Annotated in this window: 55 protein-coding genes and 1 pseudogene (1 of these 56 cut by a window edge); 28 read left to right on the plus strand and 28 right to left on the minus strand. The window is 55.5% G+C overall.

The genetic code is table 11. The annotated features are described in order from the left end of the window. Window positions 1-123: 123 nt before the first annotated feature. A complete protein-coding gene (locus AFK66_RS11280) occupies window positions 124-360 on the plus strand; it encodes a hypothetical protein (RefSeq protein ID WP_007783499.1) in 237 nt (78 codons plus the stop codon). 137 nt (window positions 361-497) lie between these two features. Here AFK66_RS11280 and ymcF read toward each other — a convergent pair whose 3' ends face one another. Beyond that, window positions 498-722 carry a cold shock small protein YmcF gene (gene ymcF, locus AFK66_RS11285; RefSeq protein WP_043056255.1) on the minus strand — a complete coding sequence of 75 codons (225 nt, stop codon included), beginning with the start codon at window positions 720-722 and terminating at the stop codon, window positions 498-500. Beyond that, window positions 706-918 carry a transcription antiterminator/RNA stability regulator CspE gene (cspE, locus tag AFK66_RS11290; protein ID WP_004385765.1) on the minus strand — a complete coding sequence of 71 codons (213 nt, stop codon included), beginning with the start codon at window positions 916-918 and terminating at the stop codon, window positions 706-708. The genes ymcF and cspE overlap by 17 nt, the downstream gene beginning before the upstream one ends. Window positions 919-1459: 541 nt before the next feature. Between cspE and AFK66_RS11295 the strand changes: the two genes are divergently transcribed. Next, window positions 1460-2113 carry an epoxyqueuosine reductase QueH gene (locus AFK66_RS11295; RefSeq protein ID WP_032968777.1) on the plus strand — a complete coding sequence of 218 codons (654 nt, stop codon included), beginning with the start codon at window positions 1460-1462 and terminating at the stop codon, window positions 2111-2113. A 66-nt stretch (window positions 2114-2179) separates the two neighbouring features. Here AFK66_RS11295 and AFK66_RS11300 read toward each other — a convergent pair whose 3' ends face one another. Further along, window positions 2180-2641, minus strand: a complete 462-nt coding sequence (locus AFK66_RS11300) for a hypothetical protein (RefSeq protein WP_007783489.1) — start codon at window positions 2639-2641, stop codon at window positions 2180-2182. A gap of 177 nt (window positions 2642-2818) precedes the next feature. Between AFK66_RS11300 and AFK66_RS22755 the strand changes: the two genes are divergently transcribed. The 4 genes and pseudogenes from AFK66_RS22755 (at window position 2819) to AFK66_RS11315 (ending at window position 7075) form a co-directional block, all read left to right on the plus strand. Next, window positions 2819-2992 (plus strand): YnfU family zinc-binding protein, encoded by a 174-nt coding sequence (locus AFK66_RS22755; protein WP_007783486.1) that lies wholly within the window; start codon window positions 2819-2821, stop codon window positions 2990-2992. 378 nt (window positions 2993-3370) lie between these two features. Continuing rightward, window positions 3371-4909 (plus strand): methyl-accepting chemotaxis protein, encoded by a 1539-nt coding sequence (locus AFK66_RS11305; RefSeq protein WP_032983095.1) that lies wholly within the window; start codon window positions 3371-3373, stop codon window positions 4907-4909. 221 nt (window positions 4910-5130) lie between these two features. Continuing rightward, window positions 5131-5916, plus strand: a pseudogene (locus AFK66_RS11310) (phosphotransferase family protein). A gap of 556 nt (window positions 5917-6472) precedes the next feature. Further along, the gene (locus AFK66_RS11315) at window positions 6473-7075 is read left to right on the plus strand and encodes a hypothetical protein (RefSeq protein WP_007783470.1); all 603 of its coding nucleotides are present in this window, start codon (window positions 6473-6475) and stop codon (window positions 7073-7075) included. A gap of 154 nt (window positions 7076-7229) precedes the next feature. Here AFK66_RS11315 and AFK66_RS11320 read toward each other — a convergent pair whose 3' ends face one another. Beyond that, window positions 7230-8177: an alpha/beta hydrolase gene (locus tag AFK66_RS11320; RefSeq protein WP_007783467.1), complete on the minus strand. Its 948-nt coding sequence runs from the start codon at window positions 8175-8177 to the stop codon at window positions 7230-7232. Between the two features lie 70 nt (window positions 8178-8247). Here AFK66_RS11320 and AFK66_RS11325 point away from each other — a divergent pair, with 70 nt between their 5' ends. Beyond that, window positions 8248-9183: a LysR family transcriptional regulator gene (locus AFK66_RS11325; protein WP_007783465.1), complete on the plus strand. Its 936-nt coding sequence runs from the start codon at window positions 8248-8250 to the stop codon at window positions 9181-9183. 126 nt (window positions 9184-9309) lie between these two features. Here the strand turns inward: AFK66_RS11325 and AFK66_RS11330 are convergent, their stop codons facing one another. Continuing rightward, a complete protein-coding gene (locus tag AFK66_RS11330) occupies window positions 9310-9726 on the minus strand; it encodes a VOC family protein (RefSeq protein WP_032968123.1) in 417 nt (138 codons plus the stop codon). A 99-nt stretch (window positions 9727-9825) separates the two neighbouring features. Between AFK66_RS11330 and AFK66_RS11335 the strand changes: the two genes are divergently transcribed. Continuing rightward, window positions 9826-10296 carry a hypothetical protein gene (locus tag AFK66_RS11335; RefSeq protein ID WP_050500447.1) on the plus strand — a complete coding sequence of 157 codons (471 nt, stop codon included), beginning with the start codon at window positions 9826-9828 and terminating at the stop codon, window positions 10294-10296. A gap of 158 nt (window positions 10297-10454) precedes the next feature. Here the strand turns inward: AFK66_RS11335 and AFK66_RS11340 are convergent, their stop codons facing one another. Together AFK66_RS11340 and AFK66_RS21460 are read right to left on the minus strand one after the other, a co-directional pair. After that, window positions 10455-10853, minus strand: a complete 399-nt coding sequence (locus AFK66_RS11340) for a GNAT family N-acetyltransferase (RefSeq protein WP_032968769.1) — start codon at window positions 10851-10853, stop codon at window positions 10455-10457. Window positions 10854-11262: 409 nt separating this feature from the next. After that, the gene (locus AFK66_RS21460; protein WP_071603045.1) at window positions 11263-12012 is read right to left on the minus strand and encodes a MipA/OmpV family protein; all 750 of its coding nucleotides are present in this window, start codon (window positions 12010-12012) and stop codon (window positions 11263-11265) included. A gap of 127 nt (window positions 12013-12139) precedes the next feature. On the opposite strand from AFK66_RS21460, the gene AFK66_RS11345 reads away from it, so the two are divergent. The 3 genes from AFK66_RS11345 to AFK66_RS11355 all read left to right on the plus strand — a co-directional run bounded on the left by AFK66_RS11345 (window position 12140) and on the right by AFK66_RS11355 (window position 14686). Then, the gene (locus AFK66_RS11345; protein WP_032986266.1) at window positions 12140-12823 is read left to right on the plus strand and encodes a response regulator transcription factor; all 684 of its coding nucleotides are present in this window, start codon (window positions 12140-12142) and stop codon (window positions 12821-12823) included. Further along, complete coding sequence (locus tag AFK66_RS11350; RefSeq protein ID WP_007783461.1) at window positions 12813-14198, plus strand: sensor histidine kinase; 1386 nt, start codon at window positions 12813-12815, stop codon at window positions 14196-14198. The genes AFK66_RS11345 and AFK66_RS11350 overlap by 11 nt, the downstream gene beginning before the upstream one ends. Window positions 14199-14287: 89 nt before the next feature. Then, a complete protein-coding gene (locus tag AFK66_RS11355; protein ID WP_050500534.1) occupies window positions 14288-14686 on the plus strand; it encodes a helix-turn-helix transcriptional regulator in 399 nt (132 codons plus the stop codon). A 227-nt stretch (window positions 14687-14913) separates the two neighbouring features. Here the strand turns inward: AFK66_RS11355 and icd are convergent, their stop codons facing one another. Next, complete coding sequence (gene icd / locus AFK66_RS11360; RefSeq protein ID WP_007747609.1) at window positions 14914-16164, minus strand: NADP-dependent isocitrate dehydrogenase; 1251 nt, start codon at window positions 16162-16164, stop codon at window positions 14914-14916. A gap of 115 nt (window positions 16165-16279) precedes the next feature. Between icd and rluE the strand changes: the two genes are divergently transcribed. The 9 genes from rluE (at window position 16280) to AFK66_RS11405 (ending at window position 26489) form a co-directional block, all read left to right on the plus strand. After that, window positions 16280-16936, plus strand: coding sequence for a 23S rRNA pseudouridine(2457) synthase RluE (rluE, locus tag AFK66_RS11365; RefSeq protein ID WP_071603046.1), 657 nt, complete (start codon window positions 16280-16282; stop codon window positions 16934-16936). 10 nt (window positions 16937-16946) lie between these two features. Next, window positions 16947-17396 carry an NUDIX hydrolase gene (locus AFK66_RS11370; RefSeq protein ID WP_007783459.1) on the plus strand — a complete coding sequence of 150 codons (450 nt, stop codon included), beginning with the start codon at window positions 16947-16949 and terminating at the stop codon, window positions 17394-17396. A gap of 266 nt (window positions 17397-17662) precedes the next feature. Beyond that, complete coding sequence (locus AFK66_RS11375; protein WP_032983463.1) at window positions 17663-19612, plus strand: methyl-accepting chemotaxis protein; 1950 nt, start codon at window positions 17663-17665, stop codon at window positions 19610-19612. Between the two features lie 191 nt (window positions 19613-19803). Beyond that, window positions 19804-20913 carry a tRNA 2-thiouridine(34) synthase MnmA gene (gene mnmA / locus AFK66_RS11380; protein WP_007783457.1) on the plus strand — a complete coding sequence of 370 codons (1110 nt, stop codon included), beginning with the start codon at window positions 19804-19806 and terminating at the stop codon, window positions 20911-20913. 55 nt (window positions 20914-20968) lie between these two features. Next, complete coding sequence (hflD, locus tag AFK66_RS11385) at window positions 20969-21598, plus strand: high frequency lysogenization protein HflD (RefSeq protein ID WP_007783456.1); 630 nt, start codon at window positions 20969-20971, stop codon at window positions 21596-21598. 17 nt (window positions 21599-21615) lie between these two features. Beyond that, the gene (purB, locus tag AFK66_RS11390) at window positions 21616-22986 is read left to right on the plus strand and encodes an adenylosuccinate lyase (RefSeq protein ID WP_007783455.1); all 1371 of its coding nucleotides are present in this window, start codon (window positions 21616-21618) and stop codon (window positions 22984-22986) included. A 154-nt stretch (window positions 22987-23140) separates the two neighbouring features. Next, window positions 23141-23812, plus strand: coding sequence for a two-component system response regulator PhoP (phoP, locus tag AFK66_RS11395; protein ID WP_007783454.1), 672 nt, complete (start codon window positions 23141-23143; stop codon window positions 23810-23812). Continuing rightward, complete coding sequence (phoQ, locus tag AFK66_RS11400; protein ID WP_007783447.1) at window positions 23813-25318, plus strand: two-component system sensor histidine kinase PhoQ; 1506 nt, start codon at window positions 23813-23815, stop codon at window positions 25316-25318. It begins immediately after the preceding gene. A 49-nt stretch (window positions 25319-25367) separates the two neighbouring features. Then, on the plus strand, window positions 25368-26489 hold the full coding sequence (locus tag AFK66_RS11405; protein ID WP_007783443.1) for a ribosomal protein uL16 3-hydroxylase: 1122 nt from the start codon (window positions 25368-25370) through the stop codon (window positions 26487-26489). 114 nt (window positions 26490-26603) lie between these two features. Here AFK66_RS11405 and pepT read toward each other — a convergent pair whose 3' ends face one another. After that, entirely contained in the window at window positions 26604-27833 is a 1230-nt protein-coding gene (gene pepT / locus AFK66_RS11410) for a peptidase T (RefSeq protein ID WP_007783440.1), read from the minus strand. A gap of 287 nt (window positions 27834-28120) precedes the next feature. On the opposite strand from pepT, the gene potA reads away from it, so the two are divergent. Genes potA through potD form a run of 4 tightly spaced genes read left to right on the plus strand, consistent with a single transcriptional unit; the run spans window position 28121 to window position 31962 of the window. Further along, window positions 28121-29269, plus strand: a complete 1149-nt coding sequence (gene potA / locus AFK66_RS11420; protein WP_023898938.1) for a spermidine/putrescine ABC transporter ATP-binding protein PotA — start codon at window positions 28121-28123, stop codon at window positions 29267-29269. Further along, window positions 29253-30110, plus strand: a complete 858-nt coding sequence (potB, locus tag AFK66_RS11425) for a spermidine/putrescine ABC transporter permease PotB (RefSeq protein WP_007792552.1) — start codon at window positions 29253-29255, stop codon at window positions 30108-30110. Before potA ends, potB begins: the two co-directional genes overlap by 17 nt. After that, window positions 30107-30919, plus strand: coding sequence for a spermidine/putrescine ABC transporter permease PotC (gene potC, locus AFK66_RS11430; RefSeq protein WP_023898939.1), 813 nt, complete (start codon window positions 30107-30109; stop codon window positions 30917-30919). The genes potB and potC overlap by 4 nt, the downstream gene beginning before the upstream one ends. Then, window positions 30916-31962, plus strand: a complete 1047-nt coding sequence (potD, locus tag AFK66_RS11435; protein WP_007783412.1) for a spermidine/putrescine ABC transporter substrate-binding protein PotD — start codon at window positions 30916-30918, stop codon at window positions 31960-31962. Before potC ends, potD begins: the two co-directional genes overlap by 4 nt. Window positions 31963-32201: 239 nt before the next feature. On the opposite strand, the gene cobB is transcribed toward potD, so the two are convergent. Genes cobB through lolC form a run of 5 tightly spaced genes read right to left on the minus strand, consistent with a single transcriptional unit; the run spans window position 32202 to window position 37104 of the window. After that, window positions 32202-33026 carry a Sir2 family NAD+-dependent deacetylase gene (cobB, locus tag AFK66_RS11440; protein WP_007783410.1) on the minus strand — a complete coding sequence of 275 codons (825 nt, stop codon included), beginning with the start codon at window positions 33024-33026 and terminating at the stop codon, window positions 32202-32204. Between the two features lies 1 nt (window position 33027). Further along, window positions 33028-33948: an N-acetylglucosamine kinase gene (gene nagK, locus AFK66_RS11445; RefSeq protein WP_023898941.1), complete on the minus strand. Its 921-nt coding sequence runs from the start codon at window positions 33946-33948 to the stop codon at window positions 33028-33030. A gap of 15 nt (window positions 33949-33963) precedes the next feature. Continuing rightward, complete coding sequence (gene lolE, locus AFK66_RS11450) at window positions 33964-35208, minus strand: lipoprotein-releasing ABC transporter permease subunit LolE (RefSeq protein ID WP_007783407.1); 1245 nt, start codon at window positions 35206-35208, stop codon at window positions 33964-33966. Further along, the gene (gene lolD / locus AFK66_RS11455) at window positions 35208-35912 is read right to left on the minus strand and encodes a lipoprotein-releasing ABC transporter ATP-binding protein LolD (protein WP_007769521.1); all 705 of its coding nucleotides are present in this window, start codon (window positions 35910-35912) and stop codon (window positions 35208-35210) included. Before lolD ends, lolE begins: the two co-directional genes overlap by 1 nt. Next, window positions 35905-37104 (minus strand): lipoprotein-releasing ABC transporter permease subunit LolC, encoded by a 1200-nt coding sequence (gene lolC, locus AFK66_RS11460; RefSeq protein WP_007783405.1) that lies wholly within the window; start codon window positions 37102-37104, stop codon window positions 35905-35907. The genes lolD and lolC overlap by 8 nt, the downstream gene beginning before the upstream one ends. Window positions 37105-37244: 140 nt before the next feature. On the opposite strand from lolC, the gene mfd reads away from it, so the two are divergent. Both mfd and ldtC read left to right on the plus strand, forming a co-directional pair. Further along, on the plus strand, window positions 37245-40691 hold the full coding sequence (mfd, locus tag AFK66_RS11465) for a transcription-repair coupling factor (protein ID WP_023898944.1): 3447 nt from the start codon (window positions 37245-37247) through the stop codon (window positions 40689-40691). Between the two features lie 134 nt (window positions 40692-40825). Next, the gene (gene ldtC, locus AFK66_RS11470; RefSeq protein ID WP_007783399.1) at window positions 40826-41800 is read left to right on the plus strand and encodes a L,D-transpeptidase LdtC; all 975 of its coding nucleotides are present in this window, start codon (window positions 40826-40828) and stop codon (window positions 41798-41800) included. Window positions 41801-41854: 54 nt separating this feature from the next. Here ldtC and bhsA read toward each other — a convergent pair whose 3' ends face one another. Next, the gene (gene bhsA / locus AFK66_RS11475) at window positions 41855-42112 is read right to left on the minus strand and encodes a multiple stress resistance protein BhsA (RefSeq protein ID WP_007783397.1); all 258 of its coding nucleotides are present in this window, start codon (window positions 42110-42112) and stop codon (window positions 41855-41857) included. A 249-nt stretch (window positions 42113-42361) separates the two neighbouring features. Between bhsA and AFK66_RS11480 the strand changes: the two genes are divergently transcribed. Continuing rightward, window positions 42362-42991, plus strand: coding sequence for a TetR/AcrR family transcriptional regulator (locus AFK66_RS11480; protein WP_007783394.1), 630 nt, complete (start codon window positions 42362-42364; stop codon window positions 42989-42991). A 641-nt stretch (window positions 42992-43632) separates the two neighbouring features. On the opposite strand, the gene AFK66_RS11485 is transcribed toward AFK66_RS11480, so the two are convergent. From AFK66_RS11485 to hinT, 8 genes are all read right to left on the minus strand, one after another. Further along, complete coding sequence (locus AFK66_RS11485; RefSeq protein WP_007783383.1) at window positions 43633-44172, minus strand: glycine zipper 2TM domain-containing protein; 540 nt, start codon at window positions 44170-44172, stop codon at window positions 43633-43635. A gap of 185 nt (window positions 44173-44357) precedes the next feature. Beyond that, window positions 44358-45662: an NAD(P)/FAD-dependent oxidoreductase gene (locus AFK66_RS11490; protein WP_032968122.1), complete on the minus strand. Its 1305-nt coding sequence runs from the start codon at window positions 45660-45662 to the stop codon at window positions 44358-44360. A gap of 236 nt (window positions 45663-45898) precedes the next feature. Beyond that, window positions 45899-46441 (minus strand): alpha/beta hydrolase YcfP, encoded by a 543-nt coding sequence (gene ycfP, locus AFK66_RS11495; RefSeq protein ID WP_004385179.1) that lies wholly within the window; start codon window positions 46439-46441, stop codon window positions 45899-45901. Window positions 46442-46479: 38 nt separating this feature from the next. Further along, window positions 46480-47505 carry a beta-N-acetylhexosaminidase gene (gene nagZ, locus AFK66_RS11500; protein ID WP_023898947.1) on the minus strand — a complete coding sequence of 342 codons (1026 nt, stop codon included), beginning with the start codon at window positions 47503-47505 and terminating at the stop codon, window positions 46480-46482. Between the two features lie 17 nt (window positions 47506-47522). Beyond that, window positions 47523-48341, minus strand: a complete 819-nt coding sequence (gene thiK, locus AFK66_RS11505; RefSeq protein ID WP_007783373.1) for a thiamine kinase — start codon at window positions 48339-48341, stop codon at window positions 47523-47525. Continuing rightward, window positions 48319-48984: a penicillin-binding protein activator LpoB gene (lpoB, locus tag AFK66_RS11510; RefSeq protein ID WP_032968121.1), complete on the minus strand. Its 666-nt coding sequence runs from the start codon at window positions 48982-48984 to the stop codon at window positions 48319-48321. The genes thiK and lpoB overlap by 23 nt, the downstream gene beginning before the upstream one ends. 8 nt (window positions 48985-48992) lie before the next feature. Further along, window positions 48993-49367: a YcfL family putative periplasmic lipoprotein gene (locus tag AFK66_RS11515; RefSeq protein WP_007783369.1), complete on the minus strand. Its 375-nt coding sequence runs from the start codon at window positions 49365-49367 to the stop codon at window positions 48993-48995. Between the two features lies 1 nt (window position 49368). Then, window positions 49369-49728, minus strand: a complete 360-nt coding sequence (gene hinT / locus AFK66_RS11520; RefSeq protein WP_004385184.1) for a purine nucleoside phosphoramidase — start codon at window positions 49726-49728, stop codon at window positions 49369-49371. A 347-nt stretch (window positions 49729-50075) separates the two neighbouring features. Here hinT and fhuE point away from each other — a divergent pair, with 347 nt between their 5' ends. Then, on the plus strand, window positions 50076-52277 hold the full coding sequence (gene fhuE, locus AFK66_RS11525; RefSeq protein ID WP_050500501.1) for a ferric-rhodotorulic acid/ferric-coprogen receptor FhuE: 2202 nt from the start codon (window positions 50076-50078) through the stop codon (window positions 52275-52277). 177 nt (window positions 52278-52454) lie between these two features. Here the strand turns inward: fhuE and ptsG are convergent, their stop codons facing one another. The 5 genes from ptsG to yceG all read right to left on the minus strand — a co-directional run. Further along, window positions 52455-53888: a PTS glucose transporter subunit IIBC gene (gene ptsG, locus AFK66_RS11530; protein ID WP_007783365.1), complete on the minus strand. Its 1434-nt coding sequence runs from the start codon at window positions 53886-53888 to the stop codon at window positions 52455-52457. Between the two features lie 298 nt (window positions 53889-54186). Next, window positions 54187-54981 carry a metal-dependent hydrolase gene (locus tag AFK66_RS11535; protein ID WP_023898949.1) on the minus strand — a complete coding sequence of 265 codons (795 nt, stop codon included), beginning with the start codon at window positions 54979-54981 and terminating at the stop codon, window positions 54187-54189. A gap of 10 nt (window positions 54982-54991) precedes the next feature. Continuing rightward, window positions 54992-55999 carry a DNA polymerase III subunit delta' gene (holB, locus tag AFK66_RS11540; RefSeq protein WP_007783361.1) on the minus strand — a complete coding sequence of 336 codons (1008 nt, stop codon included), beginning with the start codon at window positions 55997-55999 and terminating at the stop codon, window positions 54992-54994. Then, window positions 55999-56637, minus strand: coding sequence for a dTMP kinase (gene tmk / locus AFK66_RS11545; RefSeq protein ID WP_032983332.1), 639 nt, complete (start codon window positions 56635-56637; stop codon window positions 55999-56001). Before tmk ends, holB begins: the two co-directional genes overlap by 1 nt. Continuing rightward, a protein-coding gene (gene yceG, locus AFK66_RS11550) for a cell division protein YceG (protein WP_023898951.1) crosses the window boundary here: on the minus strand, window positions 56627-57344 show its 3' portion. 305 nt of this gene lie beyond the right edge of the window; 718 of the gene's 1023 nt are visible here — the last part of the coding sequence; its start codon lies beyond the right edge, outside the window; its stop codon occupies window positions 56627-56629. Before yceG ends, tmk begins: the two co-directional genes overlap by 11 nt.

Consider the following 57344-nt stretch of genomic DNA (forward strand, 5'->3'; position numbering starts at 1 on the left):
GACAAAGGAAAAGTGTAGCCTGGCTTACGGGTGCCGACGCTTTTCTCACATCCCGCTCGCCAACGCCTGGTCAAGCGGCTAAAGTGAAACGTAGCGCCGACGCACTCACCAGAAGAGGTAAAAATGACGGGATCGATTGACGAAATTATTGAAAAACTCCAGACGCGCATCCTGGCGTATGAAATTCTGTTCCAGTCACTGCTGGAAGAAGTGCCTGCCGTGCTGAAAGAACGCGTGGTTGACAATGCGCGACACCACTTCGCAGGCCTTGAGGCTGGCGTTAACAGCGATCCGGAAAAGGCTCAGAAAATCACGGCCGCCCGCGCCGTAGTGGAACAACTGCTGGCCCGTAAGCATTAATTATCGGGAAAGCATAATCGCGGCGCGGAGGCGTCGCGTTTTTAATGCTGTTCGACGAGTTTTTACTTTTCTTTAAACCCGGCACAGAAAAAGAAAAAGCCCGCAAGCGGGCTTTTTTTACTGAATGGGGCGTATTTTTAGCGGTGCGTATTCGTTTCGGAATGCATCATCGCGTAGCTGTCGTAACGTTCAGCCGCCGAGAAACCCACCAGCATGGCAGATTTGCAAAATATACATTTTGCGCCGTGCGGGTTTTTATCGGTTACGTCGAAACGGGACGTACGATACTGCGAGCCGTGACACGCAGGGCATCTGAAATGCAAGCCTGCTGCAATCATGTTGTCTTTAGAGCGCCACCACATTCACGGCTGACGGGCCTTTAGCACCGTTTTCAACCGAGAATTCAACCTGCTGGCCTTCGGTCAGCGTGCGAAAGTTATCGCTCTGGATAGCGGAGAAATGGACGAACACATCTTTGCTGCCGTCTGCCGGTGCGATAAAACCAAAGCCTTTATCCGCGTTAAACCATTTCACTGAACCATTCATTCTGTTAGCCATATTTTAATACCTTTATACTTGAGCCTTGCGGCGAAAATGGTTTGAGTGACAGAAATATTCAGTGCTTAAGAGGGAACTCAAAAGAAGAGATATCGAAGGATAACGTCTGGAGATGAGTACTACTGAAGTGGAGGACTCGTACCAACCACTGCACAACGGGTTCTGCGTATCAAACCGAGGAGTTCATTAACGCACGCCCTGATTTTTTAAGCAAGCAGTAATGTACCTTTTACAAAACTCTATATTCAGACTTGCGCAATATTATGCTGCTAGTCCATTTTATCGCTTACCGCCAGTAAAGCAGAAAATAAATCTCCGGGCGCGTTAAAAAAACACGCGCGACTTCTTTCTTTAACAAAATATATTTTCTGCGGCTCAGTAAAGCCGTGACGCTATTTTCTTACGCACCCTGGCTTCAATATTGTCAGCGGGGATGTTTGCTTTCGCGATCTCTTCCCGCCCGGTAAAACCACGCGATGACGTGCGTCACGCGCGAAATATTGTTAAGGTTTATCTGATGACAACACTGAACGAGGTAATAATGAACGCGTTTGTCAGGCCCACGCTTACGCTTCCTAATCAGGAAGAGAAACTGCTGCTGCACTCCTGCTGCGCGCCCTGCTCGGGCGAGGTCATGGAGGCGTTGCAGGCTTCCGGTATCGATTACACCATCTTTTTCTATAACCCCAATATTCATCCCCAGAAGGAATACCTGCTGCGCAAAGAGGAAAATATCCGCTTTGCTGAACAGCACGGCATTCCTTTTGTGGACGCCGATTACGACACCGATAACTGGTTCGAGCGCGCTAAAGGGATGGAATGGGAGCCGGAGCGCGGCGTGCGTTGCACCATGTGCTTCGATATGCGCTTTGAACGCACCGCGCTTTATGCGCATGAAAACGGCTTTAAGGTGATCAGCAGTTCGCTCGGCATTTCGCGCTGGAAAAACATGCAGCAAATTAATGACTGCGGTCACCGCGCCGCAGCGCCCTATGAAGGCATGGTGTACTGGGATTATAACTGGCGTAAACAGGGCGGCTCGGCGCGCATGATTGAAATCAGCAAGCGCGAGCGGTTTTATCAGCAGGAATATTGCGGCTGTGTTTATTCGCTGCGCGACTCCAATCTGCACCGTAAAGCGCAGGGCCGTCCATTAATTAAAATCGGCACGCTCTATTATGGCGACGAGTCATAACGGTAATCTGCGTCGTTACGATTGACCTCATTACGCGAAAGCCCGGCTTCATGCCGGGCTTATTATTTAATCACTGCTGCTACTGTCGCAGTCGCCACCCGAGCCGCTGTCTGAACTGCAGCTGTCATGATGAGATGAGTGCGAAATGGTCGACGTCGAATCATACGACGCGTGGTTCGTTCCCGGATGGTGCGAGGTGTCGGTGTAATAGCGGGTATCGCCGCATTGACCGTGCGGCGCAGTCGTAAACAGCCAGATGACGGTTTTTATCGCGTGCAGTATGAGAGGGATCCCCACCAGCGCCTGTGCGAAACAGGTTACCCATATTGAGGAATTTGTCACAATATCCGCCGTGAGGTATTCCATCAGCGGTGTAAATGCGATGACCTGAGCCAGCGCCAGCCAGAAGCCCAGCAAAAAAATGTAAGCGACAACGCTGTACCCTATAAATGCCAGCAGCTGTTTTATACTTAATCGGTAACCCCAGCGTAAGGTATTTCGCCAGTGTGTGAAGTAGCGGTGTCGCATCCCTGATTCCTCTTATTAGCGGCAAACAGGTTACCGCAGCGGCCCGCGCCCTGAAACTACCAGAATCGTGGTCGCGTGGTATAAAAAGCCAGCAGCCGTAAATTTAAAAAATAAATATCGGGCTATTGGTACTCAATGTGTGTAAGGTGCACCCTCCACAATTCAAAGAAGATACTTATGGCTATTCATAAAAGAAAATCGCAAGACAGTTACTTAAGCCGTGTCACCTGCCCGAAATGCAACGAAAAATCTGAACACAGCGCCGCCCGCGTCAACAAGAAAAAAACGCTCATCTGCCCCGCCTGCAATCATTTATTTGTCTCCGCGCAAGCCCCAGCGACGCCATTCTAAACCCTGTTTTTGTAGCCGGTTAAAAGCGCCGGTCTTGCTGGTGCTTTTAACTATGCTGAATAGCGCTGAATTTATGCGCGATGATACCCGGCCATGTCTATCTGCGCCGCAAGCTGTTCTCCTCTGTTAACAACCTCACAAAAGAAAAGTTAAACTAGAAACATTTTTTTAATAGAGAAATTACGCTGCGATCTCAATTCCATTTAACAGGCAGAATGTGTTAACAAACAATAACCTCCCACCTGCATTTCTTTGCGTTTTTTTACTTTCATATTCTCTAAAAGCCGGTCGTCTGTCGCCGATAAACGCCCTGAACCGTTTATATCGCATGAGGGAGAAATATCCTTGAATATGAAAATGGATGTGAAAGGAATGACAATGACCGTAAGGCTTTTCTCATTTATTACGCTGGGAACTTTAATTATTATTTTTCTCGCCAGTTCAGCCTCTAATCTGTGGTCGCTGACGCGCAGCAATCAGGCGCTGGATGATGTCAATAAAGAGATCCGCGTTGTGCTTTCCGTGGTGGACCCGATTAACCACAGCCGGACGGTGCGCGTACGCCTGATGGAAGCGATGATTAATCAGTCGTTAGGCAAAACCTCACAGGCAGAAACGTCACTGGAGGGTGCCAGGGAATTCTTACAGCACGCCACGGAAACGTTCGACTCGTATATGGCTTCGCCCCGCGCGCCGGGTGAAGAGGAAATTTTAGCGCCCTATCGCCAGACCTGGCAGAATTATCTCGACAAGGGTTTACGCCCGATGGTTGAGGCTGCGAAGAATCATGACGTGGAACGCTTCAACCAGCTTGCAAGCTTTACCGTACCGGCGCTTGATTACCAGTTTGAAAATGAATTACTGAAACTCCTTTCATTCCGGGAAGATTATGCGCATAACCTTAATCTGGATGCGCAGGAACAATTTAAATACAGCCTCACGCTGTTGGGCGGGTTTACGCTTATTTTTGTTCTGATCCTGATAGCGGTATTTATTCTTATCCAGCGTCGGATCCTTAAACCCTTAGACATCGCGCACGCCCAGTGCAAGAAAATCGCCGAGGGAGATTTACAGAATCCGATCATTTCGCATTCCGGTGATGAAATAGGCAGGATGCTTGCCGCGCTTGAGCAAATGCGGCAGTCCCTGCGCGAGATTATCATCCAGGTGCGCGACTCCAGCGACAGCGTGGCGCACGCCGCTGATGAAATCGCCGCCGGGAATATCGATCTCTCCGCGCGCACTGAAGAACAGGCGGCGTCTCTTGGCGAGACCGCGGCCAGCATGGAGCAGTTGACCTCCACCGTGATGCACACGTCTGATAATACGCATAATGCGGACCTGCTGGCGGGTTCAATGCGCGAATCGGCGCAGGAAGGCAATCAGATTATGGAAGAAGCCGTGGAATCTATGATGGAGCTTGAATCGAGCGCCAGACGCATCGACTCCATTACCGGCATCATTGAAGGCATCGCCTTCCAGACCAATATTCTGGCGCTTAACGCCGCCGTTGAAGCGGCGCGCGCGGGTGAACAGGGCCGCGGATTTGCGGTGGTCGCGAGCGAAGTGCGCAACCTGGCGCAGCGCTCTTCCGCCGCCGCCAAAGAGATCAAAGAACTGATCGAACAATCCGGCACGCATATTACGTCCGGCAGCGAAAAAGTCAGCCGGGCGGGTGAGAGCATGAAGGCAATCATTAATTCTGTTAATCAGGTGTCGGTATTAATGTCTGAGCTGGCGTTGTCCACCGGCGAACAGAGCCGCGGCATTGAACAAATTAACCTTGCGGTCAACCAGATGGATGCGGTGACGCAGCAGAACGCCGCGCTGGTAGAAGAAGCTTCTTCCGCCGCGATGTCGCTGAAAGAGCAGTCTCACCTGCTCAGGCAAACCGTCGGTATCTTTAACGTTAGCTGACGAGAGTAAAAGGTTCAGGTAGCCGGAACGCGAAATAAGACGGCAGCGCCGTTAACGTGTTTCTCAATAAAAAAGCCGGGCGACAGGATGCGCCTGGCTTTTTTATTCGTTCCGCTACGGCATGCTCACTTTTACGCCTGGATAAGACGCGTCTCATCCCGTTTGTGTCGCCGTCATGTTAAACAGAAGGTATTAACCGACCCACACCTAAGGAAAAACGTATGTCTGCCGATCTCTCCCAAATGGGTGGTGCCAGAGTGACACTCGCCACCGATGAAACGGGCAGACGGGTTATCGAAAAATGCCCGGTGGGAGACGTTGAATATGGCTTTTATCAGCATGCCGCACGTGAACTCGCCGATGCCGGTATCCTGACCCCAACGTTGCTGGGTGCCGATCCTGAGCAGCGTAAGCTGACGCTTGAGTATATTCCGCACGCCATTGACTAGGACGCGGTAGCAGATGACCGCATTCTGGCGATACTGGCTCGCCTGCACCGTTATCCGGCTCATCCCGGCTGGCGCTATCACCCTCACGGCTGGTCAGACGCGGCGCTGGAAAATACGCTCAGCCTCCTGGCACTTACAGAGACCGCCGCCCGGCAGTTGCGAACGCTTTATCGTCACCGCGATATGCTGTTTGAGAAGCCATGCCTGATTTCGGGCGACAGCAATGCGGGTAACTGGGGCAGAAGAGAGAACGGTGAGCGGGTGCTGTTCGACTGGGAACGATTCGGACGCGCAAGCCCGGCGATTGATCTGGCACCGCTGATTAAAGGCATGGGCACGCCGCAGGCATTTGTTCAGATGGCCGGGCGTTACCGTCGCTTCTCATCGCAATACCCGGTTGATGAGCTTGCGCGTGACATCGCCATCGCCAAAGCCTGGATTGTCACTGAAGTCGTCACGCTACTCCATGAGCGGCAAAAAGCGTCGCTTCCGTTATATCTCAACTGGTACCGGGAAAATCTGCCTGACTGGCTGGATAACACGGTCAGGCTGGTGTGATTAAATATGTTGTTCTGAACAGTCAAATCACGGCTCAAAGGCCGTCATAGCGAATGAAATAAAAATGCACGCTAAGTAGCCTGCGCCTCGCTGTCTGCCCGCATCGCTCGCTTTTACTATCCACTCGCGAAAAGCGGCGACATCTGCCCGTGCCTCCGCTTCCTTCGTCGTCACCAGATAATAATTCGCGCGGGTAACGAAAATTCAAAAAGCATCCTGAGCATCTGGCGTTTGATTAGATCCTGAACCAGCAGTTTGCTGGCGGAGACAATGCTGGCAGTTATTCTCAGTAGCGTCATTATTCTTGTCGTTAATCAGTGGAGCGGGTTAAAAGTTGCCGACGCCCTGTTGCTGGACCTCTCATTACTGGGCGCGCTGTATTGTAAAATTCAACAGCAGGCACCTCAGTCATAATATCGCCGCCCCCAAAATTAAGGGGGGAATTTTAGCCCCGAACATTTTCCTCTTACTGATAATTCGCGTAAGGTTCGTCATTCCGCCGTTATCCCTGCGCAAGAAAATACGCAGGGATTTTTATAAAGAACAGGAGTTCGCCATGCTAAAACGCTGCTCATCGCTTATTGTCTTTTCAATGCTGGCCGCCCCGCTTGCGCAAGCCGACACTCTTCGCGCCGTGGATGTGACCACCTTTGATGTCGCCGGTGTCAAAACGGGGATGGATTACGACCAGGCCGTGAAAGCGATCACGGAACATTTTCATGTGCCGGCCTCCGCACTGAGCGTTGATAAATTCCCGATGATGAATGCCGTCACCGGTAATAAGCAGCCGCATTATGTCGGCTATGAAAAAGATGGCGTGGAGCTTTCGGTTCACTTTGAAGGCCGCGTACCGGTAGATCCGGCGCACCCTCTCGTGGTATCCATGATTACCTATAAACTGCCATGGTCAACGGATAATAAAACGGCCATGGAAAAGGCAGCCCTGGAAAAATATGGGCCTCAGTCTAACGGCACTTACACCACGCCCATGGTGTGGTGTAAGAATCCAGGAAAAATGGCGAGCGATGCGTGTAGCAATGACATGAACCAGGCCACGCTGAAACTGGCGAATACCGCGCTCGAACTCTCTGATCCTTCATGGAGCCAGGCGCGCATCAAGTTTATGGAGAGCAAACAGACCCGCACGCCTGGGTTCTGAAACCGCTTAACGCGTAACCATGAACGCAAGGGGCTGACGCTTCAGCCCTTTTCTCTTTCCCTCTCGCGATCCGCTTTAGCTGGCCATACGCCACGGTTTTCATGGCGCGAACGGCCTGGAGACGCAAGCCCGGCGCACTTTTAACATCCCCGTTTCATCCCTCTTTTTTCGCTGCTTCCTTCGCATGAATAAAAGCATCTTCAAGAAAACGAAGCGCGTTACGCAACGCCCGATCGGCTTGTGGCAGGTGACCCGCCAGAAGATGCCAGACATGAAACATCCCGGGCCAGACTTCAAGCGTGGTGCGTACGCGCGCCTCCCCCAGATTGGAAGCAAGCGTTAAGGCACCACTCAGCATGACCTCATTCTCTCCGATCTGGATAAGGATCGGCGCAAGCCCGTGAACATTCGCGTAAACGGGGGAAGCATCAGGATGGGTGGGCAGCTCGCCTGCGAGAAAGCATCGTGCCAGCGCATTGAGAAAGTCAACGCGACAGAGCGGATCGATCCCGTCACGCGTGGTCGCTGATAAACCGCGATGGGTAAGATCGGCCCAGGGAGAGATGGCCACCCCGCCCGCCGGCAGCGGAAGCCCCGCGTCACGCGCCTTGCGCATTATCGTCACTACCATCGCGCCCCCGGCTGAATCGCCCACCAGCACGAGGTTTTCAGGCGGGATGCCGCTATCAAGCAAGGCGCAATACGCGCGAAAGGCATCGTCAATGGGCGTTGGAAAGGGAAATTCAGGCGCCTGACGGTAGTCCGGCGTATAAACCCGGGCGTGCAGCGTCGCAGCGATGCGGCCCGTAAGCCCACGGTAGGCGTCGACACCGCCATGGACATAACCGCCACCGTGAAGATAAAGCACCACGCGGTTTTCTGCTTGTTCATGCGGCTCACTGAGCATCGCCGGTACGTTGCCTAACGTAACGGTGCGGTAAGACACCCCGTCGATAGCAGGGAAGATTTTTTCAAGCCCCTGCATATAGTGAGCGCGCACCTCAGGCCAGCCCGCGTCTGACTGTCCATACAGTTTCTCTACCACAGGGCCGGCGGCATGGATCCATTTATCCAGAATTTGCTGGGCATTGTTCGGGAGCATAATTGAAACCTCTGTTGTTTAATTTCTACAATACGATTGTATTTACTCTATTGACGAAAAAGGTTCCCCAATGGCGGGCAGAAAAATCGCTTCGGGAAACGTAACCGGGGCCGCGCTGGATATTCATACGCTGCGTATCTTTGTTGCGGTGGCGGAAGCCGGGAGTTTCGTGGCGGGCGGTAAGGCAATGGGGCTGACGCGTTCTGCGGCAGGCAAAGCGCTGGCGCGTCTGGAAGACTACCTGGAGACGCGGCTTTTTCAGCGTACCACCCGCAGCCTGTCTCTCACGACGGAGGGACACGAGTTTTATCATCGCTGCTGTCAGATTCTCGAAGATCTGGCAGACGCCGAGTCCAGCATCCGCCAGAACCCGCCGCTGGCAAAAGGCATCCTCCGACTGACCGTCTCAGAAGGTTACGGCAAAATGATCGTACTGCCGTTTATCCGGGAATTTTTACACCGTTCGCCAGGGGTAAGCATTGAGGTTAGTTTTAGCGATCGGGTCGTGGATCTTGTCGAAGAGGGTTTCGATCTTGCGCTTCGCGTCGGCAACGGCGTTACGAGTTATCAATACATTACGCAGGTGATAGACCGGACAACGCCACAGCTTATGGCGTCGCCGGATTATCTGCAGGAATGGGGAATGCCGACATCGCTTGCTGAGCTGAAAAACCATCGTCGGCTCGTTTATGGTCTGGGGGCTGCTTCCACGGCATGGACTTTCGTTGATACCAGGCATGAGCAGATCGCGGTGCACAGTCGTAATGACGTCAGGTTTGACAGTGGCGATGCCATTCGCACAGCCGCGCTAATGGGGCTGGGTATCGGTTTTTTACCGTCGTTCATGGTGCAAAACGATATCCAGCAAGGCCGCCTTATTCAGGTGCTGCCCGAGGCACGGGGCGAAGACGTCGCCATCCATGCTATTTACCCTAACCGAAGACATCTTCCTGTTCGGGTCCGGGCTTTTATTGATGGGCTTAAACATTTTCTGAGTAATGCATAACCTCCTCTCTGTTGCCTGGCCGCTGTGAATGTTAAGACCGGGCTTACCGCTGAAAACGGATTGCGGCCCAGGCTGGCTGAGGGAAAAGACATTTTGCCGCCCGCTATTCTTCCCGTAGCGCCACATTCACTGTTGCGCGGGTTTATCCTTTTGGGGGTGGAAGGGATAACAAACACACGCCAGCTTATGTCCATCCGGGTCACGAAGATAAGCCACGTAAAAATCCGGGCCATACGCCTCTCTGACGCCGGGCTTTCCTTCATTCGTTCCGCCATTGCGCAGACCTGCGGCATGGAATTTTCTCACCACTTCCGCGCTGCTGGCTTTGAAGGAAAACATGGTGCCATTTCCCGCCGTCGCCGATTTCCTGTTAAACGGCGGGCAAATGCAAAAACTGAAGCCCTCACCTAATGGCTCTCCCCACGTCGCCCAGCCTTCAGTCCATGAGGGGATCCGTGGGATTCCCAGTACGTCAAAGATGGCATCATAAAACGCCGTCATACGTTCCAGGTGGTTTGTCCCTATCGTCGTGTACATCAGCATGTTTTATCTCCGGTATTGGCTCTCTGTCAGTGAAAGCGAATCAGGCTTACTTTCTGGAGGCTATCATGTATTAGGGTGATGCCGTTTATGGGATTAATAATGCAACAGGTTAACTCACTCTCGTTGGTGAAGGTTCAGGAAGCGACCAATTTGTCACAGGCCCGCTCTGAAGTTGTACTTAATGGCAATAACACCGGGATTATTGTCCCTGGAGAAATACTGGAGGCAGCTGTTCTGATCAATGAACAGCGTTATGTTCTTTTTCTCACTGACGACGTTATTTTCGAAGAATCGCTGACTATAGCGCTTCTTGATCTTCATGAGGGTATCAAAGAGGTTGTCCGGGTGGGCAATGAATACGCCACAGGATATTTTGAGGCGTTATCGGTTACAGCAGACAGCATCAGTTTCAGGTTTATCGGTGAGTATCTCTGGACTGTGACGGTATCCGATATACCACGGTTCAGGCTCCCTTTTGTGTCAGATCCGCAAGGGGTAAAACGTGATACTGGATTCAAAAAATATATGAATATTTCGGTAACACGTGTTTCAGGAAAAGCCCATTCTTAAAGCGGGTTGGAAGAGGATTTGAGTAGAGTCTTACGGGTATAAAAACGGGAACCAACCGGCTCCCATTTTTCACCTAACCCAGACGCTGGATTACATGTTCGCGATGATAAGGTCGCCAGACTCTGAGCATTTCAGTATTAACGATTTTATAATTGTGATTACAAACCCCAGTTCATATACATGCCTTCACTGCGTGGGCGTGAAAGCCTGAAGCCGAACTTTTCATACAATTCAGGAACGTCCGCCATTAATGTGATATAAGCGCCAGGGGCTGCAGTCTTTCCAAGATATTTCATTATATGCTCCATAATGACTTTCCCGTATCCTTTTCCCTGATATGAGGGGTGCACAGCCACATCGACAATTTCAAAATTGATAACACCATCGCCTACTACCCGCCCCATTGCAATAACCTGATCATCAGCAATAATGTGTACGCCATAAAGACTTGCAGGAAGCGCTCTGACTACATACTCATACCCCCTTGGCGAGAGTTTCGTCAGCGTTCTCAAACGGCAGAAGTCCTCGGCTGACGGGGGGGATTCTTTGGTTATCATTTTCTCTCCTGACATAAAAAAAATGAGACTTAGAAGCGAGGCATAGATTGTGGTGACAAAGATAAATGTTAGCACAAGCAGTATCCATATACGAAAGAGTTTTCAATCTACTGACCAACTCCGAAAATCAAGATATAATGAAGAAACGATCAATATCTCTGCGAATGAACTATTCACATATGATTCTGGGTTTATAAAATCTTCTAACTATCCTTTTTATTACATTTCGGGAAGAGAAGTTGCCAGTATCCTTCATCATATTAGAAAAACTCTTAATGAAGTTTTTCTCAAGTACATCATGATTATAATTTACACAGAAAATGGTTAGCAGAAAAACAACGCATATTATCAATAAGTGCCTTGCCATATTTATCACTTATTAAATATGAATAAATGTAAGTCTACGCTTTCAAAAAGTATAAACCATTGATAAAAGAAAAGAGCTTATGTATTTATTTTCTACCATCGGGCTTCCATAAACGGCATCTGAAAGCTTTTGCATACGTGCTCCTGCTGACAGATTCAGACTTTTTGTTATTGCGTAGATGCCCATTATATCAACATAAGGGGCTCCTCCCGAGCCAACCCGGTATTGATCGATACCGCTTCCTTTGCTTTCAACTGAAGAAACGCCATAATAATAGTTATTCAGTCTGTTGTTACTTAATTCAATACCCGTTGAAGGAATGATCGTTAAACTACCAAACAGAAAAGGATATCCATACCCCGCAGTCAACATAATCCCTTCTTTGTTGCCAGAGATCCTCTGGCGTATAGAGCTTGTTATAAAACCCAGTGAAAAATTGTGTATCCAGCTAAGACCAGCCGTGACAGACATTTTTCTCTCATCCAGAATTTTTAATTCTCTGTCTGCGGTATCCTGTGGACGGAAGCGATATGGAAGCAGGCTTGCAGACATGTCAAATTCGTCATTATCTGACTGGTAAAGCCTTAAGCCAACCTCAGGACCATGTATAAAAAATCTGGCTCCGTCATAGCTTAAATAAGGTATAGGCATAATTTTATTAGAATATTTTTTATAAGGGCTTTCACTCCAACCTGCGATGACTCCGGCTTTGAAAGGTGAAGGAGAGGACTGACCAACCGCAGGGGCCACACAGGCAAATGTTAGTAACAGGACTGATAATTTCCGCAGCATTTTTATATTCCGCACATATCATAATGTACGGTCAGCTTACAGTCACAACCTTACCTGAACGTTACGTCGTCTGAAATAATTTTATGTTATTTTCTCGATGGCTGAATTTAAATGTGTGGACTTAAGCATGCGCGTGTTGATTGTTGAAGATGAATCGCAGATGGTGTCGGCGCTTACCAGAGCCCTTGAAAAACAAGGGATGATTGTGGACGGTGTGGCATCAATAGCTCAGGCTAAAATAGCTATTACTCATCAGGTTTTTAGTTTGATTTTATTAGACCGGCAGCTGCCGGATGGTGATGGCGCATTACTCGTCCCTTTCATTCGTAAGACAACAGCTGATACGCCCATCATTTTTTTAACCGGCAGGTCTGATGTAAAAGGTCGAATCGAAGGGTTAGATCTGGGAGCCGATGATTATTTAGTAAAACCTTTCTCTTTTGAAGAACTAATGGCTCGAATAAGAGCGATAGGCCGCCGACCCGCAACATTCACTATCCCAAAAGTGACGATTGCTAACCTTACCTTTGATTTTAACAGCCTTCACGTCACTGTTGATGATATCCCATTGATATTACCCCGCCGACAATTACTTGTTCTTGAGGCTCTCTGTACCCGCGCGCGCCGCACCGTTCAGCGTGAATGGTTAACAGAATGCGTGTACGGTTTCAGTGAAGAAATTCAGTCTAACTCTCTGGATTCACAAGTATCTCGCCTCAGACGCTCCCTTGAAGATGCGGAAGCAAACGTCACCATTCATGTAATAAGGGGTGTCGGGTATCTGCTTAAGGAAAAACGTGATGAAGCTTAAACAGATATCGATAGCCGCTAAGATGCTAGTGAGCATAATTTTATTCCAGCTGATAACTCTTTATCTGGCAATTGCTTACTTTACTTATGATTTGTTAATCGTAAACCGAACAAACTATCCTGGTTATATATCTGATTCTCAACTGGAATTGATCATTGATTCAGTTGGGTATAATACGTCGCACACTCTTAACCTAAAGGCCGGAACGGAAATAGCTGATATACTTAAACACCCTGATGCATGGCTGGTCATTGCTGATGATAAAGGCCAGTTAATTAAAAAAGGCAACATACCTCCTGAATACAATTTTTTAACGGAAAACATCAGATTCTTAGGCTTATCAGAAATTAAAATTAATGAAAGTCTGTCTCATTACGCCATGAAGGTAATGTCTGGTAAAGCTGACGGTAATAACATTTATGTCATGCTGGGAGGCACGCCAGTTTATCATGGTGTTTGGGATTTTTTTCTTTCATTAGTGAAAGAACTCAGTTTAAAAATGTTTATCCCCATGGGTATTGCTGCACTAATCATAATGCCTTTGGTGACTCGCAGGATTCTTGCTGGTATCTCTGATGCTGCATATGATGCTCAGCATATTCATGAGGGTGATCATAAAGCCAGGTTGAGAGAGTCGGGAATACCTCATGAAATACTACCCCTTGTAAAAGCAGTTAATGCGGCTCTTCAGAGACTGAGCGAAGGCTATGAAGAAAGGGATCGTTTTCTTGCAAGCGCAGCGCACGAGTTGCGGGCGCCTCTGGCTGTTATTGAGGCACGATTACAAATAATAGAAGATCATAATGTCAGGCAAATCTTGTCTAATGATGTGGCACGGTTATCAAACCTGGCAGAATCATTGCTTGACTTACAAAGACTTGGCCAAAGTACCTCTTTTTTTACTTTGATTGATATAAAAAGGTTTATGCGCAAAGTGGTCTCTGATTATTCACCGATGATCATAGCTGCTGGTTACGACATTGAACTTATTGTTTGTAACGAGCCGGTATTCATCTATGGTGACGATGCATCACTTTCCCGAGCGGTAATAAACATTCTGCAAAACGCTGTACATCATGGCGGTGGTAAAGGTCTCATTACTGTTGAGGTAACTCACTCCGGATGTATAACTGTTCAGGACTGTGGACCAGGAATTCCTGTGGATGAGCGCGAAAAAATATTTGAGCCATTCCATCGGTTACATTTAAATTCTCAGGGTACAGGCCTTGGCCTACATCTTGTTAAACATATTATAGAGCTACATCAGGGCGAGATTCGCGCCAAAGAAGGAGAAAACGGAGGTTCACTTTTTGAAATCAGAATTCCATTGCTCAAAGCTTTTCAGATTAATCAGTGTAACGAGCAAAAGCGTTGAATAATCATTCCTTTCTTTATAAATAGTGAGAGTTCGCACCTATGGCTTCGAGAATTCAAAAAAATACTGCTGTACGTTATGGAAACGATATGAATACCTTTCAAATCGAAACCATAAGAGACATTACGCAGTGGATTAACGAGAACCTGAGCTTACCTTTTTCAGCTACCTTTATCGCACAAAAATCCGGATACTCTCAATTCTATTTCCAGAGAATGTTTTCTTGTTATCATAGTATGAGTTTAAGTAAGTACATTCTTCATGCCAGAATGAATTATGCTTTAAAATTGCTGCATCAAACCGATCTGACGATATGCCATATTTCGCTGGAGTGTGGCTTTTCAACACAACAAACTTTTACGAGGGTATTTTCAAAATATTTTCAAATGCCTCCGAGCAAATGGAGAGAGAAACACAGGAAAAGCTCTGCCAACCGTCTTCCAGATCAGGATCAGATTAGCTTCATTCATATAGAGGACGAAAAGTAATCGTTTAATTCGCGGAGGTTTTTGTATAAGTGACTTTATCTTAGACAAGGCGTGGAAAAATCTTCAGCCACAGATTCAAAAATAACATTTCAACAATCATGGCAGGGTAAAACTATCGGTTATTACTATCCAAATCGGTTATCAAATCAGAATTCTGGAGAAGCACTTGCAGACATAAAAAAACGGGAACCAAATGGCTCCCGTTCTCATCTAACCCAGCATCTGGATTACATGTTCGCGATGATAGCGTCGCCAAACTCTGAACATTTCAGCAGCTTAGCGCCTTCCATCAGGCGTTCGAAGTCATAGGTCACGGTCTTGTTGTTGATAGCGCCTTCCATACCTTTCACGATAAGGTCAGCCGCTTCGAACCATTCCATATGACGCAGCATCATCTCCGCAGAGAGGATGATAGAGCCCGGGTTCACCTTGTCCTGGCCTGCGTATTTCGGCGCGGTGCCGTGGGTCGCTTCAAACAGCGCGCACTCGTCACCGATGTTCGCGCCCGGCGCAATGCCGATGCCGCCAACCTGCGCCGCCAGGGCGTCAGAGATGTAGTCGCCGTTCAGGTTCATACAGGCGATAACGTCATATTCCGCCGGACGCAGCAGGATCTGCTGCAGGAAGGCGTCGGCAATCACGTCTTTCACAACGATCTCTTTGCCGTTGTTCGGGTTCTTGATTTTCACCCACGGGCCGCCGTCGATAAGCTCGCCGCCGAACTCTTCACGCGCCAGCTGGTAGCCCCAGTCTTTAAACGCGCCTTCGGTGAATTTCATGATGTTGCCTTTATGCACCAGGGTCACGGATTCGCGATCGTTGGTGATGGCGTATTCAATCGCCGCGCGCACCAGGCGTTTGGTGCCTTCTTCAGAACACGGCTTGATGCCGATGCCGCAATGTTCCGGGAAGCGGATTTTCTTCACGCCCATCTCTTCACGCAGGAATTTGATCACTTTCTCAGCGTCAGCGGAGTCGGCTTTCCACTCGATACCGGCGTAGATGTCTTCAGAGTTTTCACGGAAGATAACCATGTCGGTCAGTTCCGGGTGTTTAACCGGGCTCGGGGTGCCCTGGTAGTAACGTACCGGGCGCAGGCAGACGTAAAGGTCCAGCTCCTGGCGCAGGGCAACGTTAAGGGAGCGAATACCGCCACCAACCGGGGTAGTCAGCGGGCCTTTGATGGCAACGCGATATTCACGAATCAGATCTAGGGTTTCCTGGGGCAGCCAGACATCCTGGCCGTAAAGCTGGGTAGATTTCTCACCGGTGTAAATTTCCATCCAGGAAATTTTACGCTCGCCTTTGTAGGCTTTCTCAACCGCGGCGTCGACCACTTTCAGCATTGCCGGCGTCACGTCCACGCCGATACCGTCGCCTTCAATGAACGGGATGATCGGGTTGTGGGGGACATTCAGCTTGCCGTTTTGCGCTGTGATCTTTTCACCTTCCGCCGGAACTACTACTTTGCTTTCCATTCACCTCTCCTTCGAGCGCTTCTGGTTGTGACTCATTATGTTAATGATTTGTAATAGGCGTGATAATACTACCTGAATGTTCTGCCCCATGCCACGCCCTTATGAATAGGGTATAATGCGGCAATTGATAAAGCCTGAAAATAGTATGCAGAAAACTTCTTATAGAAATCACCGGCTTGAGCGATTCAGCTCACAACATTCCCCTAAGCGCCGCAAACCCGAAGGCCCGAAACGGCTGATCCTCTTTAATAAACCGTATGATGTGCTGCCGCAGTTTACCGACGAGGCAGGCCGCCAGACGCTGAAGGATTTTATCCCGGTGGCGGGCGTCTATGCCGCGGGCCGTCTCGATCGCGACAGCGAAGGGCTTCTGGTGCTGACCAATGACGGCGCGTTACAGGCAAAACTGACCCAGCCCGGCAAACGCACCGGCAAAATCTATTTTGTACAGGTGGAAGGCGAGCCGACAGAAGCCGCGCTGACGCAGTTGCGCAGTGGCGTGACGCTGAACGACGGCCCAACGCTCCCGGCGGGCGTGGAGCGCGTTGAAGAGCCCGCCTGGCTGTGGCCGCGTAATCCGCCAATTCGCGAGCGTAAATCCATTCCCACCAGCTGGCTTAAAATCACCCTTTATGAAGGGCGTAACCGCCAGGTGCGGCGCATGACCGCGCATGTCGGTTTCCCGACGCTCCGGCTGATTCGTTACGCGATGGGCGACTATACTCTTGACTCTCTGGCCTGCGGCCAGTGGCGAGACGTTCCGCTCAAATAAGGAGAACCGGATGTTCAAACCCCATGTCACCGTCGCCTGCGTCGTTCACGCGCAGGGCAAATTCCTGGTTGTGGAAGAGACCATTAACGGCAAAGCGCTCTGGAACCAGCCCGCCGGCCATCTCGAAGCCGACGAAACGCTGGTGGAAGCCGCTCGCCGCGAATTGTGGGAGGAGACCGGCATCCGCGCCGAGCCGCAGCATTTTTTGCGTCTGCACCAGTGGCTGGCATCTGACAACACGCCGTTTCTGCGCTTTCTGTTCAGTATTGAGCTCGACGCGCCGCTGCCGACCGAACCGCACGACAGCGATATCGACCTCTGCCGTTGGGTGAGCGCTGAGGAAATTCTCTCGGCGACTAACCTGCGCTCTCCACTGGTGGCCGAAAGCATCCGCACCTGGCAGCGCGGCGAGCGTTATCCGCTCTCGCTGATTGGCGCGTTCAACTGGCCGCAGCGTTAACTGCACCGCAATATTGTTTCGCACCGAAACTTTTAACGGCAGCTTAACATGCTGCCGCCATCCGCTACACATAGCACCTTCTGCCACGCCTGTCTCTCTCACGCCCTCCCTCTGCTATACAACCGTTAAATCGCCTGTTTTTCCACCAGCGACAGCGCCTTTTGCGCCATTAAAGAACCTCAAATCCACGCCGATAGAGCATTGACCAGGAGGCTCGTAACGAAGGGACACTAATGCTATTTCGTGGTTGATCCTGAGGAGCCGTGATGGCCAGACAATCCGTTCATAAAAAGATGAGTACCCGCGCGCAGATGCTGCTGACGGGCGCATTAACCATCACGCTGGGGTTTGTCGTCACTATCGGCGTGCTGAGCTGGCAGTCCAGCAACGAACAAAAATCGCTGGCGGAGAGCTATTTACGCCAGATTGCCCAGAGCGAAGCGCTGAAAATTCAGCAGGAACTCAACTACGCCCGCGATGTGGCGCATAACCTTGGCCACAGCATGGCGTCCCTGCCCCGCGCCGGTATCACCGACCGTAAAGTCGCCGATCAACTGCTCGAGGGCGCGCTGCGCGATAACCCAAACTACCTTTCTATTTCCGTCATCTTTGAAGAAAACGCCTATGACGGTCGCGACGCCGAGTTTGACGGTAAACCCGGCCAGGCGCCGAAAGGCCGCTACGCCTTTTTCGTCGACCATGGTCAGTCGGGTAATTACCAGTTTCACCCGCTACTCTCCTACCTGACGCCGGGCCAGGGCGACTACTACCTGATCCCGCAGAAAACCCAGAAAGATACGCTGATTGAACCCTACAGCTACGCCTATAACGGCGTACCGACGCTGTTGACCTCGGTGGCAGCCCCGATTGTCTCCGACGGCCAGCTTAAGGGCGTGGTGACATCCGATATTTCGCTGGCGTCGCTCCAGCAAAAAGTCAATCAGATCAAACCGTGGGAAGGCGGCGGTTATGCGATGCTGCTTTCCACGGCGGGCAAAATCGTCTCGTACCCGGACAAAAAGCTGACCAGCAAACCCTTCCCTGGCGATACCGCAGGTTATACCAGCAACGTGGTTGAGCAGGACGATCCGATTCTTGGCGAAAAAGCGCTGGTCACCTGGCAGCCTGTCACTATCGGTAACAGCACGGATAAATGGTATCTCGGCATTGTGGCGCCGGTAAGCCAGGTGATGGCCGCCGCAAACCGCCAGTTAATGAACGCCATTATTCTTATGGTGGTGAGCATTCTGCTGGTGAGCGCGCTGCTTGGTATTGTCTTTAGCCGCAAAGTGCTCCGGCCTCTCGGCGGCGAACCGCTGGAAGCCGCGACCATTGCGCTCGCGGTCGCCGACGGCAAGCTCGATAACGCGATTGACGTTAAACCGGGCGATCGCGGCAGCCTCTTCTACGCCCTTCACACCATGCAGGCGCAGCTACGCGGCATTGTCGGGCAGATTAAAGAGGCGAGCGACTCGGTGCGTCAGGGCGCAGGCGAAATCGTCAGCGGCAACATTAACCTCTCGTCACGTACTGAAGAACAGGCGGCCGCACTGGAGCAGACTGCCGCCAGCATGGAGCAAATCAGCGCGACCGTGAAACACAACGCCGCCAACGCGCATCACGCGACGGAACTGACCGCTAACGCCACGCAAATCGCCAGCCGCGGCGAAACGCTGGTCGGCCAGGTGGTACAAACGATGGCGCAGATCGACGACAGCTCGAAGAAAATCAGCGATATCACCACGATGATTAACAGCATCGCGTTCCAGACCAATATCCTGGCGCTTAACGCCGCGGTAGAGGCGGCGCGCGCGGGTGAACAGGGCCGCGGCTTCGCGGTGGTGGCAAGCGAAGTCCGAAGCCTCGCGCAGCGCAGCGCCAACGCGGTCAAAGAGATCGCCGCCCTTATTGAAGAGTCGGGCCAGCGCGTGGCCAACGGTGTGCAGCTGGTGAATGACGCAGGCAAAACCATGCAGGAGATGACCCAGGCGGTGCATTCGGTGCAAACCATCATCGGTGAGATCGTCAGCGCCTCGGATGAGCAGTCGAAAGGCATCAGCCAGGTGACGATCGCTGTCAACGAAATGGATGGCGTGACGCAGCAAAACGCCGCGCTGGTGCAGCAAATGGCGGCAGCGGCCAGCTCGCTCGAAGAGCAGGCGCAGCAGCTGGCGCAGACCGTCGAGCAGTTCACTCTTCAGGAAAGTTACGCCTGATCCCACTGGCGGGGGCCGATGCGCCCCCGCCTCTTTTACCCTTTCTTCTATATTCGCCCCGACACGTCGCAATTCTTGCCGTTAAGCCCTTTTCTTCGCGCCCGGAGGGAAACCCGGCGCGCTCAGGGGGTGTTTGCGCCGCCAGCGCGTGCTAGAATACGCCGCCTTTGTTTTAAGTCGTGAGTGGTGCAATGTCTGATAACAGCCAGAAAAAAGTCATCGTCGGGATGTCCGGCGGCGTCGATTCCTCCGTTTCCGCATGGTTACTGCAACAGCAGGGCTATCAGGTGGAAGGTCTCTTTATGAAGAACTGGGAAGAGGATGACGGCGAGGATTATTGCACGGCCGCCTCCGACCTCGCAGACGCCCAGGCGGTGTGCGATAAGCTCGGCATTGAGCTGCATACCGTGAATTTCGCGGCGGAATACTGGGATAACGTGTTTGAGCATTTCCTGGCGGAATATAAAGCCGGACGCACGCCGAACCCGGATATCCTCTGCAACAAAGAGATCAAATTTAAAGCTTTCCTCGAATTCGCGGCAGAAGATCTCGGCGCGGATTACATCGCGACGGGTCATTACGTGCGTCGCGCCGATGTGGACGGCAAAAGCCGCCTGCTGCGCGGGCTTGATGGCAATAAAGACCAGAGCTATTTCCTCTATACGCTCGGCCACGATCAGGTCGCCCAAAGCCTGTTCCCGGTCGGCGAGCTGGAGAAACCGGAAGTGCGCCGCATCGCCGAAGAGTTAGACCTGGTGACGGCGAAGAAAAAAGATTCTACCGGCATCTGCTTTATCGGCGAGCGTAAATTCCGCGAATTTCTGGGCCGCTATCTGCCTGCCCAGCCGGGTAAAATCGTCACCGTTGACGGCGATACCATCGGCGAGCATCAGGGCCTGATGTACCACACGCTCGGCCAGCGCAAAGGGCTTGGCATCGGTGGCACCAAAGATGGCGGCGAAGAGCCGTGGTACGTGGTGGATAAAGACGTCGAAAACAATATTCTGGTTGTCGCCCAGGGCCACGATCACCCGCGTCTGATGTCAGTCGGTCTTATCGCCCAGCAGTTACACTGGGTCGATCGCGAACCGGTCACCGCGCCGTTTACCTGCACCGTGAAAACACGCTACCGTCAGGCCGATATTCCCTGCACCGTCCGTCCGCTGGATGACGATCGCATCGAAGTGCTGTTTGACGAGCCGGTCGCCGCGGTCACGCCGGGGCAATCCGCCGTGTTTTATCTCGGCGAAGTGTGCCTGGGCGGCGGTATTATCGAACAGCGCCTGCCGCTGCCGATTTAAGCCTGATGCCGCCTGCGCGGCCATGAATGAACAGCCGCGATAAAAAGGAGTCTGTGTGGCAAAGAACTTCTACGACATCACCCTTGCGCTGGCGGGTATCTGCCAGTCGGCGCGTCTGGTTCAGTCGCTCGCGCATGAGGGCACCTGTGACAGCGATGCCCTGCGCGTCTCGCTTAACAGCGTGATTGACCAGAACCCGGCGTCGACGCTTGACGTTTTCGGCGGCCGCGAAGCCGGGCTGAAAATCGGTCTTGAGACGCTGCTTGGCATGCTGAACACCAGCAGTCGTCAGGGCCTGGGCGCAGAACTGACGCGCTACACGTTAAGCCTGATGGTGCTGGAGCGTAAACTTGCCGCCAGTAAAGGCGCGATGAATACACTCGGCAATCGCATCGCGGATTTAAGCCGCCAGCTTGAGCATTTCGGGCTGGAGTCCGACACATTAATGAATGCGATGGCCGGGATTTATGTGGATGTGATTAGCCCGCTCGGCCCGCGTATTCAGGTCAACGGCTCACCCAACGTGCTGCAAAGCCCGCAGATCCAGGCGAAAGTTCGCGCCACGCTGCTCGCCGGTATCCGTGCTGCGGTGCTCTGGCAGCAGGTCGGCGGCGGACGCCTGCAACTGATGTTTTCCCGTAATCGTCTGACCACCCAGGCGAAACAAATTCTTGCTCAATGTTAACCTCTCAGGAGTGACTGATGGAATTATCCTCACTGACCGCCGTTTCCCCCGTTGATGGACGCTACGGCGACAAAGTCAGCGCGCTGCGCGCCATTTTCAGCGAATTTGGCCTGCTGAAATTCCGCGTACAGGTTGAAGTACGCTGGCTGCAAAAGCTGGCCGCACACGCAGCGATCAAGGAAGTTCCTGCTTTTGACAAAAACGCAAACGATTTCCTCGATGCGATTGTCGCAGGCTTTAGCGAAGAAGACGCGGCGCGCATCAAAACTATCGAGCGCACCACTAACCACGACGTCAAAGCGGTTGAGTATTTCCTGAAGGAAAAAGTGGCTGACGTTCCGGCTCTGCACGCGGTGTCTGAGTTTATCCACTTCGCCTGTACCTCAGAGGACATCAACAACCTCTCCCACGCGCTGATGCTCTCCACCGCGCGCGAAGAGGTGATTCTGCCGTTCTGGCGCAAAATTATCGACGCGGTCAAAGACCTGGCGCACCAGTACCGCGACATCCCGCTGCTCTCCCGCACCCACGGCCAGCCCGCCACGCCGTCGACCATGGGCAAAGAGATGGCGAACGTCGCGTACCGTATGGAGCGCCAGTTCCGCCAGCTTCAGCAGGTCGAGATCCTCGGTAAAATCAACGGCGCGGTCGGCAACTATAACGCCCACATCGCCGCGTACCCGGAAGTGGACTGGCACCAGTTCAGCGAGGAGTTTGTAACCTCGCTCGGCATCCAGTGGAACCCGTACACCACCCAGATCGAGCCGCACGACTATATCGCCGAACTGTTTGACTGCATGGCGCGCTTTAACACCATCCTTATCGACTTCGACCGCGACGTCTGGGGTTACATTGCGCTGAACCACTTCAAACAGAAAACCATCGCCGGTGAAATCGGCTCTTCAACCATGCCGCATAAGGTTAACCCGATCGACTTCGAGAACTCCGAAGGCAACCTGGGTCTGGCAAACGCCGTGCTGCAACATCTGGCGAGCAAACTGCCGGTCTCCCGCTGGCAGCGCGACCTGACCGACTCCACCGTTCTGCGTAACCTGGGCGTCGGCGTCGGTTATGCGCTTATCGCGTATCAGTCGACGCTCAAGGGCGTGAGCAAGCTGGAAGTGAATCGCGATCGTCTGCTGGCTGAACTCGACAACAACTGGGAAGTGCTGGCCGAGCCGATTCAGACCGTGATGCGCCGCTACGGCATTGAAAAACCGTATGAGAAGCTCAAAGAGCTGACCCGCGGTAAACGCGTCGACGCCGAAGGCATGAAGCACTTTATTGACAGCCTCGAACTGCCGGAAGACGAAAAAACACGTCTGAAAGCGATGACGCCTGCCAACTACATTGGCCGCGCCATCCAGATGGTCGATGACCTGAAATAACCCTCCACGCGCCACCTTCGGGTGGCGCGCTGCTTTCTCCCCTCGCCTTTTCCCCACACCTGTTGATGCCTCGCTGGTTTATCCAATGTTTATGCCCTTTCAGCGATAATTGACGTTAAACTATTTATATATTTGATGGATAAGGGGACCCCGGATGCGCGTGCTGGTCGTCGAAGATAACGCCTTACTGCGGCATCACCTGAAAGTGCAGCTCTCTGAGCTTGGCCATCAGGTGGATGCGGCGGAAGATGCCAAAGAAGCCGATTATTACCTGAATGAACATCTGCCGGACGTGGCGATTGTCGATCTCGGCCTGCCGGATGAAGACGGGCTGAGCCTTATCCGCCGCTGGCGCGCCAGTGAGATTACGCTGCCCATCCTGGTGCTGACCGCCCGCGAAGGCTGGCAGGATAAAGTGGAAGTGCTGGGCGCGGGTGCCGACGACTATGTGACCAAGCCGTTTCACATCGAAGAGGTGGTGGCGAGAATGCAGGCGCTGCTGCGCCGCAACAGCGGGCTGGCCTCGCAGGTGATCTCCATGCCGCCGTTCGTGGTGAATCTCTCGCGCCGCGAAGTGACCATCCATGACAATCTGATCCGCCTGACCGCCTTCGAATACACCATCATGGAGACGCTTATCCGCAACGCGGGCAAAGTGGTCAGCAAAGATTCGCTGATGCTCCAGCTCTACCCGGACGCCGAGCTTCGCGAAAGCCACACCATTGATGTCTTGATGGGTCGTCTGCGTAAGAAAATCCAGGCGGAATACGCTGGCGAGGCGATCACGACAGTGCGCGGCCAGGGTTACCGGTTCGATCTGCGCTAAATGAAAAAAAACGTCCTGCGCCACTTTCTCCCGCTCTCGTTGCGGGTGCGCTTTTTACTCGCGACCGCGGCGGTGGTGCTGGTGCTGTCGCTCGCCTACGGCATGGTGGCGCTGGTGGGTTATAGCGTTAGCTTTGATAAGACCACCTTCCGCCTGCTGCGCGGCGAGAGCAATCTTTTCTACACCCTCGCCCGCTTTGACAACGGCAAACTCACCGTTGAGATCCCTGACCATATCGACAGGCAAAGCCCAACGCTGACCTTTATCTATAACGAAAAAGGCAAACTGCTCTGGTCACAGCGCGACGTACCGCGCCTGATGAAAGCGATTCGCCCTGAGTGGCTCAACGCCAACGGCTTTCACGAGCTGGAAACGCGCTTTAGCGATACGCGCGTGCTGCTTGGCGCAAACCGTCTCCTGCAAAAACGGCTCAACGATTACGATCCGGACAAAGATGACGAAACCACCCACTCGGTGGCGGTGAACGTCTATCCGGCGACCGCCACCATGCCCGCGCTGACGGTCGTGGTGGTGGATACGATCCCTGACGAGCTGAAAAGCTCATGGAGCGTCTGGAACTGGTTTATCTATGTTCTGGCGGCCAATCTGCTGCTGGTGATCCCGCTCCTGTGGCTCGCCGCCTGGTGGAGTTTGCGCCCGATAGAAGCGCTGGCACGCGAAGTACGCGAGCTGGAAGAACACCATCGCGAACAACTGAACCCGTACACCACCCGTGAACTGACAAGCCTGGTGCATAACCTCAACCGCCTGCTGAAAAGCGAGCGTGAGCGCTACGAGAAATACCGCACGACACTGACCGATCTCACCCACAGCCTGAAAACGCCGCTCTCGGTGCTGCAAAGCACGCTGCGGTCTCTGCGTACCGGCAAAACTGACGTGGAGCAGGCCGAGCCGGTGATGCTTGAGCAGATCAGCCGTATTTCGCAGCAGATAGGCTACTACCTGCATCGCGCCAGTATGCGCAGCGGCAATATGCTGCTGAGCCGCGAGCTGCACCCGGTGGCGTCATTACTCGATAATCTCACTTCCGCGCTGAATAAGGTTTACCAGCGTAAAGGCGTCAGCATTACGCTCGATATCTCACCGGAAATTGTCTTTATCGGCGAGAAAAACGATTTTCTCGAAGTGATGGGTAACGTGCTTGATAACGCCTGTAAATATTGTCTGGAGTTCGTCGAAGTGACCGCCCAGGTGGCCGATGACACGCTGCATCTGGTGGTGGAGGATGACGGGCCGGGCATTCCGGAAAGCAAGCGCGCGCTGGTGTTTGACCGCGGCCAGCGCGCCGATACGCTGCGCCCGGGACAGGGCGTCGGGCTGTCGGTCGCCCGCGAGGTGGTGGAGCAATATAACGGGCAGATCCTCACCGGCACCAGCCCGCTTGGCGGCGCCCGCATGGAAGTGATTTTCGCCCGCCAGCAGCCGCCGTCTGGCGAATCTTCCGCCACGCTTCGAAAAAACCTGTCAGACAACCACGCAGAGTGACGCGCGTCCGTTATAATCCGACTCATCTTCAGAGCCTGCGGAATACAATATGGACTACCACGTAGAGATAAACTGGCCCGATTTCATTGAACGCTACTGGCAAAAACGCCCGGTGGTGTTAAAGCGCGGCATTAAGAACTTTGTCGACCCGCTCTCCCCGGACGAACTGGCCGGGCTTGCGATGGAGAACGAGGTGGACAGCCGCCTGGTCAGTCATCAGGACGGCAAATGGGAAGTGAGCCACGGCCCGTTCCAGAGCTACGATCATTTAGGCGAAACCAACTGGTCGCTGCTGGTGCAGGCGGTCAATAACTGGCACGAGCCAAGCGCCGCGCTGATGCGCCCGTTCCGTGCCCTGCCGGACTGGCGTATCGACGATCTGATGATTTCGTTCTCGGTGCCGGGCGGCGGCGTGGGCCCGCATCTCGATCAGTACGATGTGTTTATTATTCAGGGCGTCGGCCGCCGTCGCTGGCGCGTCGGCGAAAAAGTGCCGATGAAACAGCACTGCCCGCACCCGGATCTGCTGCAGGTCGCGCCGTTTGAAGCGCTGATCGACGAAGAGCTGGAGCCGGGCGATATTCTCTATATTCCGCCGGGATTCCCGCACGAAGGCTATTCGCTGGAAAACTCAATGAACTATTCGGTCGGTTTCCGTGCGCCGAGCGGTCGCGAGCTTATCAGCGGCTTCGCCGATTATGTGTTGCAGCGTGAACTCGGCAGCCAGCGTTACAGCGATCCTGACGTGCCGGCCCGTGAATGTCCGGCGGACATCGTGCCTGCGGAAGTCGATAAACTGCGCGACATGATGCTGGATCTGATCCGCGACCCGGCGAATTTCAACGAGTGGTTTGGCGAGTTTATCACCCAGTCGCGTCACGAGCTGGATGTGTCGCCGCCGGAGCCGCCGTATCAGCCGGATGAAATTTATGACGCGCTGAAACAAGGGGATACGCTGGTGCGTCTCGGCGGTTTGCGCGTGTTGCGTATCGGCGATGAGGTGTTCGTAAACGGCGAGAAGATTGACTCACCGCACCGCCCGGCGCTGCATCAGCTGGCCAATGAAGTGGTGCTGAATGAAGCGATGTTCGGCGACGCGCTGGAAGACCCGTCATTCCTCGCAATGCTGGCCGCGCTGGTGAACAGCGGGTACTGGTATTTCGCGGAGTAAGGTGTCGGTTATCGTGGGTATCTCGGTGGGTGCGCTTCGCTTACCCACCCTACATAGATGATCCCTGAATTTTTAGGGCGGGTAAGCGTCAGCGCACCCGCCTTTTTTGCGCCTTTACGCCTCCCGCTGCGCGGTTAACTCGGCGATACGCACAATCACCTGCACCGCTTTCTCCATCCCTTCCAGCGTCGCAAACTCATGCTTGCCGTGATAATTGTATCCGCCCGTGAAAATGTTCGGGCACGGCAGCCCCATAAACGACAGCTGCGCGCCGTCGGTACCGCCGCGAATGGGCTTTAACTGCGGCTCCATACCGCAATCGACAATCGCCTGGCGCGCAATCTCGATAATATGCGGATGCTCCGCCACCTTCTCGCTCATATTGTAATAGCTGTCCTCGATCGCCAGCTCAATATAACAATCCGGGTGCAGCCCTTTACCGACCTGTTTCGCGATATCCATCATGCGGCGTTTACGCGCTTCAAAATTCTCACGGTCGAAATCGCGAATGATGTAATGCATCTCGGCGCGATCCACTGAGCCTTTCATGGTGTGCAGATGGTAAAAACCCTCGTAGCCTTCGGTGCATTCCGGGCTTTCTTCAGCAGGCACCAGCGCGTGAATGCGCGCGGCGAGCGACAGCGCGTTCACCATCACGCCTTTGGCGCTGCCAGGGTGCACGTTGTTGCCAACGATTTTGATGGTCACCGAGGCCGCGTTGAAATTCTCATACTCCAGCTCGCCGATACCGCTGCCGTCCATGGTATACGCCCAGCGCGCATCAAAGGCTTCGACGTCGAAATGCTTCGCGCCCTTGCCCACCTCTTCATCGGGCGTAAAGGCCACGCGGATATCGCCGTGGGGAATGTTTTTCTGCGAAAGCGTCGCCATAGCGGTCATGATCTCTGCGACACCCGCTTTATCATCCGCGCCTAACAGCGTTTTGCCGTCGGTGGTGATAAGCGTGTGGCCAAGCAACTGATGCAGCACCGGGAACATCACCGGTGAGAGGATCTCTTCGCCAGTGCCAAGCGCGATATCCCCGCCACGGTAGTTTTCAACGATTTGCGGGTTCACGTTTTTCGCCGTGAAATCTGGCGAGGTATCGACATGAGAAATGAATCCGATGGGCGGGACGGGCTTGTCTACGTTCGACGGGAGCGTGCCCATCAGCGTGCCGTGTTCGCTCAGCGACACGTTAACCATGCCCAGTTCTTCCATCTGATTCTTCAGCAGGTTTAACAGCTTCCACTGGCTTTCGGTGCTGGGAACATGCTTCACCCCGGCCCGTGACTGGGTATCCATAGTGACATATTGCAGGAAACGTTCGAGTAATTTATCCATGTTCTCACCCCTGTTATTTTGTGACGTCATTATCATTAAGCATTAAAAGACAAATATTGTTTCAGGTCACCTTTCGCCCGGCGAAGAGGAAGAATCCTGCCGGGAAAAAGGCGGTATCTCCTTCATGGTGCCGCTGACGTGACTGAAAACGCGGAAAACCGCGCGAAACCGGCAAGAAAGCGTCTGTGGCATTGGCGATTTCAATGGTTTGCCGTAGAATGCCTGCCCTTATCACGTGCCAGACCCAAAGGTGGTTCATCACAAACCCCGCATCCGGTTTCATCTTGATGCGTTTTTTACGGGACAGAGTCAAAAAATTGAATACACAGCCGCGCTCGCTTTCCCCGCTTCTGCAACTGGCGGATATCGGGAAAAGCTTTGATGGTAAAACCGTCATTTCTGATTTCTCACTGACCATCAATCATGGTGAATTCCTCACGCTCCTCGGCCCCTCCGGCTGCGGTAAAACCACCGTGCTGCGCCTTATCGCAGGCCTTGAGAACGCCGATGCCGGGCGGATCACGCTCGATGCCCAGGACATCACCGACGTTCCCGCCGAGCATCGCCACGTCAATACCGTTTTCCAGAGCTACGCCCTGTTTCCGCATATGACGGTGTTTGAGAACGTCGCGTTTGGCCTGCGGATGCAAAAAACACCCGCCGCTGAGATAACGCCGCGCGTGATGGATGCTTTAAAGATGGTGCAGCTTGAGGAATTTGCCCAGCGCAAACCGCATCAACTTTCCGGCGGCCAGCAGCAGCGCGTGGCGATCGCCCGCGCCGTGGTGAATAAACCCCGCCTGCTGCTGCTTGATGAATCCCTCTCGGCGCTCGACTATAAACTGCGCAAACAGATGCAGAACGAGCTGAAAGCGCTGCAGCGCAAGCTGGGGATTACGTTTGTGTTCGTGACGCACGATCAGGAAGAAGCGCTGACGATGTCCGATCGCATCGTGGTGATGCGTGACGGGCGCATCGAGCAGGACGGCACGCCGCGCGAAATCTACGAAGAACCCAAAAACCTGTTTGTGGCGAGCTTTATCGGCGAGATCAATATCTTTAACGCCACCGTTATTGAGCGTATCGACGCGCAGCGCGTGCGTGCAAACGTCGAGGGCCGCGAATGCGTGCTGTATGTCGCCTTCCCGGTGACGGCGGGCCAGAAACTTAACGTGCTGCTGCGCCCGGAAGACCTGCGCGTTGAAGAGATTAACGGCGACGGCGAGGCCGACGGCCTGATAGGCTTTGTGCGCGAGCGCAACTATAAAGGCATGACGCTGGAATCGGTTGTTGAGCTGGAAAACGGCAAAATCGTGCTGGTCAGCGAATTCTTTAACGAAGATGACCCGGATTTTGACCACTCGCTCGATCAGAAAATGGCCGTGACTTGGGTGGAGAGCTGGGAGGTGGTGCTGGCCGATGAAGAGCTCGCGTAAATTCCAGAATGTGGTGATCGCCACTATCGTCGGCTGGCTGGTACTGTTTGTCTTTCTGCCCAACCTGATGATCATCGCCACCAGCTTTCTCACCCGCGACGACGCGCATTTCGTAAGCCTGGTGTTTACGCTGGATAACTACGCGCGCCTGCTCGACCCGCTCTATTTCCAGGTGCTGCTGCATTCGCTGAATATGGCGCTACAGGCGACGCTGGCGTGTCTGGTGCTGGGTTACCCGTTTGCGTGGTTTCTGGCAAAGTTGCCCGCGAAAGTGCGCCCGCTGCTGCTGTTTTTACTGATAGTCCCCTTCTGGACAAACTCGCTTATCCGGATTTACGGGCTGAAGCTGTTTCTCAGCACGCGCGGCTATCTGAACGAGTTTCTGCTGTGGCTTGGCGTTATCGACGCTCCGTTACGCATTATGTACACGCCATCGGCGGTGATTATCGGCCTGGTCTATATTCTGCTGCCGTTTATGGTGATGCCGCTCTACTCCAGCATCGAGAAGCTCGATAAACCGCTGCTGGAAGCCGCGAGGGATCTTGGTGCCAGCAAACTGCAGACCTTTGTGCGCATTATTCTGCCGCTGACGATGCCGGGCATTATCGCCGGCTGTCTGCTGGTGATGCTGCCCGCGATGGGGCTGTTCTATGTTTCCGATCTGATGGGTGGCGCGAAAAACCTGCTTATCGGCAACGTTATCAAGAGCCAGTTCCTGAATATCCGCGACTGGCCGTTTGGCGCGGCCACCAGTATTACGCTGACGCTGGTGATGGGCCTGATGCTGCTGGTGTACTGGCGCGCCGCGCGCCTGCTTAATAAAAAGGTGGAACTGGAATGATCGGTCGCCTGCTGCGCGGCGGTTTTATGACCGCCATTTACGCTTACCTGTATATCCCGATCGTGATCCTGATTGTGAATTCGTTCAACAGTTCGCGTTTCGGCATTAACTGGCAGGGCTTTACCACCAACTGGTACAGCCTGCTGATGAACAACGACAGCCTGTTACAGGCCGCGCAACACTCGCTGACGATGGCGGTGTTCTCCGCCACGTTCGCAACCCTTATCGGCGCGCTGACGGCGGTGGCGCTCTACCGCTACCGTTTTCGCGGCAAACCGTTTGTCAGCGGCATGCTGTTTGTGGTGATGATGTCGCCGGATATCGTGATGGCGATTTCCCTGCTGGTGCTTTTTATGCTGGTGGGCATCCAGCTTGGCTTCTGGTCGCTGCTGTTCTCGCACATTACCTTCTGTCTGCCGTTTGTGGTCGTGACTGTCTATTCCCGCCTGAAAGGCTTTGACGTGCGGATGCTTGAAGCGGCGCGCGATCTGGGCGCCAGTGAAATCACGATTCTGCGCAAAATCATTCTGCCGCTGGCGATGCCGGCGGTGGCGGCGGGCTGGCTGCTGAGCTTTACGCTGTCGATGGATGATGTGGTGGTGTCGTCATTCGTGACGGGGCCGGGCTATGAAATCCTGCCGCTGAAAATTTACTCGATGGTTAAAGTAGGCGTGTCGCCGGAAGTGAACGCGCTCGCCACCATTCTGCTGATGCTGTCGTTGGTACTCGTACTGGCAAGCCAGCTGATGCTTCGCGATAAAACAAAAAGCCTGCCTCGCCAGGCCTCAAACCCAGGGGACGTAAAATGAAAAAATGGTCACGCCACCTGCTTGCCGCGGGTGCTCTGGCGTTCGGCATGAGCGCCGCGCATGCTGATGATAAAAACACGCTCTATTTCTACAACTGGACCGAGTATGTGCCGCCGGGCCTGCTTGAGCAGTTCACGAAGGAGACGGGCATTAAGGTTATCTATTCGACCTATGAATCGAATGAAACCATGTACGCCAAGCTGAAGACCTATCAGCAGGGTGCCTATGACCTCGTGGTGCCGTCCACCTACTTTGTCGACAAGATGCGCAAAGAAGGGATGATCCAGAAGATCGACAAGAGCAAGCTGTCGAATTTCCACAATCTGGATCCGGCGATGCTGAATAAGCCTTTCGATCCGAATAACGACTACTCCGTCCCCTACATCTGGGGCGCGACAGCGATTGGCGTGAACAGCGACGCCATCGATCCGAAGAGCGTAACCTCCTGGGCCGATCTCTGGAAGCCGGAATACAAAGGCAGCCTGCTGTTGACCGACGATGCGCGCGAAGTGTTCCAGATGGCGCTGCGCAAGCTCGGGCTTTCCGGCAATACTACCGATCCGAAAGAGATTGAAGCGGCCTATAACGAGCTGAAAAAGCTGATGCCGAACGTAGCGGCGTTTAACTCCGACAACCCGGCGAACCCGTATCTGGAAGGCGAAGTGAATCTCGGCATGGTGTGGAACGGCTCCGCGTGGGTCGCTCGTCAGGCGGGCGCGCCGCTGGATGTCGTCTGGCCGAAAGAAGGCGGGATTTTCTGGATGGACAGCCTGGCTATTCCGGCGAATGCGAAGAACGTTGAAGGCGCGCATAAGCTGATTAACTTCCTGCTGCGCCCGGATGTGGCGAAACAGGTCGCTGAAACGATCGGTTACCCGACGCCGAACCTGGCGGCCCGTAAGCTTCTGAAGAAAGAAGTAGCCGAGGATAAGTCGCTCTACCCGGATGCAGCCACCATTGAGAAAGGTGAGTGGCAGAATGACGTGGGCGACGCCAGCGCGATTTACGAGTCGTATTACCAGAAGTTAAAGGCGGGACGTTAAGGTTCGTTGCCGTTATGAGATGTGACACGGTGGGTGCGCTTCGCTTACCCACCCTACGAATAACGGGCTAATGTTCTGTGTAGGGCGGGTAAGAGTTAGCGCACCCGCCGTTTTGAACCCATCACGTCCATAGCTAGTTGGTGCGCTTCGCTTAAACACCCTACAAATAACGGTTTAATGTTCTATGTAGGGCGGGTAAGCGTTAGCGCACCCGCCGTTTCCCTCTGACAACTCTGCCGTCAAAGCCCTTTCAACAGCTTCTCGACATACTCCGGCACCACCTGGCTTGCCAGCCCGTAATGCTTCTCTTCGAACTCGCTGCCGACCTGGCTTGGCTCCAGGTTCAGCTCCACGGTATGCGCCCCCTGAAGCTTCGCTTCATGCACGAAACCGGCGGCCGGATAAACGTGCCCGGAGGTGCCGATGGCGATAAACACATCGGCGCGCGCGAGTGCCTCATAAATACGATCCATTCCGAGCGGCATCTCGCCGAACCACACCACGTGCGGGCGCAGCGGCGCGGGGAACTGGCAGCAGTGGCACTTATCGCCAGGCGTCACGTCGCCCGTCCACTCCAGCACCTGCCCGCTCTGGGAACAGCGCACTTTGAGCAGTTCGCCATGCATATGCACCACATTTTTGCTGCCCGCGCGCTCGTGCAGGTTATCGATATTCTGGGTGACCAGTAAAAAACGGTCGCCGAGCGCCTCTTCGAGCCGCGCCAGCGCCAGATGCGCCGCGTTAGGCTTGATCTCCGGCTGCTGTAGCTGACGGCGCCGGGCGTTATAGAATTCCTGTACCAGCTGCGGATTGCGCGCGAACCCTTCCGGCGTCGCCACATCCTCCACGCGATGCTCTTCCCACAGGCCGTCAGCGGCGCGGAACGTGCGAATGCCCGACTCCGCCGAGATCCCCGCCCCGGTTAAGACCACTACCACAGGTTTATTCATCATTTCAGGTGTCATAATTCTGTCCCGGAAAAAAATACGCTGGCGCAAGCGCTCGCGCAGCCGACGTTTATTCCTTCGAAACCGGCCCAGCCGGTGCAGACGACGCGATTGCATTTCAACTCCGTGAGCGTGTGAGATGGAGAAAAGCCGCGCCGCGCATACCGCCCGCGTCGCCGTGGCGCGCCTGCTCAATACGCGGCACTTTCGCAACGGGCAGCAGATACGCAGGCAGCTTCGCGCTAAGCGCGGTTGTCAGATGCGAAAAACCCGACAGCCCGCCGCCGAGCACCACCAGATGCGGGTCCAGCACGGTCAGCAGGCTCGCGACACAGGCCGCCAGCAGGTCGGTATAGCGCTCGACATGCGCCTGCGCCTGCGCGTCACCCTGCTGCCAGCGCGCGATGATTTGCGGCGCGTCCAGTGATTCATGGTAGAAGTGATGCCAGAGCCATGCAAAGCCCCGGCCCGAAAGATAGTTCTCAATGCAGCCGGTTTGCCCGCAGCCGCAGCGGATAAGCGGGATGTCGCGCCCGAGGATCGCAAGCGCGTCCACCGGCAGGCGGATATGCCCGAATTCGCCCGTGATAAAGCTGCGCCCGGTCACCGGTTTGCCATCAACAACCACGCCGCCGCCGACGCCAGTGCCGAGGATAAGCCCCATGACCACCGGATACGCGCTGAACTCATCGTCCCAGGCTTCGGAGAGCGCAAAACAGTTGGCGTCGTTATCGATACGCACGTCGCGCCCGAGCCTTTCGCTGAGATCGCGCCTCACCGCCCTACCGCTGGCGGCGGGCAGATTGGCGGCATACAGCAGGCCGTCGTCGGTTTCCGGAATGCCGGGAATACCGACGCCGACATGCCCCGCGCCGCCGAAGCGGCGGTCGGCCTCTGCCACCAGCGCGCTGATGGCATCGAGAAAGTTCTCGTAGCTGTCGTGCGGCGTCGCGACGCGGGTTTGCCATTGCAGACGCCGCGCGTCATCGTACACCCCGAGGGCGATTTTGCTGCCGCCAATGTCAAACCCGTAATACATCCGCCGCTCCCTGAATTATTGTCCGCTCAGTACCCGCGCCGGATCGATGCGGCTTGCGCGCCGCGCCGGATACCAGCTCGCCAGCAGGCTCAGCACCAGCGCCGTCAGCAGCACATAGACCACATCGAGCGCGTGCAGCTCCGACGGCAGGAAGTCGATAAAGTAGATATCGCCGGAGAGAAAATGATGGCCGATCAGTTTTTCAATCCCGTGAATGATGGCCGTAAGCTGCCACGAGGCCAGCACGCCCACCAACACGCCGCTGACCGAGCCGAGCAGCCCGGCGAGCAGTCCGTACCAGACGAAAATCGCGCGAATAAGCCCGTCTTTCGCGCCAAGGGTACGCAGCACCGCGATATCGCTGCTTTTATCTTTTACCGCCATGACCAGCGTCGAGACAATGTTAAAACAGGCGACGCCAATCACCAGCACCATCGCCAGATACATAATGGCGCGGATCATCTGGATATCGCGGTACATGTAGCCGTAGGTGTTGATCCAGCTTTTGATATAGACGTAAGCGTCCGTCACCTGGCCCGCGTCCCGCACCAGCTGATTCGCGTTAAAGACGTCATTAACCTTGATGGCAATACCCGTGACACTGTCACCGAGGTTCAGATAGCCCTGCGCATCGACCAGCGGCACCATCGCAAAGCTGTGATCGAGCTGGCCGCTCAGTTGCAGAATGCCTGCCACCTGCAAACGCACGCGTTTAGGCTGCAACAGCTTATGGTCGGCGTCAGAATTCGGGATCATGATGGAGAGCCAGTCGCCCTGCTTCACTTTCAGCGCATCCGCAACACCTTTACCGATGATGATTTGCTGTTTGCCCGCCTGGAAACTCTGCCAGGCGTTGTTCTGCACATAATGCGGCAGCGCGCTTAAACGCTGCTCCTGCGCTGGATCAACGCCTTTCACCTGGATGGCGCGCAGGTTCGCCCCGCTCTCCACCAGGCCGGTAAAATTGACGTACGGCGCCGCCGCGACAATACCGTTGACCTTCTCAACGCGCGTCACGACATCCTGCCAGCCGCGCCACGGCTGCTCGACCGGCTCGATTTCGCCATGCGGCACGACCGCCAGAATGCGGTTGTTCAGTTCGCGCTCAAAGCCGTTCATGGCGCTTAAGCCCACGATCAGCACCGCCACGCCAAGCGCGATGCCTATCGTTGAGATAACGGAGATGAGCGACACCATGCCGCTGCGTCTGCGTCCCCGGCTAAAGCGCAGACCAATCAGTAACGATAACGGGGAAGCCATTACGCCCTCCCCATCAGGGTCAGCTCAGGGTTCAGGTGCCCGTCGCGCATCTCCAGCTGGCGCGACAGCCGCTTCGCCAGTTGCAGATCGTGCGTCACCACCAGAAAGGCGGTGCCCTGGGTTTTATTCAGCTCGCCGAGCAGGTCGAAAATGCTGTCGGCGTTGCGGGCGTCGAGGTTGCCGGTCGGTTCATCCGCCAGCACCAGCCGCGGGTTATTCACCAGCGCGCGGGCAATCGCGACGCGCTGGCGCTCGCCGCCGGAAAGCTCAGACGGACGGTGGTTGCTGCGGTGCGCGAGGCCCACGGCGTCCAGCATCGCGAGCGCCCGGCGCTCGGTCTCGGCCTTCGGCGCTTTACCGATTAATAACGGCATCGCCACGTTTTCCATCGCGGTGAAATCCGGCAGCAGATGGTGGAACTGGTAGATAAAACCAAGCTCGCGGTTACGCAGCTCCGCTTTGGCAGAAGAAGAGAGCGTACTCAGCGCCCGGCCGCTGAAAATCACGTCGCCGGAGGTAGGCGTATCGAGCCCGCCCAGCAGGTGCAACAGCGTACTTTTACCGGAGCCGGAGCTGCCGACAATCGCCATCATTTCGCCCGCGTCGATGCTGAAGCTGACGTTGTGCAACACATCCGTTTGCACTTTGCCTTCCTGGTAGCGTTTGCACAGGTTGTCGCACTGTAACAGCACAGAATTACTCATAACGTAAAGCCTCAGCGGGTTCGGTGGCGGCGGCGCGCCAGGAAGGATAAAGCGTGGACAACAGCGCGACGGCCATCGCCGAGAGCGCAATACCGATGACCTGCCACGGTTCGATAACGACCGGCAGCGCCGCGCCGTCAAGGAATGCGCCAATGACCGGCATCAGATTATTCAACTGGCTGGCAAGGAGCGCGCCCAGCAGCGCGCCGAACAGCGCGCCGATAACGCCCGCGCTTGCCCCCTGCACCATAAACACCGCCATGATCTGACGGCGCGTCAGGCCCTGGGTTTGCAGGATAGCCACCTCGCCCTGCTTCTCCATCACCATTAGCCCGAGCGAGGTAATGATGTTAAACGCGGCGACGGCGACAATCAGGCTCAGCAGCAGGCCCATCATGTTTTTCTCCATACGCACGGCCTGGAACAGCTCGCCCTTACGCTCGCGCCAGTCCTGCCACTGCGTGCCTGCCGGCAACGTCTGCTGGCTCAGCACATCCACCTTCAGCGGCTCATTCAGCCACAGTCGCCAGCCGGTGATATTGCCCGCCGGGTAGCGCATCAGGCGTGAAGCGTCCTGAATGTTGACCAGCATCTGGTAGCCATCCACTTCGCTGTTGGCGGCGAAAGTGCCGATAACGGTGAAGAGACGCTGGCTCGGCAGGCGGCCCATCGGCGTGAACTGGCTGGCAGACGGCACCATCAGGCGCAGCTGGTCGCCGCGTTTGACGCCAAGCAGGCCCGCAAGCTGCTCGCCGAGAATGATGTTGTATTTCCCGGCAGCCAGATCCTGCTGGTTGACATTCACCAGATACGGCGTCAGCGGGTCGCGCTGCGCCGGATCGATCCCCAGCATCACACCGACCGCCACGCTGCGGGCGCTTTGCAGCACCACATCGCCGGTGGTCAGCGGCGCGATGCGGTTAACGCCCTGCAGGTGGAGGCTGTCGGCAGGCAGTTGCTGCGGGTTGACGGAGCCTTTGGATGAACTGATAAGCGCCTGCGGCATCAGCCCGAGAATGTTGTTTTGCAGTTCACGCTCGAAACCATTCATCACCGAGAGCACGGTCACCAGCGCCAGCACGCCGAGCGTGATGCCGATAGTGGAGAGCCAAGAGACGAAACGGCCGAAGCGGTCTGCTGCACGCCCGCGCATATAGCGCAGGCCGATAAATAACGCGACAGGTTGATACATGAAATCCGTCTTGTACGGTTGCTAATGCAAAGTGATCAACGATAATAAAGCCCAGATCTGATTTATGGAACCACTAACCCACTCTGTCGCCGGGTTTTTATCCCGGACAAGCGGCACAACCGGAGCACGCTTCGCCTTCTATGCCTGAACAATATCGTTACTCTCTGCCCGTCAAAGCGGGCGATCAGCGTCAACTGGGTGAACTGACCGGCGCGGCCTGCGCCGTTGAGGTGGCGGAAATGGCGGAACGCCATGCCGGCCCGCTGGTGCTTATCGCGCCGGATATGCAAACCGCCTTGCGTCTGCACGATGAAATACAACAATTTACCGAAAGCCTGGTGATGAACCTGGCCGACTGGGAGACGCTGCCGTATGACAGCTTCTCGCCACACCAGGAGATTATCTCCTCGCGCCTGTCGACGCTCTACCAGTTGCCCGGCATGCAACGCGGCGTGCTGATCCTGCCGGTGAACACGCTGATGCAGCGCGTCTGCCCGCACAGCTTCCTGCACGGTCACGCGCTGGTGATGCAAAAAGGCCAGCAGCTCTCACGCGACACCCTACGCGCGCAGCTGGACCAGGCGGGCTACCGCCATGTGGATCAGGTGATGGCGCATGGCGAATACGCTACCCGCGGCGCGCTGCTCGATCTCTACCCGATGGGCAGCGAGCAGCCCTACCGTATCGACTTCTTTGATGATGAAATCGACAGCCTGCGGCTGTTTGATGTCGATACCCAGCGCACGCTGGAAGAGGTTGAGGCGATAAACCTGCTGCCGGCGCACGAATTCCCGGCCGACAAAGCGGCCATAGAGCTGTTCCGCAGCCAGTGGCGCGACCGTTTCGAGGTAAAGCGCGACCCGGAGCATATCTACCAACAGGTAAGCAAAGGCACCTTGCCCGCAGGAATTGAATACTGGCAGCCGCTGTTCTTTAGCGAACCGCTGCCGCCGCTGTTCAGCTATTTCCCGAAAAACACGCTGGTGGTGAGCACGGGCGATCTGGAAGCCAGCGCCGACCGCTTCTGGGCCGATGCCGTGGCACGCTTTGAGAACCGCGGCGTCGACCCGATGCGCCCGCTGCTGCCGCCGGAAGAGCTCTGGCTACGCACCGATGAACTTCATGCCCAGTTAAAAGCCTGGCCGCGCGTGCAGCTGAAAACCGAGGCGCTGGCCGACAAAGCCGCCAATACCAATCTCGGCTATCAACCGCTGCCGGATATCGCGGTGCAGGCGCAGCAGAAATCGCCGCTCGACAGCCTGCGTCGCTTTCTGGAATCCTTCACCGGCCCGGTGATTTTCTCGGTGGAAAGCGAGGGCCGCCGCGAGGCGCTCTCGGAACTCCTTTCGCGCATTAAAGTCATGCCGAAGCGCATTCTGCGGCTTGAAGAGGCGCAGGCGGGCGAGCGCTACCTGAGCATCGGCGCGTCCGAGCGCGGGTTTATCGATACCCTGCGCCAGCGCGCGTTTATCTGCGAAAGCGATCTGCTGGGCGAGCGCGTGACGCGCCGCCGCCAGGAGAGCCGCCGCACCATTAACCCGGATACGCTCATCCGCAACCTGGCGGAGCTGCGCCCCGGCCAGCCGGTAGTACATCTGGAGCATGGCGTGGGTCGCTACGCCGGGCTGACGACGCTTGAGGCAGGCGGCATCACGGCGGAATACCTGATGCTCACCTATGCCAACGACGCGAAGCTCTATGTGCCGGTGTCGTCGCTGCATCTCATCAGCCGCTACGCGGGTGGTGCCGAAGAGAACGCGCCGCTGCACAAGCTTGGCGGCGACGCGTGGTCGAAAGCGCGCCAGAAAGCAGCAGAAAAAGTGCGCGACGTGGCGGCGGAGCTGCTGGATATCTACGCCCAGCGCGCCGCGAAATCCGGTTTCGCCTTTAAGCATGACAAAGAGCAGTATCAGCTCTTCTGCGAAGGGTTCCCGTTTGAGACTACGCCCGATCAGGCGCAGGCGATTAACGCAGTGCTGAGCGACATGTGCCAGCCGCTGGCGATGGATCGTCTGGTGTGCGGCGACGTGGGCTTTGGGAAAACCGAAGTAGCGATGCGTGCGGCGTTCCTGGCGGTCGAGAACAATAAACAGGTGGCGGTGCTGGTGCCGACCACGCTTCTGGCCCAGCAGCATTACGACAACTTCCGCAATCGCTTCGCCAACTGGCCGGTGCGCATCGAGCTGCTGTCGCGCTTTCGCAGCGCCAAAGAGCAGGCGCAGGTGCTGGAGCAGGCCGCTGAAGGCAAAGTCGATATTCTTATCGGCACCCACAAGCTGTTGCAGAGCGACGTCAAAATGAAAGACCTCGGTCTTTTGATTGTCGATGAAGAGCACCGCTTCGGGGTGCGTCACAAAGAGCGCATTAAGGCGATGCGCGCCGATGTGGATATTCTGACCCTCACCGCGACGCCTATTCCTCGCACGCTCAACATGGCGATGAGCGGCATGCGCGACCTGTCGATTATCGCCACGCCGCCCGCGCGCCGTCTGGCGGTGAAAACCTTCGTGCGCGAGTATGACAATCTGGTGGTGCGCGAGGCCATCCTGCGTGAAGTGCTGCGCGGCGGCCAGGTCTATTACCTCTACAACGATGTCGAGAATATCCAGAAGGCCGCCGAACGGCTGGCGAATCTGGTGCCGGAGGCGCGCATTGCCATCGGTCACGGCCAGATGCGCGAGCGCGAGCTTGAGCGGGTGATGAACGATTTCCACCACCAGCGCTTTAACGTGCTGGTGTGCACCACGATCATCGAAACCGGCATCGATATTCCGACCGCTAACACCATTATCATCGAGCGCGCCGATCATTTTGGTCTCGCACAGTTGCACCAGCTGCGCGGCCGCGTCGGGCGTTCGCATCATCAGGCGTATGCGTGGCTGCTGACGCCGCCGCCGAAGGCGATGACCACCGACGCGCAGAAGCGTCTGGAGGCGATCGCGTCGCTGGAAGATCTCGGCGCGGGCTTTGCGCTGGCGACGCACGATCTGGAGATTCGCGGCGCGGGCGAGTTGCTGGGCGAAGATCAGAGCGGTCAGATGGAAACCATCGGCTTCTCACTCTATATGGAGCTTCTGGAAAACGCCGTTGACGCGCTGAAGGCCGGGCGCGAGCCGTCGCTTGAAGATCTCACCAGCCAGCAGACGGAAGTGGAGCTGCGGATGCCGTCGCTGCTGCCGGAGGCGTTTATCCCGGATGTGAACACGCGACTGTCGTTCTATAAGCGCATCGCCAGCGCCAAAAAAGAGCAGGAGCTTGAAGAGATCAAAGTGGAGCTTATCGACCGCTTTGGCCTGCTGCCGGACCCGGCGCGCAATCTGCTGGATATCGCGGCCCTGCGCCAGCAGGCGCAGAAACTTGGCGTGCGTAAAATCGAAGCTAACGAGAAAGGCGGCACCATTGAGTTTGCCGAGAAAAACCATGTCGATCCGGGCTGGCTTATCGGCCTGCTGCAAAAAGAGCCGCAACATTACCGTCTCGACGGGCCGACGCGCCTGAAATTCTTCCGCGAGCTGGAAGAGCGGAAAACGCGTATGGAATGGGTGCGTCAGTTTATGGCGCAACTCGCCGAACACACGCTGCCTTAACGCCTTCACGCCCCCGCGCAGGGTGTAACTTTACAATCCTTTGCAATCGTCCAGGGTTTCCCTGGACGAAGCCCCGCCATACTTCTCTCTTTATTCAGGAATTACAAAAGCTTCTCTGACTCTGGGATCTGTAAATGAAAAGAGAATACGCGCGTTTTTCTCGCTGGCTGTCATGGCTGGCGCTTGTCGCTGGTATGACGTTTGGCGCAAGCCAGGCGCTGGCGAATACTTACCCCCTGCCCGCGCCGGGCAGCCGGTTGATTGGTGAAACCCTCTATCACACGGTAGCGGACGACGGCGGCTCGCTGGAGGCCATCGCCAAACGCTATAACGTCGGCTTTCTGGCGCTGTTGCAGGCAAATCCGGGCGTTGATCCGTATGTGCCGCGCGCGGGTAGCGTACTGACCATTCCGCGCCAGATGCTGCTGCCGGACGCCCCGCGCGAAGGCATTCTGATTAATCTTGCCGAACTGCGGCTCTACTATTTTGCGCCGGGCGAGAACACAGTGACCGTCTACCCGATTGGCATCGGCCAGCTTGACGGTGACACGCTGACGCCGACCATGAAGACCACGGTGTCGCAAAAGCGCGCCAACCCGACCTGGACGCCGACGGCTAATATCCGCGCGCGTTATAAAGCACAAGGCATCGATTTACCGGCCGTGATGCCTGCCGGGCCGGACAACCCGATGGGCCACCACGCGATTCGCCTTGCGGCCTACGGCGGCGTCTATCTGCTGCACGGCACGAATGCGGATTTCGGCATCGGGATGCGCGTCAGCTCCGGCTGTATCCGCCTGCGCGATGACGACATCAAACACCTGTTCAGCGCAGTGCCGGTTGGTACGCGCGTCAATATCATCAATGCGCCGGTGAAAGCGTCTGTCGAGCCGGACGGGCGTCGCTTTGTCGAAGTGCATCAGCCACTGTCAAAGCGCATCGAGGACGATCCGAAAACGCTGCCGATCGTGCTGGACGCGACGCTCAACACCTTTGAAGCCGCCCCGCAGACCGATCGCGAGGTGATGGAACACGCCCTGCGCCTGCGCTCCGGCGTGCCGGTTAACGTTACCGCGCATCCCCTCACACCCGCCAGCGACGCCATCTGAAACAAAAAGGCCCTGTCCGAAGACAGGGCCTTTTTAATACGTGACCGTGACGGCTTATTTATAGATGACTGCGGTGCCGTGCAAATTGTTCGGGCCGTTGACAGAAGTGATACGGAACGATTTTGCGCCCATGTCGTCAGCTTTCTGCGCGAGTTCAGCTTCCAGCGAGGACAGGTTAGTCCCTGCGGTCGCGGTGATGGTGCCCGCTTTGTGCTGGCCGGCTGGCGTAGACTGCACTTCAACGGCGGCAACGCTTGCAAAGGATAATGAACTCAGTACGGCGGCGGCTAACAGTGCTTTAACATTTTTCATGAGGGTACCCTTTTCTTTTGCAATGCGGATTTGGTTGCGTGGTCGTTAACATCAATTTAATTAACGATCGATAGATAAATGATAGTTGTGATCTACATCACGTGTCAATATAATTTTTAACGATCGTTATATTAATCACTTGCACCCGGCTCCCCGCCTGCAACGCACTTCCGGCGCGGTTTTGCTGGTACTACGGGGGAAAAAAGGAGTATTTTGGGGGCAGGTTTACATAAGAGGTTAAACGGCACTATGACAACAGAAGCCCAAAGTTGCGCAAAAAAAAGCCGTGGCCGTCCAAAAGTGTTCGACAGGGAAGCGGCGCTTGATAAGGCCATGGCACTATTCTGGCAGCACGGTTACGAAGCGACGTCGCTCGCGCACCTGGTTGAAGCGACCGGTGCCAAAGCACCGACCCTGTATGCGGAATTCACCAATAAAGAAGGGTTGTTCCGCGCCGTGCTCGATCGCTATATCGCGCGTTTCGCACAGCAGCAGGAAACCCTGCTGTTTCACGCCGAAAAACGCGTCGACGAAGCGTTGCATGATTATCTGTGCGCGGTGGCCCGCTGCTTCGCCAGCAAAGAGACGCCCGCCGGCTGCTTTCTGGTGACAACCTCCGCTGCGCTGGCCGCCTCGTCAGAGGAGATAGCCGCCACGCTGAAATCGCGTAACACGCAGCGTGAGGCCATTTTGCTGCGGTTTTTTAGTGAGCGGCAGGCACTGAAAGAGATTCCTGAAAACACTAACCTGCCCGCGCTGGTACGCTATATTAGCTGCCTGGTACACGGCATGTCTGTCAGCGCTCGTGAAGGCGCCACCCAGGACGAATTGATTGAAATTGTGAATATGACTATGCGGTTATGGCCGCATTTGTTGTAAAGTATTTACCACACCCCGTGAGCGGCACCCGTCGCTCACTCTTCACATATAACTGCAAAGAATATCTTATTCCTTCTGGATCGCTTTTCCTGCCGATCATTAATAGGTAAAAACTGGCAAATATATCCTCCAGAATAGCTACTCTTTTACCGTTAAAGAAATGATTATTCGTGTGCTAATTAATTAGCACCATCAATTATTAGAACAGGAGCTATTTACGTCATGAAGACGGGGCCGTGCAGGGACGAGGACGTTTTTCCACACAGTATCCGTGGTGTATCGAGTTTCATATATGGACGACGCGAGACGCTTTTTGGCTATACACCTACAGAAGGAAGATGAACATGGCTTTGCTATTACCATTATTTAAGGTGTTAATAGTAATAACATTGTTATTTGGCCTTTGGTTGTTCTGCGGTGGTTCTATCCTTTTTGCATTTTTATCAGTGCTGATCACTGGTTTTATCTTATTCAGACAACACAATGCTATGTAATGGTTCTTAAACGCTCATGTTCCGCAGTACCGTGCGGCATGAGCGTTTTCATAACTCTCATTGGGTTACTTTCACCTGCAAAAACCAAAAAAAAGCCCCTCCGCCTGAGCGCAAGAGGGGCAATCGTTGCGTAACGCTATTTTATTTTCAGGTTTTCTGATTCAGAACCAGCTGTCCATTGCTGTCCAGTGGAATACGGCTGCCCGGATCGCTATCCATACGGATTTTGCCCTGCTCTTCGCCGATGCGGTATGTCACATCGTAACCCAGCATTTTCTCTGATTTGTCATACACCGTTTTGCAGCGCTGCTGCGTTGTGGTGTAGGTGTCGCCTTCCTGCAGATGGCCCTGGATCTGGTTGCCCGCATAGCCGCCGCCTAGTGCGCCGACGACCGTCGCGACATCTTTACCGCGCCCGCCGCCAAACTGATGACCGATGACGCCGCCTGCCACCGCGCCCAGTACCGAGCCGGTCAGGCGGTTTTCGTCCTGAACCGGACGGCGGTGCGTGACAGTAACGTTACGGCACTCCTGACGCGGCGTTTTCACCGTCTCTTTGATAGGGGTGGCTGAAACCACCTGGGCATATTTCGGCGAAGAACTGAAAACATCCAGACTGGCCACCGCCGCTACGCCCAGCGCAGCTGCTACCCCGATACCAATACCCGCTAACATTGATTTATTCACAGGAATTCCTCCCGGCTGTGCAATTAGTAACAATTTTGCAATTAAGGCCACAGGTGGGATATCGGAAAACGACTCAAAAAACAGGATAACGTGGGGCAGATCAGCGGATTGAGAGTTGTCTGAAGGGAAAATGTGACGGAAATAAAATGTCATCCGCCCCTGTGTAACAGAGGCGGATGTCGTGCTTAGTGCAGCTTGAGGCGCGGACGGATCACGCGGTTGATGCTGCCTACCAGCATCATCAGCCCGGTTTTAAAGTAACCGTGCAGCGCAATCTGGTGCATGCGATACAGCGAGATGTAAACAAAGCGCGCGATGCGCCCTTCGAGCATCATTGAGCCGCGCATCAGGTTACCCATCAGGCTGCCGACAGTCGAGAATTTCGACAGCGACACCAGCGAGCCTTTGTCTTTATAGACATACGGCTTAAGCGGCTTGTCTTTAATTTGTGCCAGGATGTTATCCAGCGCGCAGGAGGCCATCTGGTGCGCCGCCTGGGCGCGCGGCGGGACGAAGCCGCCTTCCGGACGCGGGCAGGACGCACAGTCGCCGATGGCGAAAATATCCGGGTCGCGCGTGGTTTGCAGCGTCTGCTCCACCACCAGCTGATTGATGCGGTTGGTTTCCAGGCCGCCAATCTCTTTCATGAAATCCGGCGCTTTGATGCCTGCCGCCCAGACCATCAGGTCAGCCTGAATAAATTCGCCGTCTTTGGTATTCAGGCCATCTTCCTGCGCGCTGGTCACCATGGTATTGGTGAGCACGCGCACGCCAAGTTTGGTCAGCTCATTGTGCGCGGCGCTGGAGATACGCGGCGGCAGCGCAGGCAGAATACGCTCGCCCGCTTCTACCAGCGTCACGTTCAGCGCTTCGTTGGTCAGCCCTTTGTAACCATAGCTGTGCAGCTGTTTCACCGCGTTATGCAGCTCAGCGGAAAGCTCAACGCCCGTCGCGCCACCGCCGACAATCGCGATATTGACTTTGCCGTTAGCGCCGAGGTTCGCGGAATATTTCAGGAACAGGTTAAGCATTTCCTGATGGAAACGGCGCGCCTGATGCGGGTTGTCGAGGAAGATGCAGTGATCTTTCACACCCGGCGTGTTGAAGTCGTTAGAGGTACTGCCGAGCGCCATGACCAGCGTGTCATAAGGCACTTTACGCTCCGCCACCAGCAGCTCGCCCTTTTCATCACGCAGTTCAGCAAGCGTAATGGTTTTGGCTTCGCGGTTGATGTCCACCACCGAACCGAGCTGGAACTGGAAGCCGTGGTTGCGCGCGTGGGCCAGATAGCTCAGCGCGTCGACGCCTTCGTCCAGCGAACCGGTTGCCACTTCATGCAGCAGCGGTTTCCACAGATGGCTGTGGTTGCGATCCACCAGCGTGACTTTCGCTTTCTTGCCACGGCCCAGTTTGTGGCCGAGCTGCGTTGCAAGCTCCAGCCCGCCGGCGCCGCCGCCCACGATAACGATCTTTCTTAATGGCGTAGTCAACGTGACCCCCTTAAAGTGTTTAACTAATTGTTAATTCAAAGTTATTAAAAATAGCTTTTAATTAACAATAGTTTAGCAACACCGCTCACAACAGGTATGAGCATAACATGAACGGTGCATTGGTCATACCAAATTTGATGTGCATCAATTTTTATGCATTAAAGTTAAACAAAAACGGGCCAGCGTTTGGCTGACCCGTTTATTCGGTAATGCAAAATGTCGGCGTGACGTCGGGATTACCCCAACGCTTTAAACGCCTTGATACGCTGAAGATGCGGCGAGATGTTTTTGAATTTATGCGTCTGCTCTTCATCCCAGACGATTTCGTAATACTGGTGCAGCAGTTCGGCGGAGCGCTGGCTGTCCAGCGCTTCATCCTCGCGCGAGAGAATAACAAGGCAGCGATCGCGGTTTTTCTCGCGAAAGTTCTCAACGCATTTGGTGGCGATATCGAGATACTCCTCCGGCCGGTCGATTTTCCCTTCCATGTTTTCATACGGAAACAGGTTCGGGTTGAAAATCACCTGGCGGATGTCGCACAAAAAGCCGATACGCTCCGCCCAGAAGCCGCCAAGCCCCACGCCGCAGATGAGCGGGCGGTCATCGACATTCAGTTGCAGCATTTTGTCCACTTCGCGCAGCAGATGCTGCATGTCATGTTTCGGGTGACGCGTGCTGTAGCTGATAAGCCGCACGTCCGGGTCGATAAACTGCAGTTGCAGTACTTTCTCGTGGTTACCCGGACTGTTTGAATCGAAACCGTGTAAGTAGATAATCATCGCATTCTCATCCCAGCGTAGCAGCTTCAGGGCAAGCGTTATTGCCCCGCCTTGTGCGTCTGCCAGCGCTCATGCAGCGCGGTAAGCTCCCCGCTCACCTGCTTCCAGCGCGCCGACGCCATCAGTTCCTGACGCGTAATTACACCTTTATGATACAAACGTGTAACACGCTCTGCTTTGATCGGTGACAGGTTATCAAGAACGCTTACGGCACCCTTACGATTATTACAGACAAGGATCATATCGCAACCGGCATCCAGCGCCGCCTGGCCGCGCTCCGCATAGCTTCCGAGGATAGCCGCACCTTCCATCGACAGATCGTCGGAAAATATCACGCCATCAAACCCCAGCTCCTTACGCAGCACCTGCTTCAGCCAGTAAGGCGAACCACTCGCCGGCAGCGGATCGACGTCGCTATAGACGACGTGCGCCGGCATCACCGCATCAAGCATGTTGTAACTAAAGAGTTCGCGAAACGGCAGCATGTCGTGGCGGCGAATTTCCGCGGCCGGACGCGGGTCGCGCGGCGTCTCTTTATGGGAATCAGCGCTCACGGCGCCGTGGCCGGGGAAATGTTTGCCCGTCGCTTTCATTCCCGCGCTCTGCATGCCGGTGATGAAACGCTTTGCCATCGCCAGCACGTTTTCAGGCTTATCGTGGAAGGAACGCTCGCCAATCGCGGCGCTGAGATGCCCGACATCCAGCACCGGCGCAAAACTGATATCGATATCCATCGCGATCATTTCGCAGGCCATCAGCCAGCCGGCTTCTTCCGCCAGTTTGCCGCCCGCGTCCATGCCGAGCAGCGCGGCGAAGCTTTGCGCCGCCGGCAGGCGGGTAAAGCCCTCGCGGAAACGCTGTACGCGCCCGCCCTCCTGGTCTACGGCAATCACCAAATGATTGCGGGCGCTCGCGCGGATCTGGCGGACCAGCTCGCGCAACTGCTCTGGATCGTGATAGTTGCGGGTAAAGAGGATAAGCCCTCCCACCAGCGGATGCGCGAGGATTTCACGCTCTTCGGCATCAAGCTCATAACCTTCCACATCCAGCATGACCGGACCCATGTTTCTCTCCCTTCGTGTTAACGCGTTTGCAGCTGGCGCCAGGCCTCGTCTGCAAGTGTGATAAATGTGCGGTCGCCGGTTTCCTGAAAGCGGCGCTCATACCAGCCCGCCATCAGCAACCCGCTCCACGGACGCCAGCGCGCGACCTGACGGCGCAGTTGCGTCTCGTCGATAGCCGCCCGGTGCGCATAATCGGTAATGAGCGCTTGGCGCGTTTCGTCATCAAGCCAGACGCAGGCAAGCTCCAGCGCCACGTCGCCATCCCCGGCGTATTCCCAGTCGATGAGCATCAGTTTGTCCTGCTGCCAGACCAGATTCCCGGGATGGACATCCATATGCAGCGGCGCGAGGCGCAGCTGACGCGGCTCGCCCGCGCGGCGTAAACGGTGCAACAGTCGCAGCCAGAAGCGCGTACGGCGTGAAGGCGCGCTTTGCTGCCAGTCACGCAGCAGCAGCGGCAGCAGTTCGATCCGCCAGCCAAAACGCGGCTGCTGGTGCAGATGATACAGCAGCGCGCCGAGTTGCGGCACCGGCGGCAGCGCGTCCTGGATCTCACCCGGTAAAAACGTGACCGCCAGCCAGCCGTTGACGCAACAGCGCGGGCGCGGGGCGAGCGTCACAGGCAGCCGTTTCAGCGCGCGATACTGGCGCGGGCTGCGGGCGCGGCTTTTGCGCACGTCGCGGCGCGCCACCAGCGTTTCATCATCAACGACCACCTGCCAGGCGCCGTCGCTGAGGCCGGGCAGCGCACAAACGACACCGGCGGCCGAAGCCGCCGGAAAACTTTGCGCTAAGAACCCTTCCGGGCTCAGATTACTGGGTTTGCTGAACGGCACCTTTACCTGACCAGATAATTTCGCCGGTCTGTACCAGCATCAGCTGCATTTGCAGCGTAGGCGCATTCACATTGCCGCTGGCGTTGGCGTAAAGCACGTACTGCGCGCCCACGTTGCGGGCGATGCCGATGGCTTTACTGCGCGAGCCGAGGCTATCCTGCGGCGAAAGGCCCAGTTGCTGTTTCGCCATTGAAAGCTGCTGCGCAGAAACGAGCGTGAATTTGGCATTATTCGCCAGCGCGCCGCGCAGGGCTTCGGTAGCCGGGCCGGTTTGCAGCGAACCATTGGTGCGGTTGTTCACGCTATCGACCAGCAGCACGCTGCCTGCGTTCACCCCGTCAGCCTGCAACATTTTGCCGACCATCGGCGCCATTGCGCTGTTCCAGTCATAGGTACGCGCTTTTGGCTCAGGCGTCGCGTTTTCAGGCTGATGTTCAATCGGGCCAGGCTGCGCCGGAATCGACGGGACGGACGGCACGGTTGGTACCGGCTGCGTCGGCTCTGGTACAGGCTGCGTCGGTTGCTGCGTGCCTGGCTGCGCTTCTTCAACCGGTGCCGGTTTTTGCTCGCCGGGCAAAATACAGCCCGACAGCGCCAGGGCGACGGTCGCCAGCAGCGCATAGCGATACATTCTGTTCAACATTTCCCCCTTCAGAGATAGAGATAAAGACGGGCTTTCCGTGCCGCCAGATAGTCAGTCTGACTGGTCACCGTTACGCGTCCCTGGGCCGGGATAACGACCGTCTGCGGGACTTCCAGCGGCTGGCCTTCCAGCCCGCGGGCGTCATACCAGTAAAAGCGGTAGTGCACGGTAACGGGCGCGTCTTTGTTATTGTAAATGGTCGCGGCGGCGACAGGCTTGCCGTTTTGCAAAGAAAAGTCTGGTTTTTCAGCGGTGATGCCCGCCGCCAGCACGCTGGATTCCATCACTACCGCCTGATCGTCGCTAACGGGAATGGTTGGCGCGGAGCGGCAACCCGCCATCAGCAACGCGGCCAACAGCCAGCCTGTGCGTACGCGGGCCATCTCAGAGGCCTTTATGCGCAAGCATCGGCCCCAGCGCGCGGCCACCGACCAGATGCATATGGATGTGGTAAACCTCCTGCCCGCCGTGACGATTGCAGTTCATGATGAGGCGATAGCCATCTTCCGCGATGCCTTCCTGCTGTGCGATTTTCGCCGCGACGGTAAAAAGACGCCCCAGCGCCTGCTCGTGTTCCGCCGTGACGTCATTGACCGTTGGCACCAGCACGTTCGGAACAATCAAAATGTGGGTCGGGGCCTGGGGAGAAATATCGCGAAACGCAGTGACAAGCTCATCCTGATAAACAATATCGGCAGGGATTTCACGACGAATAATTTTGCTGAAAATGGTTTCTTCGGCCATGGTTTTTTTCCTTCTTGGATAAACGTTAAGAGTATGAGCGAGATAATCGCTTCCTTTCAACCTTTGCCCCGGTTTTTCTTTATAAAGCGGATATTTATAGCGCACTGCCCGCGTCTCCTGATACCGCTGCGCCTGATAGTTATCCCGCTCTGCTTACGCATGAGTTTGTAACGCGTCTTACATTTGTTTACACCGCAAAGACAAATGATTATATTTCTCATTCTTATTGACAGTGGAACGTTGTTTTAGTCCCGCGCACTCTTTTCATCAGGCCAGGAAGCCGCCGGAAAGCGTCGTATGACAACAGCCTGATGCGCAGCATCATTTTCTTTTTTTAAGGGCAACACATGGCTAAGCATGCACTCCGTCAGGGCGTCGTTCCGACGTCTTCCCTTCCCTCTTTGCTCGCGCTCAGTATCGCCAGCGCGCTGGCAGCGCCCGCGGCTTACGCAGCGCCAGCCGCCAGCGATACGATTGTGGTCGATGCCGCCGCTGACAGCGGCACGCCTGACGAGTCACAGGATTACAGCGTCAAAACCACCACATCCGGTACGAAAATGCTCCTGGTGCCGCGCGACATTCCGCAGTCGGTCAGCGTCATTAGTCAGCAGCGCATGCAGGATCAGCAACTGAACACCATTGAAGATGTGCTGGAAAACACCACGGGCGTGACCGCCTCGCGCATCGACACCAGCCGTACCAATTTCTTCGCGCGCGGTTTTTACATCAGCAATTTCGCCTACGAAGATATGCCGACGTTTCTTGATAACCGCTGGAACTTTGGCGACACCGCGGGCGACACGGCGATTTACGACAAAATCGAAATCGTGCGCGGCGCGGCCGGGCTGATGAGCGGCACCGGCAACCCGTCGGCGTATGTGAATATGGTGCGTAAACACGCTGACAGTCAAACATTCAAAGGCAACGTCTCTGCCACTTATGGCAGCTGGGACAAACAACGCTACGTGATGGATGTGCAGTCGCCCCTAGTAGAGTCCGGTAAAGTTCGCGGGCGCGTGGTCGCCGGTTATCAGGATAACGACAGCTTCGTTGAGCGTAACCATTACCGCAAAAAATTCATTTATGGCGTCGTGGATGCCGACATCACTGAATCGACACTGCTGTCACTCGGCTATGACTATCAGAAAAGCGAAGAGGACAGCCCGACCTGGGGCGGCTTCCCTTCCCTTTACAGCGACGGCAGCCGGACGCATTTCCGCCGTGGTTTTAACACCGCCGCCGACTGGGCGTATTCAGACCTCGACTCCACCAAAATTTTTGCCAACCTGACGCAGCGCTTCGATAACGGCTGGGAGGCGAAAGTGAACGCGATGCATGCCGAAACCAATTTCGATAACCGCCTGATGTATATCGACGGCTTCCCGGATAAAACCACTGGCCGTTACAACGCCGCGCTCTGGCAGGGTGCGTGGGGCGGCTGGAACGTGGGCGAGCGTAAGCAGGATTCGGTCGACGCCTTCGTGCGCGGCGGGTACGAGCTGGCGGGCCGTCAGCATGAAATGATGTTTGGCGGCAGCTACAGCCGCCAGCGCAACAACTACGATAACGCCTATCCGGTGAATGATAATTCCGGCCTGATGGATGTCGGGAATATTCACGACTATAACGGCAGCACGCTGGCGAACCCGACGTGGTCCAGCTTTGCGCTCTACCAGCGCGACGTAATTCGTCAGAAATCCATTTACGCCGCCACGCGCCTGTCACTTGCCGATCCGCTACATCTGATCCTGGGCGCGCGATACACCGAATGGAATGCGAAATACAATCTGGAACGTAAGCCGGATGAAATCCGCCGCAGCAAAGCGGATGATGTGACGCCTTACGCAGGCCTGATTTACGATATCGACGATACCTGGTCGGCGTATGCCAGCTATACCTCTATCTTCCAGCCGAGCGGCCAACGCGATGTAAACAGCGAGTTCCTCGACCCGACCACCGGTAAGGCCTATGAAGCCGGGCTCAAAGCCGACTGGTTTAACACCCGCCTGACGGCCTCTCTCGCGGTGTTCCGCATTGAGCAGGACAATGTAGCGGTGAACACCGGTGTGATCATCCCTGGCTCCGGCGGACAGACGGCCTATAAATCCGTTGATGGCACCGTCAGTAAAGGTGTTGAACTTGAGCTGAACGGCGCGCTGACCGATAACTGGCAACTGACCTTCGGCGCCAGCCGCTATGTGGCCGAAGCGGGCGATGGTGTGGCCGTTAACCCGGATCAGCCGCGCACCACGATGAAACTGTTCACGCGTTACCAGTTGCCGACGCTGCCTGCGTTGACCGTGGGCGGCGGCGCGCGCTGGCAGACCAAAACCTGGCAGGACATTGTTGGGCCAAATGGCGACACGCGTATTTCCCAGAACGGCTATACCGTGGTGGATCTGTTCACGCGTTATCAGGCAACCAAAAACCTGGCGGTTCAGGCCAACCTGAACAACGTGTTTGATAAAGAGTATTACGATTATCTGGGCACGTATGGCGTCTACGGCGCACCTCGTAACTTCTCCGTTACGGCGAGCTACAGCTTCTGACATTTATCTCTACGAACAAAAGGGAGCCTGATGGCTCCCTTTTTTATCTGCGGAATAATGTCTGCCGCGATCGAGGTTTATCGACGCTATCCCTGTGCGCTCTCATCTTTACCCTTATGACAGACGTAAAAAAGGGAGGCTTGCACCTCCCTCTTTTTATCTCCCCGTCAGCCAGGATTAGCTGTTACGGATGTACTCATCCATTTCGGTTTTCAGGTTATCGGACTTGGTACCGAAAATCGCCTGAACACCGGAACCTGCCACAACCACACCCGCAGCGCCCAGTTTCTTCAGGCCAGCCTGATCCACTTTAGCTACGTCGGCCACGCTTACGCGCAGACGAGTGATACAGGCGTCGAGGTTAGTGATGTTCTCTTTACCACCAAACGCGGCCACCAGAGCCGGTGCCATTTCGCTGGTGCCAGCGGCTTTGGTGTCTTCGGTAGCGTCTTCACGACCCGGCGTTTTCAGATCCAGCGCTTTGATCAGCACACGGAAGATGGTGTAGTAAACCACCGCGTAGCCCGCGCCCACAATCGGGAACAGCCACAGTTTGCTGCTGTTACCGGACAGAACGATGAAGTCGATCAGGCCGTGGGAGAAGGACGTACCGTCACGCATACCCAGAAGGATACAGATCGGGAAAGCCAGACCTGCCAGAATCGCGTGGATAACGTACAGGATCGGCGCCACGAACATGAAGGAGAACTCGATCGGCTCGGTAATACCGGTCAGGAACGAGGTCAGCGCCGCGGAGATCATGATACCGCCCACTTTGGCGCGGTTTTCCGGTTTAGCCGAATGCCAGATAGCGATGGCAGCAGCCGGCAGACCGTACATTTTAAACAGGAAGCCGCCAGAGAGTTTGCCCGCGGTCGGGTCGCCCGCCATGTAGCGCGGGATATCGCCGTGGAACACCTGACCTGCCGCGTTGGTGAATTCGCCAATCTGCATCTGGAAAGGTACGTTCCAGATATGGTGCAGACCAAACGGCACCAGGCAGCGCTCGATGAAGCCGTAGATACCAAACGCCACAACCGGGTTCTGGTACGCCGCCCACTGAGAGAACGTCTGGATAGCGGAACCAATCGGCGGCCAAATGAAGGACAGGATAACGCCTGTGAAGATCGCCGCCAGACCAGAGATGATCGGCACGAAGCGCTTACCGGCGAAGAAGCCCAGATACTCAGGAAGCTTAATGCGGTAGAAACGGTTGAACATATAGGCTGCAATCGCACCCGAGATGATCCCGCCAAGCACACCGGTATCAGCCAGGTGTTTCGCCGCGATTTCTTCTGGTGGGAGATGCAGAACCAGCGGAGCCACGACCGCCATGGTTTTCACCATGATGCCGTAAGCCACCACAGCGGCCAGCGCAGAAACGCCGTCGTTATTGGTGAAGCCCAGCGCAACACCGATAGCGAAGATGAGCGGCATGTTGGCGAAAACCGAACCGCCCGCTTCCGCCATGACGTGGGAAACCACGGCTGGCAGCCAGCTGAAGTTTGCAGAACCGACGCCCAGCAGGATACCTGCGATAGGCAGTACGGAAACCGGCAGCATCAGCGATTTACCCACCTTCTGCAGGTTAGCAAATGCATTCTTAAACATAATTGAGAGTGCTCCTGAGTATTTGTGCTTTTTTTACGCGTTTCACGCATCAGCCCGGGGGAGAAACGGGCCATAAACAGGGCATCTGAGCGCCCTTTATTTATTACGCAGAGTAAAATAAATCACGCGATCTTTGTTTGACCGCTATCACGTTTCAAACAAGCCCTGGGGGAAAACTTGCGATTCTTTACATTAAGTGTTTCAGGATGTTTATAAATCGCCGTTCACCGCCCGAATTTCGGCGGTGAACTTTACTCGCTTTGTCCATTAATTACGAGCTTTAAAATAACTCAGATTTTCAGGCAGATTGCAGCGTGGCGAGGTCGATATGAAACAGCGTGGAGAAGTTGCGGGTGGTGGTTTCAGCAAGCGTTTCCAGGCTCACGCCCTTAAGCACCGCCATATATTCCGCCACATCGCGCACCATCGCTGGCTGATTCTCTTTACCGCGATGCGGAACCGGCGCCAGGTACGGCGAGTCAGTTTCCACCAGTATCCGGTCGAGCGGAACATAGCGCGCGGCCTCGCGGATCTGCTCCGCGTTACGGAAGGTTAAAATGCCGGAAAACGAGATGTAAAAACCCAGATCCAGTAGTTTACCTGCCGTCTCTTTGTCTTCCGTAAAACAGTGTAGTACGCCTGAACAGTCCGTCACTTTTTCTTCGCGCAGAATAGCGAGCGTATCTTCACGGGCATCGCGCGTATGAACGATAACGGGCTTGTTCAGCTCGCGGCCGATGCGGATATGGTGGCGGAAGGATTCCTGCTGGCGGGCTTTAGTTTCCGGCGTGTAGTAGTAATCGAGGCCCGTTTCGCCCATCGCCACCACGCGCGGATCGGCGGCCAGACGACGCAGCTCTTCTACATCGTACGCTTCGTCCTGATTCAGTGGATGCACGCCGCAGGAGTAAGCCACATTGTCACGCTCGCCGATAAGCTCGCGCATGGCGGTGTAGCCCGGCAATGTCGTGGCGACCGCCAGAAAATATTTCACGTCGCGTGCGGCGGCTTTCGCCAGCACATCATCCACATCTTTATGCAGAGACTGATAATCCAGGCCATCGAGATGGCAGTGTGAGTCGACTAAAAACATAACGTCTCTCTCAGAGGTGATAAGAAGGAAGCACCGCGTCAGGGCGCATGTAGCGCTCCCAGGTGAGTAACAGTTCGGTCAGCAGCAATTCGCGATTGACGGCCGCAACGTTAAGCAGCCTGTCGCGGCAGCGGAACAGGGAATCGAGCATCGTCTGAATGACGGCAGGTGAAAACCGCTGCGCGAGTTGCGCCACCAGCACCGGGTAATCGGTGTTGACCAGCGCGCTTTGCGCCCCGTGACGCCACTTCAGCGCATCCATCAGGAACGCGGCCAGCCAGTGCAGCCGAAATGGCGCCTGTTCATGGTTCAGCGCCGGCAACAGGGAGAGCCAGTCGCCGCTCGTCAGCGCCGCTGTCATTTTATCGCCAAGCGCCACGCGCTGTTGCCACTGCTCTGGCTGGAGCAACTCAAGCGCGGCAGCGGGCGCGCCGCCGGTGAGACGCAGCGCGGCGTTGATACGCGACGGCTCCGCCTGCGTCTCGCGCGCAAGCCAGGCTTCGGCGTAGCGCGTGTCGGGCGGCGCGAGATGCCAGCTAAAGCAGCGGCTGCGAAGCGTCGCGGGCAACTGCTCCGGCTCGCGGCAGCCCAGCAAAAACCAGGTGTTTTCCGGCGGCTCTTCCAGCGTTTTTAACAGCGCGTTGGCGGCGGCTTCGGTCAGCTGCGCCGCCTCTTTGATCCACACCACTTTGGCACCGCCGAGCCGCGCGCGATCGTAGAGCTTTTCATTAATTTCGCGGATAGCGTCGATGCCGAGCGTCGATTTGCCCTTCTCCGGCTCCGCCAGATAATAATCCGGGTGTGTGCCCGCCTGCATCAACTGGCAGGCGCGGCATTCACCGCAGCTTTTCTGACCCTGTGGCTGCTGGCACATTCGCCAGCGGCTCAGCGCGTAAATCAGCGCGTCGTCGCCCATGCCGGGCAGCGCGTGGATCAATACCGCATGGTGTCCCCTGCCAGCCTGCCAGTTGCCGACCAGATGTTCAAACGAGGGGCGCAGCCACGGATACCATTTCATTATTGCTGCTCCTGCACCCAGCGCGTCACCGTCGCACGAATATCGTGACTGACAGCCTCCAGCGGCTGACAGGCGTCAATCGTGATGATACGCGGATCGGCGGCGGCGAGCTCAAGATAGCGGGCGCGGGTGCGATTAAAGAAGTCGAGCGACTCCTGCTCGATGCGATCGAGTTCACCGCGTGCGCGCGCGCGTTCAAGCCCGATGCGCGGGTCGACATCCAGATAGAGCGTCAGGTCCGGTGCGAAATCGCCGAGCACAGCATGACGCAGCGTAGCCAGCAACTCGCGATTGATACCGCGCCCGCCGCCCTGATAGGCCTGCGTTGAGAGGTCATGACGATCGCCGATCACCCATTCGCCACGCGCGAGTGCTGGCTTAATGACTGTTTCCACCAGCTGTACGCGCGCCGCGTAAAACAGCAGCACTTCCGCGTTATCGGTGATCACTTCATCACCGACCGATTTGATATCCAGCACCAGGCTGCGCAGTTTTTCCGCCAGCACCGTGCCGCCCGGCTCGCGGGTAAACGTCATGTCGGTGACGCCAAGCGATTTCAGCGTCTCCACCACCAGATTGCGCGCCGTGGTTTTTCCGGCGCCTTCCAGCCCTTCGATAACAATATATTTACTGCTCATTTTTATCCTTAAGCGCCTTGAGATAATCCTGCACCGCACGATTATGGCTGGCGAGATTCGTGGTAAACGTGTGGCCGCCCTTGCCGTCTGCCACGAAATAGAGATACGGCGTTTTCGCCGGATGCGCCGCCGCTTTCAGGGACGCCTCGCCCGGTATGGCGATAGGGCCTGGCGGCAGGCCGCTGATGACATAGGTGTTATACGGCGTTGGCGTTTCCAGATCCTTTCGCGACAGTTTGCCGTTGTAGTCCTTACCCATGCCGTAAATGACCGTCGGGTCGGTTTGCAGCCGCATGCCGATACGCAGACGGTTGATAAAGACGGAGGCCACCCGGTCGCGTTCCGCCGCCACCGCCGTTTCTTTCTCAATAATCGACGCCATCGTCACCAGCTGATTTGGATCCTGATACGGCAGTCCGTCCATACGTCCTTTCCAGACGCTATCGACCGCTTTTACCATTTTGTCATGCGCGCGTTTAAGGATCGTGACGTCAGAGGTATTCGCCGTATAGAGCCAGGTATCCGGCCAGAACCAGCCCTCCACCCACTCCGGGTGTTCAAATTTGAGCGCCTGCGCAACCGTCGCATAGTCGTCATCTTTAAGCGTATGCTTGATATACGGCGCGTCGCGTAGCTGCTTCAGCCAGTCGCTGAGCTTCATGCCTTCAACAAAACGGATCGGAAACTGCGCCTCTTTACCGCTTGCC

Origin of the sequence: Cronobacter malonaticus LMG 23826, assembly GCF_001277215.2 — a bacterium.
GTDB classification, from domain to species: domain Bacteria; phylum Pseudomonadota; class Gammaproteobacteria; order Enterobacterales; family Enterobacteriaceae; genus Cronobacter; species Cronobacter malonaticus.

Coding starts and splice junctions, on each gene's coding strand:
- AFK66_RS11280 (WP_007783499.1), top strand. CDS start 124: ATGACGGGATCGATTGACGAAATTATTGAAAAACTCCAGACGCGCATC.
- ymcF (WP_043056255.1), bottom strand. CDS start 722: ATGTGGTGGCGCTCTAAAGACAACATGATTGCAGCAGGCTTGCATTTC.
- cspE (WP_004385765.1), bottom strand. CDS start 918: ATGGCTAACAGAATGAATGGTTCAGTGAAATGGTTTAACGCGGATAAA.
- AFK66_RS11295 (WP_032968777.1), top strand. CDS start 1,460: ATGAACGCGTTTGTCAGGCCCACGCTTACGCTTCCTAATCAGGAAGAG.
- AFK66_RS11300 (WP_007783489.1), bottom strand. CDS start 2,641: ATGCGACACCGCTACTTCACACACTGGCGAAATACCTTACGCTGGGGT.
- AFK66_RS22755 (WP_007783486.1), top strand. CDS start 2,819: ATGGCTATTCATAAAAGAAAATCGCAAGACAGTTACTTAAGCCGTGTC.
- AFK66_RS11305 (WP_032983095.1), top strand. CDS start 3,371: ATGACCGTAAGGCTTTTCTCATTTATTACGCTGGGAACTTTAATTATT.
- AFK66_RS11315 (WP_007783470.1), top strand. CDS start 6,473: ATGCTAAAACGCTGCTCATCGCTTATTGTCTTTTCAATGCTGGCCGCC.
- AFK66_RS11320 (WP_007783467.1), bottom strand. CDS start 8,177: ATGCTCCCGAACAATGCCCAGCAAATTCTGGATAAATGGATCCATGCC.
- AFK66_RS11325 (WP_007783465.1), top strand. CDS start 8,248: ATGGCGGGCAGAAAAATCGCTTCGGGAAACGTAACCGGGGCCGCGCTG.
- AFK66_RS11330 (WP_032968123.1), bottom strand. CDS start 9,726: ATGCTGATGTACACGACGATAGGGACAAACCACCTGGAACGTATGACG.
- AFK66_RS11335 (WP_050500447.1), top strand. CDS start 9,826: ATGCAACAGGTTAACTCACTCTCGTTGGTGAAGGTTCAGGAAGCGACC.
- AFK66_RS11340 (WP_032968769.1), bottom strand. CDS start 10,853: ATGATAACCAAAGAATCCCCCCCGTCAGCCGAGGACTTCTGCCGTTTG.
- AFK66_RS21460 (WP_071603045.1), bottom strand. CDS start 12,012: ATGCTGCGGAAATTATCAGTCCTGTTACTAACATTTGCCTGTGTGGCC.
- AFK66_RS11345 (WP_032986266.1), top strand. CDS start 12,140: ATGCGCGTGTTGATTGTTGAAGATGAATCGCAGATGGTGTCGGCGCTT.
- AFK66_RS11350 (WP_007783461.1), top strand. CDS start 12,813: ATGAAGCTTAAACAGATATCGATAGCCGCTAAGATGCTAGTGAGCATA.
- AFK66_RS11355 (WP_050500534.1), top strand. CDS start 14,288: ATGAATACCTTTCAAATCGAAACCATAAGAGACATTACGCAGTGGATT.
- icd (WP_007747609.1), bottom strand. CDS start 16,164: ATGGAAAGCAAAGTAGTAGTTCCGGCGGAAGGTGAAAAGATCACAGCG.
- rluE (WP_071603046.1), top strand. CDS start 16,280: ATGCGGCAATTGATAAAGCCTGAAAATAGTATGCAGAAAACTTCTTAT.
- AFK66_RS11370 (WP_007783459.1), top strand. CDS start 16,947: ATGTTCAAACCCCATGTCACCGTCGCCTGCGTCGTTCACGCGCAGGGC.
- AFK66_RS11375 (WP_032983463.1), top strand. CDS start 17,663: ATGGCCAGACAATCCGTTCATAAAAAGATGAGTACCCGCGCGCAGATG.
- mnmA (WP_007783457.1), top strand. CDS start 19,804: ATGTCTGATAACAGCCAGAAAAAAGTCATCGTCGGGATGTCCGGCGGC.
- purB (WP_007783455.1), top strand. CDS start 21,616: ATGGAATTATCCTCACTGACCGCCGTTTCCCCCGTTGATGGACGCTAC.
- phoP (WP_007783454.1), top strand. CDS start 23,141: ATGCGCGTGCTGGTCGTCGAAGATAACGCCTTACTGCGGCATCACCTG.
- phoQ (WP_007783447.1), top strand. CDS start 23,813: ATGAAAAAAAACGTCCTGCGCCACTTTCTCCCGCTCTCGTTGCGGGTG.
- AFK66_RS11405 (WP_007783443.1), top strand. CDS start 25,368: ATGGACTACCACGTAGAGATAAACTGGCCCGATTTCATTGAACGCTAC.
- pepT (WP_007783440.1), bottom strand. CDS start 27,833: ATGGATAAATTACTCGAACGTTTCCTGCAATATGTCACTATGGATACC.
- potA (WP_023898938.1), top strand. CDS start 28,121: ATGCGTTTTTTACGGGACAGAGTCAAAAAATTGAATACACAGCCGCGC.
- potB (WP_007792552.1), top strand. CDS start 29,253: ATGAAGAGCTCGCGTAAATTCCAGAATGTGGTGATCGCCACTATCGTC.
- potC (WP_023898939.1), top strand. CDS start 30,107: ATGATCGGTCGCCTGCTGCGCGGCGGTTTTATGACCGCCATTTACGCT.
- potD (WP_007783412.1), top strand. CDS start 30,916: ATGAAAAAATGGTCACGCCACCTGCTTGCCGCGGGTGCTCTGGCGTTC.
- cobB (WP_007783410.1), bottom strand. CDS start 33,026: ATGCAATCGCGTCGTCTGCACCGGCTGGGCCGGTTTCGAAGGAATAAA.
- nagK (WP_023898941.1), bottom strand. CDS start 33,948: ATGTATTACGGGTTTGACATTGGCGGCAGCAAAATCGCCCTCGGGGTG.
- lolE (WP_007783407.1), bottom strand. CDS start 35,208: ATGGCTTCCCCGTTATCGTTACTGATTGGTCTGCGCTTTAGCCGGGGA.
- lolD (WP_007769521.1), bottom strand. CDS start 35,912: ATGAGTAATTCTGTGCTGTTACAGTGCGACAACCTGTGCAAACGCTAC.
- lolC (WP_007783405.1), bottom strand. CDS start 37,104: ATGTATCAACCTGTCGCGTTATTTATCGGCCTGCGCTATATGCGCGGG.
- mfd (WP_023898944.1), top strand. CDS start 37,245: ATGCCTGAACAATATCGTTACTCTCTGCCCGTCAAAGCGGGCGATCAG.
- ldtC (WP_007783399.1), top strand. CDS start 40,826: ATGAAAAGAGAATACGCGCGTTTTTCTCGCTGGCTGTCATGGCTGGCG.
- bhsA (WP_007783397.1), bottom strand. CDS start 42,112: ATGAAAAATGTTAAAGCACTGTTAGCCGCCGCCGTACTGAGTTCATTA.
- AFK66_RS11480 (WP_007783394.1), top strand. CDS start 42,362: ATGACAACAGAAGCCCAAAGTTGCGCAAAAAAAAGCCGTGGCCGTCCA.
- ycfP (WP_004385179.1), bottom strand. CDS start 46,441: ATGATTATCTACTTACACGGTTTCGATTCAAACAGTCCGGGTAACCAC.
- nagZ (WP_023898947.1), bottom strand. CDS start 47,505: ATGGGTCCGGTCATGCTGGATGTGGAAGGTTATGAGCTTGATGCCGAA.
- lpoB (WP_032968121.1), bottom strand. CDS start 48,984: ATGTTGAACAGAATGTATCGCTATGCGCTGCTGGCGACCGTCGCCCTG.
- AFK66_RS11515 (WP_007783369.1), bottom strand. CDS start 49,367: ATGGCCCGCGTACGCACAGGCTGGCTGTTGGCCGCGTTGCTGATGGCG.
- hinT (WP_004385184.1), bottom strand. CDS start 49,728: ATGGCCGAAGAAACCATTTTCAGCAAAATTATTCGTCGTGAAATCCCT.
- fhuE (WP_050500501.1), top strand. CDS start 50,076: ATGGCTAAGCATGCACTCCGTCAGGGCGTCGTTCCGACGTCTTCCCTT.
- ptsG (WP_007783365.1), bottom strand. CDS start 53,888: ATGTTTAAGAATGCATTTGCTAACCTGCAGAAGGTGGGTAAATCGCTG.
- AFK66_RS11535 (WP_023898949.1), bottom strand. CDS start 54,981: ATGTTTTTAGTCGACTCACACTGCCATCTCGATGGCCTGGATTATCAG.
- holB (WP_007783361.1), bottom strand. CDS start 55,999: ATGAAATGGTATCCGTGGCTGCGCCCCTCGTTTGAACATCTGGTCGGC.
- tmk (WP_032983332.1), bottom strand. CDS start 56,637: ATGAGCAGTAAATATATTGTTATCGAAGGGCTGGAAGGCGCCGGAAAA.